The sequence below is a fragment of the Rhodoluna sp. genome (genome assembly GCF_044232805.1).
GTDB lineage: Bacteria > Actinomycetota > Actinomycetes > Actinomycetales > Microbacteriaceae > Rhodoluna.
This window is the reverse complement of the sequence record NZ_JBIILG010000001.1, coordinates 1-57,671: the sequence shown is the minus strand read 5'-3', so window position 1 is coordinate 57,671 and position 57,671 is coordinate 1. Positions and strand designations below refer to the sequence as shown.

At 46.0% G+C, this 57,671-nt stretch carries 52 protein-coding genes and 3 tRNA genes (1 of these 55 running past the window's edge); 38 read left to right on the top strand and 17 right to left on the bottom strand.

Features of this window, described 5'->3' with window-relative positions; translation table 11 throughout:
* The 10 genes from recF to AC9UES_RS00230 all read left to right on the top strand — a co-directional run.
* Positions 1-707, top strand: the 3' portion of a protein-coding gene (gene recF / locus AC9UES_RS00275) for a DNA replication/repair protein RecF (protein ID WP_509525469.1). It extends 457 nt beyond the left edge of the window; 707 of the gene's 1,164 nt are visible here — the last part of the coding sequence; its start codon lies off the left edge, out of view; the stop codon is at positions 705-707.
* Complete coding sequence (locus tag AC9UES_RS00270; RefSeq protein WP_509525467.1) at positions 700-1,185, top strand: DciA family protein; 486 nt, start codon at positions 700-702, stop codon at positions 1,183-1,185. The genes recF and AC9UES_RS00270 overlap by 8 nt, the downstream gene beginning before the upstream one ends.
* A gap of 123 nt (positions 1,186-1,308) precedes the next feature.
* Positions 1,309-3,369, top strand: a complete 2,061-nt coding sequence (gene gyrB / locus AC9UES_RS00265) for a DNA topoisomerase (ATP-hydrolyzing) subunit B (RefSeq protein WP_509525466.1) — start codon at positions 1,309-1,311, stop codon at positions 3,367-3,369.
* Between the two features lie 15 nt (positions 3,370-3,384).
* A complete protein-coding gene (gene gyrA, locus AC9UES_RS00260) occupies positions 3,385-5,883 on the top strand; it encodes a DNA gyrase subunit A (protein WP_509525464.1) in 2,499 nt (832 codons plus the stop codon).
* Complete coding sequence (locus tag AC9UES_RS00255) at positions 5,876-6,313, top strand: DUF3566 domain-containing protein (protein WP_509525462.1); 438 nt, start codon at positions 5,876-5,878, stop codon at positions 6,311-6,313. The genes gyrA and AC9UES_RS00255 overlap by 8 nt, the downstream gene beginning before the upstream one ends.
* A 71-nt stretch (positions 6,314-6,384) precedes the next feature.
* Positions 6,385-6,461: transfer RNA gene (locus tag AC9UES_RS00250), tRNA-Ile, on the top strand.
* 60 nt (positions 6,462-6,521) lie between these two features.
* Positions 6,522-6,594, top strand: a tRNA-Ala gene (locus AC9UES_RS00245).
* Between the two features lie 145 nt (positions 6,595-6,739).
* The gene (locus AC9UES_RS00240) at positions 6,740-7,468 is read left to right on the top strand and encodes a Rossmann-fold NAD(P)-binding domain-containing protein (protein WP_509525460.1); all 729 of its coding nucleotides are present in this window, start codon (positions 6,740-6,742) and stop codon (positions 7,466-7,468) included.
* Positions 7,461-8,414: a glycosyltransferase domain-containing protein gene (locus AC9UES_RS00235; RefSeq protein ID WP_509525457.1), complete on the top strand. Its 954-nt coding sequence runs from the start codon at positions 7,461-7,463 to the stop codon at positions 8,412-8,414. Before AC9UES_RS00240 ends, AC9UES_RS00235 begins: the two co-directional genes overlap by 8 nt.
* A gap of 72 nt (positions 8,415-8,486) precedes the next feature.
* The gene (locus AC9UES_RS00230) at positions 8,487-9,296 is read left to right on the top strand and encodes an ATP-grasp fold amidoligase family protein (protein ID WP_509525455.1); all 810 of its coding nucleotides are present in this window, start codon (positions 8,487-8,489) and stop codon (positions 9,294-9,296) included.
* A 204-nt stretch (positions 9,297-9,500) separates the two neighbouring features.
* Here the strand turns inward: AC9UES_RS00230 and AC9UES_RS00225 are convergent, their stop codons facing one another.
* Entirely contained in the window at positions 9,501-11,060 is a 1,560-nt protein-coding gene (locus AC9UES_RS00225; RefSeq protein WP_509525453.1) for a hypothetical protein, read from the bottom strand.
* Positions 11,061-11,737: 677 nt separating this feature from the next.
* Between AC9UES_RS00225 and AC9UES_RS00220 the strand changes: the two genes are divergently transcribed.
* Positions 11,738-11,810: transfer RNA gene (locus AC9UES_RS00220), tRNA-Arg, on the top strand.
* A 40-nt stretch (positions 11,811-11,850) separates the two neighbouring features.
* Here the strand turns inward: AC9UES_RS00220 and AC9UES_RS00215 are convergent.
* Complete coding sequence (locus tag AC9UES_RS00215; RefSeq protein WP_509525450.1) at positions 11,851-12,792, bottom strand: ATP-grasp fold amidoligase family protein; 942 nt, start codon at positions 12,790-12,792, stop codon at positions 11,851-11,853.
* 114 nt (positions 12,793-12,906) lie between these two features.
* On the opposite strand from AC9UES_RS00215, the gene AC9UES_RS00210 reads away from it, so the two are divergent.
* On the top strand, positions 12,907-13,287 hold the full coding sequence (locus tag AC9UES_RS00210) for a Cif family virulence factor (protein WP_509525447.1): 381 nt from the start codon (positions 12,907-12,909) through the stop codon (positions 13,285-13,287).
* Positions 13,288-13,905: 618 nt separating this feature from the next.
* Here AC9UES_RS00210 and AC9UES_RS00205 read toward each other — a convergent pair.
* On the bottom strand, positions 13,906-14,562 hold the full coding sequence (locus tag AC9UES_RS00205; RefSeq protein WP_509525444.1) for a class I SAM-dependent methyltransferase: 657 nt from the start codon (positions 14,560-14,562) through the stop codon (positions 13,906-13,908).
* 423 nt (positions 14,563-14,985) lie between these two features.
* Here AC9UES_RS00205 and AC9UES_RS00200 point away from each other — a divergent pair, with 423 nt between their 5' ends.
* From AC9UES_RS00200 to wecB, 11 genes are all read left to right on the top strand, one after another.
* Entirely contained in the window at positions 14,986-15,210 is a 225-nt protein-coding gene (locus AC9UES_RS00200) for a hypothetical protein (RefSeq protein ID WP_509525441.1), read from the top strand.
* Between the two features lie 60 nt (positions 15,211-15,270).
* Entirely contained in the window at positions 15,271-15,768 is a 498-nt protein-coding gene (locus AC9UES_RS00195) for a hypothetical protein (RefSeq protein ID WP_509525439.1), read from the top strand.
* Between the two features lie 282 nt (positions 15,769-16,050).
* Positions 16,051-17,613, top strand: a complete 1,563-nt coding sequence (locus AC9UES_RS00190; RefSeq protein WP_509525436.1) for a glycosyltransferase — start codon at positions 16,051-16,053, stop codon at positions 17,611-17,613.
* A gap of 222 nt (positions 17,614-17,835) precedes the next feature.
* The gene (locus AC9UES_RS00185) at positions 17,836-19,026 is read left to right on the top strand and encodes a nucleotide sugar dehydrogenase (RefSeq protein WP_509525434.1); all 1,191 of its coding nucleotides are present in this window, start codon (positions 17,836-17,838) and stop codon (positions 19,024-19,026) included.
* On the top strand, positions 19,023-19,772 hold the full coding sequence (locus AC9UES_RS00180; protein ID WP_509525431.1) for a glycosyltransferase: 750 nt from the start codon (positions 19,023-19,025) through the stop codon (positions 19,770-19,772). The genes AC9UES_RS00185 and AC9UES_RS00180 overlap by 4 nt, the downstream gene beginning before the upstream one ends.
* Positions 19,772-20,794, top strand: coding sequence for an NAD-dependent epimerase/dehydratase family protein (locus AC9UES_RS00175; protein ID WP_509525429.1), 1,023 nt, complete (start codon positions 19,772-19,774; stop codon positions 20,792-20,794). The genes AC9UES_RS00180 and AC9UES_RS00175 overlap by 1 nt, the downstream gene beginning before the upstream one ends.
* A gap of 57 nt (positions 20,795-20,851) precedes the next feature.
* Positions 20,852-22,465 carry a hypothetical protein gene (locus AC9UES_RS00170; RefSeq protein WP_509525427.1) on the top strand — a complete coding sequence of 538 codons (1,614 nt, stop codon included), beginning with the start codon at positions 20,852-20,854 and terminating at the stop codon, positions 22,463-22,465.
* Positions 22,466-22,822: 357 nt separating this feature from the next.
* Positions 22,823-23,524: a glycosyltransferase family 25 protein gene (locus AC9UES_RS00165; RefSeq protein WP_509525425.1), complete on the top strand. Its 702-nt coding sequence runs from the start codon at positions 22,823-22,825 to the stop codon at positions 23,522-23,524.
* Positions 23,514-24,449, top strand: coding sequence for an alpha-1,2-fucosyltransferase (locus AC9UES_RS00160; RefSeq protein ID WP_509525423.1), 936 nt, complete (start codon positions 23,514-23,516; stop codon positions 24,447-24,449). The genes AC9UES_RS00165 and AC9UES_RS00160 overlap by 11 nt, the downstream gene beginning before the upstream one ends.
* 128 nt (positions 24,450-24,577) lie before the next feature.
* The gene (locus AC9UES_RS00155; protein WP_509525421.1) at positions 24,578-25,603 is read left to right on the top strand and encodes a polysaccharide biosynthesis protein; all 1,026 of its coding nucleotides are present in this window, start codon (positions 24,578-24,580) and stop codon (positions 25,601-25,603) included.
* Positions 25,600-26,754 carry a non-hydrolyzing UDP-N-acetylglucosamine 2-epimerase gene (gene wecB / locus AC9UES_RS00150; RefSeq protein WP_509525419.1) on the top strand — a complete coding sequence of 385 codons (1,155 nt, stop codon included), beginning with the start codon at positions 25,600-25,602 and terminating at the stop codon, positions 26,752-26,754. The genes AC9UES_RS00155 and wecB overlap by 4 nt, the downstream gene beginning before the upstream one ends.
* A 23-nt stretch (positions 26,755-26,777) precedes the next feature.
* Here wecB and AC9UES_RS00145 read toward each other — a convergent pair whose 3' ends face one another.
* Positions 26,778-27,668 carry a sugar nucleotide-binding protein gene (locus AC9UES_RS00145; RefSeq protein WP_509525417.1) on the bottom strand — a complete coding sequence of 297 codons (891 nt, stop codon included), beginning with the start codon at positions 27,666-27,668 and terminating at the stop codon, positions 26,778-26,780.
* 11 nt (positions 27,669-27,679) lie between these two features.
* The gene (locus tag AC9UES_RS00140) at positions 27,680-28,876 is read right to left on the bottom strand and encodes a glycosyltransferase family 4 protein (RefSeq protein ID WP_509525415.1); all 1,197 of its coding nucleotides are present in this window, start codon (positions 28,874-28,876) and stop codon (positions 27,680-27,682) included.
* A gap of 239 nt (positions 28,877-29,115) precedes the next feature.
* Between AC9UES_RS00140 and AC9UES_RS00135 the strand changes: the two genes are divergently transcribed.
* The 4 genes from AC9UES_RS00135 to AC9UES_RS00120 all read left to right on the top strand — a co-directional run bounded on the left by AC9UES_RS00135 (position 29,116) and on the right by AC9UES_RS00120 (position 34,698).
* On the top strand, positions 29,116-30,345 hold the full coding sequence (locus AC9UES_RS00135) for a glycosyltransferase (protein ID WP_509525413.1): 1,230 nt from the start codon (positions 29,116-29,118) through the stop codon (positions 30,343-30,345).
* Positions 30,346-30,705: 360 nt separating this feature from the next.
* Positions 30,706-32,040 carry a glycosyltransferase family 87 protein gene (locus AC9UES_RS00130; RefSeq protein ID WP_509525411.1) on the top strand — a complete coding sequence of 445 codons (1,335 nt, stop codon included), beginning with the start codon at positions 30,706-30,708 and terminating at the stop codon, positions 32,038-32,040.
* A 207-nt stretch (positions 32,041-32,247) separates the two neighbouring features.
* Positions 32,248-32,925 (top strand): HAD family hydrolase, encoded by a 678-nt coding sequence (locus tag AC9UES_RS00125; RefSeq protein WP_509525409.1) that lies wholly within the window; start codon positions 32,248-32,250, stop codon positions 32,923-32,925.
* Between the two features lie 3 nt (positions 32,926-32,928).
* Positions 32,929-34,698 (top strand): thiamine pyrophosphate-binding protein, encoded by a 1,770-nt coding sequence (locus AC9UES_RS00120; RefSeq protein ID WP_509525407.1) that lies wholly within the window; start codon positions 32,929-32,931, stop codon positions 34,696-34,698.
* Positions 34,699-34,759: 61 nt separating this feature from the next.
* Here AC9UES_RS00120 and rfbG read toward each other — a convergent pair whose 3' ends face one another.
* Positions 34,760-35,824, bottom strand: coding sequence for a CDP-glucose 4,6-dehydratase (rfbG, locus tag AC9UES_RS00115; protein WP_509525405.1), 1,065 nt, complete (start codon positions 35,822-35,824; stop codon positions 34,760-34,762).
* A 7-nt stretch (positions 35,825-35,831) separates the two neighbouring features.
* Positions 35,832-37,139 (bottom strand): lipopolysaccharide biosynthesis protein RfbH, encoded by a 1,308-nt coding sequence (gene rfbH, locus AC9UES_RS00110; protein WP_509525402.1) that lies wholly within the window; start codon positions 37,137-37,139, stop codon positions 35,832-35,834.
* 90 nt (positions 37,140-37,229) lie between these two features.
* Here rfbH and rfbF point away from each other — a divergent pair, with 90 nt between their 5' ends.
* Positions 37,230-38,009 carry a glucose-1-phosphate cytidylyltransferase gene (gene rfbF, locus AC9UES_RS00105; protein ID WP_509525399.1) on the top strand — a complete coding sequence of 260 codons (780 nt, stop codon included), beginning with the start codon at positions 37,230-37,232 and terminating at the stop codon, positions 38,007-38,009.
* A 144-nt stretch (positions 38,010-38,153) separates the two neighbouring features.
* Complete coding sequence (locus AC9UES_RS00100) at positions 38,154-38,951, top strand: aldolase/citrate lyase family protein (RefSeq protein ID WP_509525396.1); 798 nt, start codon at positions 38,154-38,156, stop codon at positions 38,949-38,951.
* A 4-nt stretch (positions 38,952-38,955) separates the two neighbouring features.
* Here AC9UES_RS00100 and AC9UES_RS00095 read toward each other — a convergent pair whose 3' ends face one another.
* Positions 38,956-39,870, bottom strand: coding sequence for an NAD-dependent epimerase/dehydratase family protein (locus AC9UES_RS00095; protein ID WP_509525394.1), 915 nt, complete (start codon positions 39,868-39,870; stop codon positions 38,956-38,958).
* A 469-nt stretch (positions 39,871-40,339) separates the two neighbouring features.
* Between AC9UES_RS00095 and AC9UES_RS00090 the strand changes: the two genes are divergently transcribed.
* Positions 40,340-40,783 carry a hypothetical protein gene (locus AC9UES_RS00090; protein ID WP_509525392.1) on the top strand — a complete coding sequence of 148 codons (444 nt, stop codon included), beginning with the start codon at positions 40,340-40,342 and terminating at the stop codon, positions 40,781-40,783.
* Entirely contained in the window at positions 40,773-41,693 is a 921-nt protein-coding gene (locus tag AC9UES_RS00085) for a glycosyltransferase family 2 protein (protein WP_509525389.1), read from the top strand. Before AC9UES_RS00090 ends, AC9UES_RS00085 begins: the two co-directional genes overlap by 11 nt.
* Positions 41,694-41,739: 46 nt before the next feature.
* Here the strand turns inward: AC9UES_RS00085 and AC9UES_RS00080 are convergent, their stop codons facing one another.
* Positions 41,740-42,525 carry a glycosyltransferase family 2 protein gene (locus AC9UES_RS00080; protein ID WP_509525387.1) on the bottom strand — a complete coding sequence of 262 codons (786 nt, stop codon included), beginning with the start codon at positions 42,523-42,525 and terminating at the stop codon, positions 41,740-41,742.
* A 74-nt stretch (positions 42,526-42,599) separates the two neighbouring features.
* Between AC9UES_RS00080 and AC9UES_RS00075 the strand changes: the two genes are divergently transcribed.
* The gene (locus AC9UES_RS00075; RefSeq protein ID WP_509525385.1) at positions 42,600-42,773 is read left to right on the top strand and encodes a hypothetical protein; all 174 of its coding nucleotides are present in this window, start codon (positions 42,600-42,602) and stop codon (positions 42,771-42,773) included.
* A 354-nt stretch (positions 42,774-43,127) separates the two neighbouring features.
* Positions 43,128-43,673, top strand: coding sequence for a class I SAM-dependent methyltransferase (locus AC9UES_RS00070; RefSeq protein WP_509525382.1), 546 nt, complete (start codon positions 43,128-43,130; stop codon positions 43,671-43,673).
* 507 nt (positions 43,674-44,180) lie between these two features.
* Here AC9UES_RS00070 and AC9UES_RS00065 read toward each other — a convergent pair.
* The 4 genes from AC9UES_RS00065 to AC9UES_RS00050 all read right to left on the bottom strand — a co-directional run bounded on the left by AC9UES_RS00065 (position 44,181) and on the right by AC9UES_RS00050 (position 47,795).
* Positions 44,181-45,095, bottom strand: a complete 915-nt coding sequence (locus tag AC9UES_RS00065; protein WP_509525380.1) for a DUF6492 family protein — start codon at positions 45,093-45,095, stop codon at positions 44,181-44,183.
* 152 nt (positions 45,096-45,247) lie between these two features.
* Positions 45,248-45,544: a DUF3240 family protein gene (locus tag AC9UES_RS00060; RefSeq protein ID WP_509525378.1), complete on the bottom strand. Its 297-nt coding sequence runs from the start codon at positions 45,542-45,544 to the stop codon at positions 45,248-45,250.
* Positions 45,544-46,515, bottom strand: coding sequence for a sodium-dependent bicarbonate transport family permease (locus tag AC9UES_RS00055; protein ID WP_509525376.1), 972 nt, complete (start codon positions 46,513-46,515; stop codon positions 45,544-45,546). The genes AC9UES_RS00060 and AC9UES_RS00055 overlap by 1 nt, the downstream gene beginning before the upstream one ends.
* A gap of 104 nt (positions 46,516-46,619) precedes the next feature.
* Positions 46,620-47,795, bottom strand: coding sequence for a glycosyltransferase (locus AC9UES_RS00050; protein ID WP_509525373.1), 1,176 nt, complete (start codon positions 47,793-47,795; stop codon positions 46,620-46,622).
* A gap of 85 nt (positions 47,796-47,880) precedes the next feature.
* Here AC9UES_RS00050 and AC9UES_RS00045 point away from each other — a divergent pair, with 85 nt between their 5' ends.
* From AC9UES_RS00045 to AC9UES_RS00025, 5 genes are all read left to right on the top strand, one after another.
* On the top strand, positions 47,881-48,363 hold the full coding sequence (locus tag AC9UES_RS00045) for a glutathione peroxidase (protein WP_509525371.1): 483 nt from the start codon (positions 47,881-47,883) through the stop codon (positions 48,361-48,363).
* Positions 48,364-48,378: 15 nt separating this feature from the next.
* The gene (locus AC9UES_RS00040; RefSeq protein WP_509525369.1) at positions 48,379-49,164 is read left to right on the top strand and encodes a crotonase/enoyl-CoA hydratase family protein; all 786 of its coding nucleotides are present in this window, start codon (positions 48,379-48,381) and stop codon (positions 49,162-49,164) included.
* A gap of 152 nt (positions 49,165-49,316) precedes the next feature.
* A complete protein-coding gene (locus AC9UES_RS00035) occupies positions 49,317-51,287 on the top strand; it encodes an acyl-CoA dehydrogenase family protein (RefSeq protein ID WP_509525366.1) in 1,971 nt (656 codons plus the stop codon).
* On the top strand, positions 51,287-52,477 hold the full coding sequence (locus AC9UES_RS00030) for a thiolase family protein (protein WP_509525364.1): 1,191 nt from the start codon (positions 51,287-51,289) through the stop codon (positions 52,475-52,477). The genes AC9UES_RS00035 and AC9UES_RS00030 overlap by 1 nt, the downstream gene beginning before the upstream one ends.
* Entirely contained in the window at positions 52,477-54,600 is a 2,124-nt protein-coding gene (locus AC9UES_RS00025; RefSeq protein WP_509525362.1) for a 3-hydroxyacyl-CoA dehydrogenase NAD-binding domain-containing protein, read from the top strand. Before AC9UES_RS00030 ends, AC9UES_RS00025 begins: the two co-directional genes overlap by 1 nt.
* Here the strand turns inward: AC9UES_RS00025 and AC9UES_RS00020 are convergent.
* The 4 genes from AC9UES_RS00020 to AC9UES_RS00005 all read right to left on the bottom strand — a co-directional run.
* Complete coding sequence (locus AC9UES_RS00020; RefSeq protein WP_509525359.1) at positions 54,597-55,796, bottom strand: NAD(P)/FAD-dependent oxidoreductase; 1,200 nt, start codon at positions 55,794-55,796, stop codon at positions 54,597-54,599. The two genes, AC9UES_RS00025 and AC9UES_RS00020, sit on opposite strands and share 4 nt — an antisense overlap.
* A gap of 1 nt (position 55,797) precedes the next feature.
* On the bottom strand, positions 55,798-55,989 hold the full coding sequence (locus AC9UES_RS00015; RefSeq protein WP_509522940.1) for a ferredoxin: 192 nt from the start codon (positions 55,987-55,989) through the stop codon (positions 55,798-55,800).
* Positions 55,986-56,864: a fumarylacetoacetate hydrolase family protein gene (locus tag AC9UES_RS00010; RefSeq protein WP_509525356.1), complete on the bottom strand. Its 879-nt coding sequence runs from the start codon at positions 56,862-56,864 to the stop codon at positions 55,986-55,988. Before AC9UES_RS00010 ends, AC9UES_RS00015 begins: the two co-directional genes overlap by 4 nt.
* Positions 56,857-57,671, bottom strand: an 815-nt coding sequence (locus AC9UES_RS00005; protein WP_509525354.1) for a DODA-type extradiol aromatic ring-opening family dioxygenase, incomplete at its 5' end; no start/stop codon positions are given. The genes AC9UES_RS00005 and AC9UES_RS00010, both read right to left, overlap by 8 nt.

The window sequence follows — 57,671 nt, the reverse complement described above, 5'->3', positions numbered from 1 at the left end:
ATTATGACCGTGTTCTAAAACAAAGAAACACCCTCTTGAAATCTGCCAGAGCCACTGGCACTAAGGGAGATGCTTTATCCACCTTGGATGCCTGGGATCAAGCACTGGTTAAAAACGGAACCGAAATCATCGCTACACGAGTTGCCATAACCGAGAAACTCTCACCACCACTTGTGACCAACTACCAAAACATCGCCAAAAGCAATAACGAACCGGGCATGTTTATTCGATCTTCAGTGGTGGAATCAAGCAAGCTTGATCAAGATGATCTTGAGACTCAGGATGCTCTAGATACAACTAATAAAGAAGAAATCTCCCATTTGTTCCAGCAAAAACTGTCTCTCCTTCGCCAAAAGGAACTTGAGCGCGGCATCACACTAGTTGGCCCACACCGCGACGATCTTCAGCTAAACCTCGGCTCCCTTCCTGCAAAAGGTTATGCAAGCCATGGGGAGAGTTGGTCCTACGCTCTTTCCCTCAAGCTCGCATCGCTTGAGATTCTAAAAAGCGAATCAAAGCTAGGGGATCCAATCTTGATTCTCGACGACGTGTTTGCTGAGCTAGATAAAGACCGCAGAGAGAAACTTTCGGACCTAGTGCAGCAAAATGAACAGGTGCTAATCACAGCCGCGGTAATAGAGGATGTCCCCAACAATTTGCTTGCCAACAAGTTTCAAGTGGAGTCTGGGAAGGTGACACATGCCTGAAGACAACAGCTTTGCAGTCGACTTCTATTACGCCATGAAGGCTGCCGTTACCGGCAGGGTATCCAGGGACCAGAAGCGAATCATAGAAAAGAAGAAAATTCGCTCCAAACCCTTTGATTCTGGTCGTGACCCGGTCCCGGCGGGAAATACCATCGACTCTCTAATGCATGATTTTCGTTGGCAATCGCAGCTAGAGGAAGCGGAGCTATTTGTTCGCTGGGGGGAAATTGTGGGTGAAATTAACGCAAAGAATTCACAACCTGAAACCTTGAATAATGGCAAGTTAACAATTCGCTGTAAATCGACCGCTTGGGCTACCGAATTGCGTCTGATGCAAAATCAGATTTTGGAGAAAATCGAGGCTGCATTTCCAGAGCTAAAAATCTCCAATATTTCCTTCATTGGTCCAGACGCACCAAGTTGGAAAAAAGGCTCAAGATCAGTTCCTGGTCGAGGACCAAGAGACACCTACGGATAGATTTCCCTAACCTTGAAAATTTGCTCTTTAGACAAGGTAAAATAGAAACGTTAGCAAACCCGAATTTAAGTCGCATTGCGCTGTTATGTGGAACTAACTCGTTACTAGAGGAGCATTTCGTAAATGGCAGTGAAGAAAGAACCGGCAAAAAAAGCAACAAAGGCCGTGAAAGCACCAGCCAAAGCTGCTCCCAAAACAACACAAAAAGTAGCGACAAAACCAAAATCTGAAAAAGAAACCAAACCCAAATCTTCCTCAAAATCCGGCTATGACGCCGGAAGCATTCAAGTTCTCGAGGGATTAGAAGCTGTTCGCAAGAGACCAGGAATGTATATCGGATCTACTGGTCCACGCGGACTTCACCATCTTGTTTACGAAATCGTGGACAACTCTGTTGACGAAGCACTTGCTGGGCACTGCGATGAAATCAATGTCTTTATAACCAAAAAAGGTTGGATCAAGGTAGTCGACAATGGTCGAGGTATCCCAGTTGATATGCACCCGGTTGAGAAAAAACCTGCCGTTGAAGTTGTACTAACTGTGTTGCACGCTGGTGGAAAATTTGGCGGTGGCGGCTACGCGGTCTCCGGTGGACTACACGGTGTAGGTGCATCGGTTGTGAACGCCTTATCGACTGATCTAAAAGTACAGGTAGCAAGAGACGGGTTCCTATGGAGCCAGGAATATAAGATTGGTGTTCCACAAGCATCACTTGTAAAGGGCAAGAAAGCCGACTACACCGGAACCACAATCGAATTTAAACCAGACGGATCAATTTTTGAAACAGTCGAGTTCGAATACGAAACATTAAGAGCAAGATTCCAACAGATGGCTTTCCTGAATAAGGGTCTTGGAATAACCCTTACCGACGAGCGAAACGACAAAACTGACAGCTACAAATACACTCGCGGTCTTGTTGACTATGTAGAGTTTCTAAACGCATCAAAGAAGATTGAAATCGTCCACGCCGAGATCATTTCTTTAGAGGCCGAGACCTCCAAGAAAGACATGTCTATTGAGGTGGCGATGCAGTGGACTAACGCCTATACCGAGTCTGTTCACACCTACGCAAACACCATTAATACCCACGAGGGCGGCACCCACGAAGAGGGCTTCAGGACAGCAATTACTTCGCTACTGAATAAGTACGCCAGATCCAACAACCTTCTAAAGGAGAAGGACGAGAACCTCTCCGGTGACGATGTTCGTGAGGGTTTGACCGCGGTTATATCAATCAAGCTTTCTGAGCCTCAGTTTGAGGGCCAAACCAAGACCAAACTTGGAAACACAGAGGCTAAGACGTTCACTCAGAAAATAGTCAACGATCAACTAGGTGACTGGTTTGAGCGTAACCCCCAATCTGCAAAAGAAATCATCCGCAAAGCAATCCAAGCTGCGGCTGCTCGAATGGCTGCAAGAAAAGCGCGCGAAGCAACCAGAAGAAAAGGTCTTTTGGAATCTGGCGGAATGCCAGGAAAACTTCGCGACTGCTCTTCAAGAGACCCTGCACTTTCTGAAATTTACATCGTAGAGGGTGACTCCGCGGGCGGTTCTGCAGTTAGCGGTAGGGACCCAGAGCACCAAGCAATCTTGCCGCTTCGCGGAAAGATTCTGAATGTTGAGAAGGCGCGACTGGACAGGGCGCTCGCGAATACTGAAGTGCAAGCACTTATTGCTGCCTTTGGAACGGGAATCGGTGAAGAGTTTGATGTATCGAAGATCAGATACCACAAGTGCATCTTGATGGCCGATGCTGATGTCGACGGCCAGCACATCCGAACCTTGCTCCTTACTTTGCTATTTAGATACATGAGACCACTTATTGAACACGGCTACGTCTATCTTGCTCAACCGCCGCTTTATCGAATCAAGTGGACAAATGCTGAGCATGAGTATGTATACACAGACCAAGAGCGCGATCTTCGACTCAAAGAAGGCGAAAAAGCTGGAAGAAGAATTCCAAAAGAGAACTCCATCCAGCGCTATAAAGGTCTTGGCGAGATGGACTACGACGAGCTTTGGGCAACCACCATGGACCCGGCCAGAAGAACCCTGCTACAAGTAACCCTCGATGACGCAGCCCTTGCGGACGAAGTTTTCTCGACACTGATGGGTGAGGACGTTGAGGCCAGAAGATCATTTATCCAGAAAAACGCAAAAGATGTTCGTTTCCTAGATATCTAGGAGAGAAAGAAAACCATGGCAGATAAGACAGAAGCACCAGAGCCTCGTATGGACCACGTTGAGCAGGTAGACCTACAAGTAGAGATGCAGCGAAGCTACCTCGACTACGCCATGAGCGTCATTGTCGGACGCGCGTTACCGGATGTTAGAGACGGACTAAAGCCAGTCCACCGCAGAGTTTTGTATGCGATGTATGACGGGGGATACCGACCAGACAAACAGTTCTCAAAGTGCTCTCGTGTTGTCGGTGACGTTATGGGTCAGTACCACCCGCACGGTGACACCGCTATTTATGACACCTTGGTAAGACTTGTTCAATCTTGGAACCTTCGTTATCCACTTGTTCTTGGACAAGGAAACTTTGGGTCTCCTGGAAACGACCCCGCAGCTGCTCCTAGATATACCGAATGCAAGATGGCTCCACTTGCCATGGAGATGGTTCGTGACATCGACGAAGACACAGTTGATTTCCAAGATAACTACGACGGTAGAACTCAAGAGCCAACAATCCTGCCAAGCAGGATCCCAAATCTTTTAATAAATGGTTCAATTGGTATTGCCGTTGGTATGGCCACCAACATTCCTCCTCACAATCTGCGCGAGGTCGCCGAGGGCGCGATCTGGTATCTGGAGAACCCAGAGGCTACCGAAGAAGAATTACTATCCGCATTGATGCAACGCATCAAGGGCCCAGACTTTCCAACCGGTGCAGAAATCATCGGTCGTCGAGGTATCGAAGACGCGTACCGCACTGGCCGTGGTTCGATCACCATGCGAGCAATCGTAAACGTCGAAGAACTTCAGGGAAGAACCTGTCTTGTTGTTACCGAGCTTCCATATCAAGTAAACCCTGACAACCTGGCTCAAAAAATTGCAGAGCTAGTCAAAGAAGGAAAGCTAAGCGGAATCGCAGACATCAGAGACGAAACCTCTGGTCGTACCGGGCAGAGACTAATCGTTGTCCTAAAGCGAGATGCTGTTGCAAGAGTTGTTCTAAACAACTTGTATAAGTACACCCAACTAAGAGATAACTTCAGTGCCAACATGTTGGCACTTGTCGACGGTGTCCCAAGGACACTCTCTCTGGATGGCTTCATTTCTCACTGGGTAAACCACCAGGTCGATGTGATTGTCAGAAGAACTAACTTCAGACTTAAAAAGGCTGAAGAAAGAGCTCATATCCTTCGTGGTTACCTAAAGGCCCTTGATGCACTCGACGCCGTCATCGCCCTTATTCGAAAGAGTGAGAACGCGGATGTTGCCAAAGAGGGCTTGATGAAGCTCCTCAAGATTGATGAGCTGCAAGCTCGTGCAATTTTGAACATGCAGCTACGTCAACTTGCTGCCCTTGAGCGCCAAAGGATAATCGACGAAGCAGCTGCCTTAGAGCTTGAAATAAAGGATTACAAAGCCATCATCGCGAGCCCTAAGAAACAGCGCGAAATCATAAAAACTGAATTGGTTGAGGTTGTTGAGAAGCACGGCGATGAGCGACGCTCCCAAATTCAATCCGGTGGCGATGACGATGTCTCTACCGAAGATCTAATTCCTGTAGAGGAAATGGTTATTACTGTCACCCGCGGTGGTTACATCAAGCGAACCAAGAGCACCAATTACCGCAGCCAACACCGTGGAGGTAAGGGCGTCAAGGGAGCATCGCTCAGAGCAGACGATGTAGTACTTCACTTCTTTGTTACCACTACTCACCATTGGCTGTTGTTCTTCACCAATAAAGGTCGTGTTTACCGAGCCAAGGCTTATGAAGTTCAGGAAGCAGGGCGTGACGCAAAGGGGCAGCATGTTGCGAACTTGTTGGCTTTGCAACCAGATGAGCAGATCGCATCGATCCTGGATATCAGAGATTACAACCAAGCCCCTTACCTTGTTCTCGCAACAAAGTCGGGGCTGGTGAAGAAAACAGAACTTGAGTCTTACGACACCCCAAGATCTGGTGGAATCATCGCCATCAAGCTAAAAGGCAACGACGAAGTTATCTCGGCCATGTTGGTTTCAGAATCAGATGACCTATTGCTGGTTTCACGCAAGGGCATGTCAATTAGATTCTCCGCATCTGATGAATCACTTCGCCCAATGGGTCGTGACACATCAGGAAACATCGGTATGAACTTCCGCAAGGGCGACGAATTGTTGTCCGCAACGGTTATCAACGACATCGCTGATTCTTACGTATTTATAGCCACCGAAGGTGGCTATGCCAAGCGAACTGCCGTGGATCAATATCGCCCACAAAACCGCGGTGGTTTGGGCATCAAGGTAGCCAAACTAGAGGAAAAACGCGGTGATTTAGTGGGTGCCATCATCTGCTCTGAAGCCGACGAGGTGCTAGTTGTGCTCGCTAGCGGTAAAGTTGTCAGGTCCGCTGTTAGCGAGGTACCGGCCAAGGGCCGGGACACCATGGGAGTGGTGTTTGCCAGATTTGACGAGGCGGACTCAGTTATAGGACTAGCAAAAAACTCAGAGCGCAACTTGGAAGGTTCAATAGAGAATGAGTGAAGCCCCGTCAAGGAAATCGAAACTGAAATCTCTAAGCAGATTTAAGCTCCGCCCAAACCCAAGCGCAGACCAAAAAAGAGTGAAACTAAGGCTTGTGAACATCGAAGTTTGGTCAGCGGCCAAGGCAGGGTTTTTTGTAACCGTTGCTGCGGGAGTCGCAACAATAGTTGGTTTCCTTGCCATGTGGCTTGTAGTGGGTCAGCTGGGCTTGTTTGCTTCCTTTAACACGCTGCTAGCAGGTGCCTTTGGTGATGGTGGAGTTGACATCGAACAAGAGCTTTCTTTACCCCGAGTTATGTCTTTTGCTTTTGGTTTCTCAATTTTCAACGTATTCGTAGGAACATCTTTGGCAACTGTTTACGCCATGATCTTCAATGTAATTGGCAAGATTACTGGCGGTATTGCGGTTAGCTTCACAAGCAACAACTAGATTCACAACTGGTTTGGCTTCAAGCGGTTTGAGCATTGTTTTTGAATGTATTAGACTCAATGAAGCTCTATGGGCCTATAGCTCAGGTGGTTAGAGCGCTTCACTGATAATGAAGAGGTCGGAGGTTCAAGTCCTCCTAGGCCCACCAGGGAGCATCTCTTCATTAGAGGTGATGGTTCCGACCAAGAAATACCAGATCTAACGATCCGGGGACTTAGCTCAGTTGGTAGAGCACCTGCTTTGCAAGCAGGGGGTCAGGGGTTCGACCCCCCTAGTCTCCACAAAAGTATTCCTGCAGCCCAAAACCCACATTGAATAAACTTAAGGTAGCCTTTGTTTGGGGAATAACCCGGGGTCGTAAATAGGACCATTGTTTTGACAAATACTCAAATTGGAATTGTCGGCTACGGCGTTCTTGGAAATAGAATGCACAAACTTTTCCCCAACGCTCTAATATTTGATAAATATAGTGGCCGAAAAGAAGATCTTTCAGGTTGTGATTTGGCTTTCATCGCAGTGCCAACCGATCTTTCTGGCCCAGCTTTAAACGAAACAGAAATAGAGGACGCTGTACGAAATTGCGGAGCCCGCGTCTTAGTTATTCGATCCGCCACCAATCCAGGGTTTGCGGACCGAATGGTCAAGAAATACAACAAGAGGATTGTAGTTCAGCCCGAGTATTTTGGTGAATCTGAAAACCATCCCTTCGCCGATAACAAACAACCCCCCTTCATGATTCTCGGCGGAGAACCGGAGGATAGAAGAGAAGTTATAGAGGCGTATGCCTCGGTTTACAACGCCAACATTAATATCAGGCAGGTTACGGCACTAGAGGCCGAGGTAATTAAACTCTCGGAGAATAGGGCAATCTTTTACAAACTCATGCAAGTTCAGGAGCTGTATGGAGCGTGCGAGGCCGCCGGAGTCGACTATTACACAATCAGAGACGCAGTGTATGGAGATGACCCAAGGTTTGACCTTTGGTGGACATTCGTTTATCCCGATCGCAGAGCCGCAAATAGCAAGTGCCTACCAAAGGACATTTACGCCTGGGCTTCTTGGGCTTCTAGTAACGGAGCAGACGTAAGCGCCACCAAGAGCCTACTCATGTTTAACGAAAGCCTCGCATCAACCCCCGCAGAAGTAATTGCTTGAAGACGTGGAACAAAAGCATTTAGCTGATCGACTGGTCGTCTACACGGTACTAGTTGGACAAAGGGCAGAGCTAAACAACACCCCCGAATCCTCGAGTGTAGATTTTGTATGCCTCACCGATCAGCAAGACTTAGAGTCGAACGGGTGGGAAGTTAGAAAAATTGATTCCATGTGGCCAGATGATTTTCGAAAGAGCTCGAGACACCCAAAGATAAACCCTCATTTGTATTTCAGTGAGTACTCACGATCGATTTACGTTGATTCGTCTGTTCAGCTCACCGCTGACCCGGAACAATTGTGGTCCAAATTGGTCCACTCCAATGAAGTGGTGTTTGGAGGAATACAACACTCGTTTCACCTCAACATGCTGGAGGAATTATCGTCCGTTTCGCATTTGGGCTTTGAAGCCAACGCTGTTCTAAAGACTCAACTGAAATTCTCAATTGCCACGTTCCCCGAATATCTTTCCTGTAGACCCACTTGGGGCGGAATCTTGGCGCGTAGACACAATCAATCGGACTGCATTTCTGCGATGAAAGTTTGGTTTTCGATTCTGACCGAGCATTCCAAAAGAGACCAATTGTCACTGCCTCTAGCATTACGGTCCATAAGAGGAACGCAGTTTCAATTGTCATTCTTGGACAACCGCGAATCCCAATACCACCAATGGCCAGTTGGTGGCTACGTGAAAAGTCAGGATTACATAAAGAGCAACCCAGAAAGTTTGGGTTTAGGAGTCCTAGACCCCCTAGGGGTTGACCCTTTACCAATTAACTCTTTTCATGCACACGCAGAACGGGACGCCATCATTGCAGAACGGGACGCCATCATTGCAGAACGGGACGCAATTCTCAAAACAAAACTCTGGAGATGGACAAAAGGCATAAGGCAATTAGTCTCTGGTTCGAAATTTAGCACTAGATCAAAACTAAAAAAAGAGAAATAATCCGCCTATAAAGCACTACAGAGTAATCACCCAGAGCCAGGGAACACAATCCAGTCAAAGATTTTTTACAAGATGGCCTGGGATCGGAACCCAAAGATACGAATTTATGCAGATAAGTGGCTAGTGCGGAAATACATAAGAGATAAGGTCGGCGAGGAATACCTGGTGCCTCTACTAGGTGTTTATCGAAGACCATCTGCCATAGATTACGCAAATCTTCCCGAAGAGTTTGTACTCAAGGTAAACCATGGCAGCGGAGGTGTCATAGTTGTATCCAATTCAGCACCAGAAGAAAATAGGCTACCAATTGACATCAATTCAGTTGGTTGGCAGCGTTTTCAAGTTCAACCCGAGAACTTCTCTCCAGATATCGCTGAAAAACTTCTAAATCGTTGGATCAAGATGGACTACGAATGGTGGCTCGGGCGCAACCCTGAATGGGCATACAAAAACATAAAACGTCGAATTTTGGTAGAAGAGCTCATGGTATCTAAGGGAGACTCAGGCCTAACCGAGTTTAAGATTTACTGCTTCGATGGGAATCCACAAATAATTGTGAAGCAAGCGGGATCAGTTTCGGAAAAGTCTAACGCGTACTATCATGCAAATTGGCAATGGATAGAAGCAAGTTACCTTGAAAAAGGAACCCCTTGGAGCAAAATACAACCAGAGGACCCGCCCAAAAACTTAGAAAAATTGATTAAAATTTCCAAAAAACTATCTATCGAAACCGATTTCATCAGAGTCGACTTCATTGAAGACGGTTTTGGATCGTTGAGGGTCGGTGAACTTACTAACTACCCCACTTCTGGGCAAATGGAATATACACCTAAGGACTACGCTCTGCTTCTAGGTAAAGACTGGAATCCTAGCTACCGGTAAAAGGCATTCAGTAATGCGAACGATTTGCCAAAAAGCGCTGATCTAAACTGGCAATTATGTTTCACCCAGAGCGCGTGTTAGCCCGTTTCCCAACAAAAAATCCAAAATCCTACATTGGCTGAAATGGAATCTGAGATCGAAGTCATACCGCAAACTTTCGGTATCTTTAGAGTCCTAAAACAAGAAGCGGAATAGCGTCACCCGCTAAAAGCAACCAAAAAAAACGTTACCAAAGCTTCTCGATGCGGGCCAGATACGAATCTTTAGAGCCCCGGCGGCGGGGGGCAAAGCAAAGAAATATTCTCTAAGAAATAACTCCTGCCCCAAAGAGTCAATTCGGCGGTCCAGCAGGGCTAACCCGTTTGAAGTGTCGAGAACCGTCACTTGGCCCGTTAGGATTTCCCGTCCCTCGACGCGGATGATTACGTCTTGGGAACCAATTGGGCAGGGAATACTGTACAGTTGCTCACTTTCCGGGACAAGACTCTCTTCCAAGCGGGCCGGTTTCAAATTGAGCTGGCTTTCCGGATTACCAAATTCAAGAGCCCAGAAATGACCGGGCCAATATGGGTTGGCCTCAAATAGGACCGATCCCTCTGAGCTAATTCGCACGGCGGACAGGTATCCGTCGGCCCCGATAGGTAGTATTTCGAGCCGAAATCCCCATATAGTTATGGCAAGTACCATAACGGGCGCCAGAGCTTTGTAAGAAAAAGACGTCAGTCCAAAAACATAAACTGATGTTAGAGCAAGAAGTATAAAGTTGTATCTATTCGCAGAAGATAATATCGCCGATAAGCCTTGGCCACCGAAAAGATAGATGTTGGAAATTGTTAGCAGCAATACGCCAATCGGTAAAAAAGCAGTTTGACGTGATGGCGAATCAAGGGAAAATCTCAGACTCTCTTTACGCTTTATGAATACAATCCATGCTGACAATGACCCAAGACCAAATAAAAAGATGGCCGCATTCGTGGGGTCAGATCCCGCAAACAGACTCACTAGATACTCTGTGACTTCCAGAGGGTCGAACACACCACCGACCGTTGATGTCAATCGACTTGATTGCGCAAAAAGACAAGCCTGTACTACTGCTGTGGCAAAAAGGGGCGCATCAAGAAAACTTATAATCTCCCTCCCCCGAGACAGAGAAAGAAATAAAATCCGACTAGCAAGCACAAAAATGGAAAAAGGACCTGTCAGACCTAGCACAACCACGCCTACAACTGTTAGGGCGAGCCAGATTTTGTGAACGCGGGACAGTGATCGAAGAATCGGCGGGCTGTAAAGAAGAAACAAACTCGCCCCCAATAACCACTGCGAGTTGGTTAAGTTGAAGAAAACCTCCGATGTCGGAATTAGTGGAACCAGCACAAAAATCCAGAGGGCTTTTCTGGGAGAAACCCCTAGACGAAGGAGGTAAATGTAGCTAATCAAGCAAAGCGTCACAAAAGACGCAAACCATCCGAGCAAAAACACCACCTTAGAGAATTCCATGGGAAGTCCACTCGCCACGAGGGCAATCAGTCTCGGATATAAATGCAAATATCCAGCATAAGGTTGCGATAATGACCAGAGCCCCAAACCAGATTCACCTATAAAAACTGTGACGTCTTCCGCCCAAAACATGGGTAGGAGAGCTAGCTTGTCCCAAGCACGAAAAACAAGAATCATAGAAGTGACACAAACACCAAAAAGTGCCCAAAGCCAAGCCCTACCCTGATTACTAACAGGTGCAATTTTTTGGGTGTTTAGTCTATACATGGTCCACAGTATAGTTGTGAAAATTCTAAGAACGAATTATAGGGCGAATCGGATATCGATTTTGGGGCAATACACATGACGCTTGATGGAGTAACTAAACAAAGACACATGCGTAGCCAATACCCGACGAATAATCTTGTACTGTAAATCAATAGGGAAAGATTTTAACCTGCCCCGAGCAAGCCTGGAAGTCATCACGGCCTATCAGAGCGCTCCTGGTTGCGAAGAGAGCCATATTTACAGAGTAGTCTCTTCAGATGCGATCTCTGTTAAACGGTGGGCGAGACCCGAAACCAATCACAGGGCCCAACTAGGCCTTTAGTCTGATTACCGAGAGAACTTCAAAACTGTAACCCTGAAATGACTCGTTTTTAACTCGCAACACCCGCCTTGGCCAAAGTAACTAATTCACCTTACTTCCAGTCGACACAAACCCAATTGTTTGCGTAGCTATACTCTCTTCTTGTAAATCCGCAATTTGAGACAATAGGTCAGGTACCTTCCATTTACAAAGGTCAAGGAAAACTACTTAGTTAAAGCAAAATTTGCATCCAAGAGTAATTTTCAGAACAGTACAGTAGCACCAAGCCCCTGGGAATAGGCTCTAGCCACATCCTCATGAGTTTGACTAGACTGGAAAGGCTCCGGAATCGAAAACTTCCCTATTAGGGGCACCAGCGTTTGTAGCTCAACGGATAGAGCATCTGACTACGGATCAGAAGGTTGGGGGTTCGAGTCCCTCCAAGCGCACGAATTGGACAGTAAACCATCGAGCGTGATTTGTAGAAAACTAAAAATATCTGTACTGATCGGTGTCTAGCTTCAACTTCTGTCCAAAAGCCGTATTTAGGTAAGCGGGCTGAAAATTCATTTTCCCAGCCATGGGGTAATTTGTAAGCTCACCAACGATGACTCTATTGTTCCCAGGGCTGTAAAGATCCACTCTCAGGTAATCAATTCCACCTGTTAGCTTTTCAGAGACCCCGATCATCTCTTCTAGCTTCTTAGGTCTAGGAAGTAAAGATCCGGAACTCTTCAGACCATTCAACTCAAAGTTCATTGGCTCCCAGGCACTCGAGAAAATGTCAGAAGTTGTCTCTATCTCACCAGTGTTTGGATTGAAGACATTTCTCCTAATCGTGTTTATGAACTCACACTTTCCATTAAACATGTGGAATTTGTAATCAGTTGCCAGCGAACTTGAATTCTCAAACAAAACCTCTTCAATTAAATACTCTCTTGGCATGCCCTTATAGGCCCACTCCGGTATCCTGTTGCACCCCTTGTAGTGGTAATAATCCATGGCCATCCAGTGCTCGCCCAAAGTAATTAAATGCTCGTGAATGAGTTTGTCTGGAGTTATCTCAAAGCTAGTCCAAGAGACTCCCGATAAATCTTGGGGAATAACCTGCTGTGATTTCGAATCTTTACGAACTATCACCACCCCCCCAGAACCGTGGTTAACCTTGAAAACAAAATCATCAGGTAGTTTCTCAAAGGGAACTCGCCTTAAGTCTGTTCCCCAAGCATACAAAATTGGTAAATATGATTCACCAAGGATTTCACGAACGTATTTTCTTAAACCAAACTTGTCTGCAAATGTTTTGAGGATAGGGCGACGATCAAAAGCCGCCTTAAACCTGATTTTGTCATTGAAAGTCGAGGGCGACCTGCTGATTATTTTCAGGGAGGCGAACGCAAGGGCCTTTTCAATAGCATAAATCCCAAACACTGCATGATTGTATCAACCATAGGAAAATTGTGTAATTGTCGGCGACAGAATCTCATAGGTCTCTACAATTAATGTGTTCCAATAGAAGCTTGAGGAAATGGCTAAAATAAGCTCATGGACCAAAGTTCTCATATTCGTAAATGGCTGCTAACGTTTCAAAAATTCGTTCGGGAAAAAAACTTTGAAGAAGCAAAGCGACTCTACACACCGACCCCAGCCCTTTTTGGTACTCGAGTGATAGTTTCAACTGACATCGAAGAGTACTACCAATTTCAGTGGTCGAAGATATGGAACACAAGTGAAAACTTCGTAATCAGCGAAGTGGTCCACATTGGTTCTGGAATTGATTTCTCGTATGCAGCTGTTTTGTGGACTAACACTACTTTTTTGGACGATACTCAAGTAGAAAGATCAGGTAGAGCAACTTTTGTTTTCGAAATTGAAGATGGAGTCTGTCTTGCAACCCACTCTCATTTTTCAGAGTCTCCTAAGTAGTCAGATTACGTAATCTAGGCTGTCACCTAGATTACTAAACCGGCTTAAGGCCCAAACGCCTCACTGCCCCTGAAGAGAAACCACTCAATTCTCAGGTGGAGAAATAGTAAAGCTCCCCACCCTGCTCTAAGGCAGCACCAATACCTTTGTGAATAAGGTGAACTGCGATGAAACCCATTGCATCACTCAGGAGTAGTCATAAGAGCACGTAAAGAATTGCCGCTTGCCCCACAAATCGTTGTTCATTACGGATGTCCTGATTGTAATAGAGCACATGAATTATCTCCGAACCTTACAATCCTTTGCGGTTTTGAATGTTGGGTGAGAGACGGTTATCCAGTGGTTTTTGAGGCTGGACTTGCTCTTAGAGACAAAGAACATTTGACTGTTCCGGTCAACTCAAATACTTACGACTGCCAATGAAGGGCTCTTTGAATCAGAGCAACTATTCGCCAAAATCAAAATCCTGAAATACAAAATGTAAGACCATCTGACTAATGTTGAAGGTATAGAAACAAATACTTGACTGGATTGACTACGGATCAGAAGGTTGGGGGTTCGAGTCCCTCCAAGCGCACTCAAGCTAATTAATTGTCAAACTGAAAAGAAGAAGTTCGCCTATTTCGATGCGAGCACTGCAAAGGACGGGCCATTTACGTGACCGGGGTCATCAAAGCCAACCTCAAGCTTGCTAAAGCCCAGGACTTTTAGTAAATTCAGCAAATCATCTTTGTAAACCCAAGATGAGTAATTCTTGGGCCCTCCGCAAAAGCCAGCCCAGCCAAGCGCTTCTTCATAAAGTTGGGGGACTATTCGAATTTTGTGATTACCAACAGAGATGATTTGCTCTGAATAGACTAGCCACTTCGTTCCAACTTTATGGCGGACTGATTCATTCCAGAGGCTTAAGTCGGGTTCAAAATAATGAGTCCATAGGAAGATTCTGTCTGTCGCCATTGAAATATCCTTCAATAGACTGACGGGATCGGCCATGTGGTATAGAACTCCAGAAGCAAAAACTAAGTCCCACTTCCGTTTTGTTATGAAGCCACCCTCTGTAAAGTCACCGAGAACAAATTTAGCGTTCATACCCAAATAGTTTTTTGTAAGCAGGCATTTAATAAAGGCAAGCTCATTTGCCTCAACTGCCGTAACCTTCCACCCGGCTTGCTCTAATTGCCAAGTGTGGCCCCCTTCCAGAGGACCCAATTCAAGAACGTCACCGGGGGTATCTAAACTGCTTAGGCACCACTTAACTCTCTCGTCCCTAAACAAATTCGCTAAGCCTGTACTACTAATGCCCGGCACACGGCTAGACCAGGTGCCGGGGAAAAGGTGAAATGCATTTAGGTCGCTTGGTGCCTCAGAGACATATCTACTCGTAATCAACATTTACCCCCAGAAAAAAACATATGTACTTTTCATCATGTTATCCCATGCGCTACGAAAGACCTGTACTTGAAAGCTGCTCAGTGCTTGCACCTCACGGGCGCCAACATCTCACTGAGGGTCAGGGTGTCAACACAAGTAAAAACTCCACGGAATTTACTACGGATAAGAAGGTTGGGGTTTGAGCCCCTATAAGCGCTCGCAAAACGAGTAAATGAGGGCTCTCTCCATTTGTTCCGGATGTTCAATTCGGAGTTTAGATTGAATTTCACTAATGGCTACACGCCATCCTACTGCTACCTTTTTACCATGAACGATAAAAGAAATTTTCGTGAGATATTCTCTTCACACCAAGGCAAATATTCCGATAAGTGGGATTCGTACCTAGATGTTTACGACCTAGTTCTTGCGAGCCTTAGAGACAAACCAATTCGACTTCTGGAGATTGGGGTCCAAAATGGAGGAAGTCTGGAAATCTGGGATAAGTATTTTCCAGCCGCACAGAAAATTCTAGGGTGTGATGTCAACCCATAGTGTTCACTACTTCAATATTTTAATCCGAAAATCAAAATCATAATTGGCGACGCAGCTTCAGTGGAGACCAAAGAAGAAATCAAGTTAGAGTCGGGGAGTTTATCCCTGATACTCGATGACGGTTCTCATACATCTCGAGACATTATTCAAACATTTATTTCTTTGTTTCCCCTTCTTGATGCGAATGGAACCTACATGGTAGAGGACACCCACTGCTCCTACTGGCTGGAATGGGGCGGAGGACTAAACTCTGAAATTTCCTCCATTTCTTTCTTCAAGTCTTTGGCAGACGTCGTGAACTTTCAGCATTGGGGGTTGGGCGGGCTCAGAAGCGACGTATTTAGCAGATTTGGGTTCACGATTAGCCCAGAAATGGAGGAATCTTTGGGCCATATTCAATCAGTGAACTTTTTCAATTCCATTTGCGTTATCACTAAACAGAGCAGGCCAGTCAATGTCGGCCCACGGGTAGGGGCTGGAATTCTGAAGACTGTTGATCCGCTTCTAGGGGTGATAACTGATTTAGTCGTCCCAATTCAACAACCGACACCGCTATAATTAGAGTTGGGGGGGACATGAAGAACAAAAATCAACTATCTGACCAGGAAGAAAGATTCCGCCGACTTCAAGAACGGGATCTAGCAATAACCTCAATAGCCCAAGGCCTTCAAATGAGAACCCGAATCACATTCTTAGAAGAAGAAAATAGAATACTCGGCATAGGCCTTCATCACATAACTGATGAGCATCAAGCCACACTAAATACTATTTCTTGGAAGGTTACAAGACCTTTACGTGCAATTAGGGAACTCTTCAATAGAAGTCACAGGTAAGAGAAGCATGGGTCTGATAATCAAAAATCATCCGCGAGTTTCTCTTAACGACACACCAATCTTTTCGGTCATAACTCCAGTTTACAAACCTTCTCTAAATGAGCTGGAAGAGTGCCTTAAAAGTGCTATGGGACCGGGCGTAGAGCACATATTGGTTCTCGATGGAAAAACTAACGTGTCGAGCATAGCCAAGCTCAAGCGACTGGTGAAGAAATACAACGGTCGGTTTCTTGTAATGGACAAACATGTTGGAATTAGCAAGGCTACTAATTATGCCGCAAGAAATTCATCGGCTGACTTTTTTGTTTTTTTGGATCAGGATGATTTTCTCGAACCGAACTGGTTGCCAGTTTTGTCAGCAGCAAAGGAAAGCCATGATTTTCTATACTCTGACTCGTTCTTGGTTGACGAACGTAGCAACAAAATCCAAAGGCGTTATAAACCGTATTGGTCCCCGATAAGACTAATTTTCAACATGTACGCCGTTCACCTGATGGCCGTCAGGTCCTCTGTTTTTTGGAAAGTCGGGGGTTTTCGCTCAGAATTTGATGGGTCTCAGGACCACGACTTAGCTCTGCGGGTTAGTCGAGTCACGACTTCATTTAGGCACATCTCAATGCCCCTTTACAACCAGAGACAAAGCAGCACCTCAACCGCGTCTAACCCAGAAAGCAAACCTTGGGCCTATGAAGCAGGCAGAGAGGCTGCTCAGAATCACTTGGACAAAATTGGATCTACGGCCCAAGTTGAAGTACTAAAACTGTACCCAGGGGCTCTAAAAGCAGTATTCAAAGAAAGAGACTTGCCAATATCTGTAGTTATTCCAACTAAATATCAAAAAAACCCAGAAGGAAGAGTGCTGGTTGAGCTTCTCTTGGAAAGCCTGGCGCCATTTCTAAATGTCGAACTAGGTGATGAGGCCATACTGGTTCATAGTTCAGGTGAGAGTTTCCAATTTAGTGATGCTGCATTAGGAAAACCCCTTGTTTTTTCAGTACAAGACTCAGAAGAATTCAACTTTTCTAGAAGATGCAACATTGGATTTCTTACTTCAAAAAACGAAAACATTTTGTTACTAAACGATGATTTAGAATTTGGAGTTGATAATCCGCTAATACAACTAAACGGCTTACTAAAGCTCCCAAACGTAGGACTAGTGGGAGGGTTGCTGGCATTTCCTGACCACTCTATTCAGCATGGCGGCCACGCATTTCAACGAGGACTTCCCATCCACGCACATTCTAGGTCACCTTCTTTGGAACGTGGATTATATGACCTACTAATTGATAGAGAAGCAGTCGGGGTGACGGGCGCTTTAATGTTTCAAAAGAAATCTACATGGGAAGCAGTTGGTGGGTTTTCAACTCTATTTCCCTTAAACTTCAACGATGTTGACTACTGCCAAAAAATTCGCTCTCTGGGGTTGAGTGTGCTACAAGCCAATTCGGTGCTTGCAATTCATCACGAGAGCTCAACTAGGGACCCATCCGTTACTGAATTGGAAATATCGCAACTCGTACACCGGTGGGGAGACGCCATGAGTCACGATGGATTCACTATCAATCACTAGGACCCGGAAGAAAATTTCAAGTTCTCCCACCCGATGGACACCGCCAATTAGTGATTTGAGGTATCTGAAAGATACTTGACGCATCCTTGGGTCTTAAATTTCCTCACCTAGGCCGCTTCTGTACTTTTTATATGTACGCTGTGATAACTAACCTAGGCCACCTACCTGTATCGTTAGAACTAAGGTCACAAGACCACAATCTTTAGGATTTCCGGGGACCATATGAGTTTCGATGCAGTCGTTATTGGTGGGGGGGGTCACGTTGGACTTCCACTCGCGATTATGCTCTCGAGCAGAGGCGTAAAAACTGGAATCTATGACATTTCCAAATCTGTAGTCGAGGGAATAAACGCGGGAAAGATGCCTTTTTGGGAGCCTGGGGCGGAGAAACTTCTCCAGAAATCAATTGCAGCTGAAAAATTAGTCGCCACGACCGACCCATCCGTAACCGGAGAAGCGGATTCCCTGATTGTGGTTATCGGGACACCAGTTGACGAGCATCTAAATCCAGACCCCCAAGCAATCACTTTGGCTCTGGAAAGGTGTCGCCCACACCTAAGAAATGGTCAACTATTAATTCTGCGATCAACTATTTACCCAGGGGTTACAAGACAAGTTGAGCGAGAATTACAAGCTTGGGGGCTGGACATGGATGTTGCCTTCGCACCTGAAAGAATTGCCGAGCATAATGCCGTTGAGGAACTTGTAAGCCTTCCTCAGATAGTTTCGTCCAGAACACAAAGGGGTTTTGATAGAGCCTCCGAGCTATTCTCAAGAATCGCACCTGCCATTGTTCGGCTATCACCAGAAGAAGCCGAGCTAGCAAAGTTGTTTACGAATACTTGGCGATATGTGAAGTTCGCCATGGCCAATCAGTTTTACATGATGGCAGAATCCAAGGGCCTTGACTATGAGAATATTAGGTCCGCTATTAGGCAGGACTATCCGAGAGCCGCTGATGTTCCAAGCGCTGGTTTTGCCGCTGGACCCTGTTTGTTCAAAGACACAATGCAATTGGCGGCTTTCTCAGATAACAACTTCCATCTTGGCCATTCCGCCATGTTAGTAAACGAGGGGATGCCTCAATTCATCGTCTCCCAGCTTGAATCAAAATATGATTTGTTAAGCATGACGGTGGGAATTCTAGGGATGGCTTTCAAGGCTGGCTCAGACGACATTCGAAGCTCCTTGTCCTACAAACTAAAGCGGGTGCTAAAGTTTCGGGCAAAAAAAGTTCTCACAACAGACCCAATGGTGCCAACCAGTATCGACCAGGAACTGATGCCACTAGACCAGGTCTTGCAACAGGCCGACATCCTTATCTTGGCAACACCACATAGAGAATACAAAGACTTGGTAACAGACAAGCCTTTGGTAGACATGTGGGGAATAACCCCGAGGAATTTAGATTGACCACGACGCCCAGAATTTCGGTGATTATTCCTGCGTTTGAAGAAGGAGAGGGGGTTGTTGCTGGGCTTACAAACTTAAGCCAAGAAATACAGCAACCAAACGAAATTCTGGTAGTCGTGGATAACCCCAACGACTCGACCGTCGGTCCAGTAAAGAAGTTGTCTGAAGAAATTCCTTCAATTCGATTGGTAGTAAACACCTACGGCGTGGGTCCAGCAAACGCCATTCGGTATGGGATTGATCAAGCAATCGCTAACGTGGTCGTAGTCACTATGGCGGATGGTTGTGATGACCCACGGCAAGTAGGGGAGCTAGCAAACTTAGTCAGGCGTGGAGTGGTAATCGCTTCAGCTTCGAGATACATGCCGGGAGGCCAGCAGGTGGGTGGGCCACGATTAAAGCGCTTGTTGTCTAGGGTTGCCGGGAAAAGCTTTGCGTTGATTACTGGAGTCGGCACACAGGATGCAACTAACTCTTTCAAGGCATACGATAAGGATTTTGTTGACAAAGTGGGAATTCACAGTAGACATGGTTTTGAAATTGGACTTGAGTTAACTGCCAAAGCTAGGAGACTCGGATTATCTGTTGCAGAAATTCCAACTACTTGGATTGACAGGACCTTTGGGAAGTCAAATTTTAGATTAGCAAAATGGCTGCCAAGGTACCTCGGTTGGTATCTATTTGGTTTGGGGTTTCCACATCCAGACTCAACGATTCGGGCACTGATTAAGAATACGGAGAAGTGATGAAAGTACTAGTTACTGGGTCTAACGGTTTTATCGGCGGGTACATAGTCGAAGAACTGTTGAATAAAGGCTTTGAGGTAGCAGGAGTAGACAACTTCTCAAAGTACGGCAGGGTAGCAAAAAGTTATGACAGCCACCCAAACTACACGCTTCACGAGGGAGATGCCTCAGATGTTGAGTTTATGAAGTCTGTGATCGCTGATTGTGATCATTTCATAGCCGGGGCAGCCCTAATTGGCGGAATCTCTTATTTCCATACTTATGCATACGACTTACTTGCAAAGAACGAAAGAATGACTGCATCTGCCTGTGATGCGGCCATTTGGGCTCATGAGAATGGAAAGCTCAAGAAGCTTACTTACATGAGCTCCTCCATGGTTTTTGAATCGACAGATCGTTGGCCAAGTCAAGAGGGAGACCAGCTTGTAGTCCCACCACCACTTTCATCATATGGATTCCAAAAACTGGCTGTGGAGTATTTTGCCCGAGCGGCATGGGATCAGTACAAGCTCCCATACACAATAATCCGACCTTTCAACTGTGTCGGCATTGGCGAATCTAGGGCCCTTGGAGAAGTAGAGATTAAGTCAGGAAACGTAAATTTAGCCATGAGTCACGTTGTACCTGACCTAATCCAGAAAATTCTCGCAGGCCAGGATCCGGTTCACATACTTGGAACGGGAGATCAGGTACGCCATTACACCTACGGGGGAGACTTGGCCAGGGGCATCGTCATGAGCCTTGAGCACCCAGAGGCTACCAATAATGATTTCAACATGTCCACATCAGTCGGTCACACGGTAATTGAATTAGCAGAAGCCATCTGGAAAAAGATTCACGCAGTCTCAAAACCATTCAACTACGTCCTTGAATCCGGGTTTGAATATGATGTTCAAAAGCGTGTTCCAGCAACCGATAAAGCAAAGAAAATACTAGGTTTCAGTGCTGACACCGAATTGAGCACCATGCTAGACGAGGTTATCCCCTGGATAAAGTCTGCTTCTAAAGCGGGACTGGTCTAAGCGAGAAGACCCAAGGTTAGTTTCTACTGATCCCAAAAACATTTTAGAGGTAAGAAAATGATTAGCTGGCTAAGGAAAGCTCCACAAGAAGCCACTCTTCTGTTGCCTTCGCTCTTGATTGCTGTTGTGTTGCAAGTGATTTTCGCAACCGGATATCCTCTGAATATCGGTAGATCTGACAACCCCACTTATTTAGAAATGATGGTTCATGGCACATTTGGCTCATCAAATCTGATTTTGGCCCCAGGCTACAGCTATGTTCTAAGTAAAATTCTGGGAATTGGAGAAGTTTCAAAACCTTCTGCATACACTGACATTGAATGGCTCCAAAGCGTCCAATTGGGCCAGAACGTTCTTCACTTGATTCTTTTTCTTATGGCTGTGTTTTTGTTGTGGCGTCTTACAAACGCAGCCGTGGCATCTGTTTTTGTCCTCGGCACTTCCCTTTACGTCGGTTTCTGGGGTGGTCTGAATTCTGCTTCTCCAGAGTGGCTCCAGGGTGATCTTCTAATCCTGTCGTTGCTACTAGCCGCAACTGGGGGTAGACAGAAAACCGTACCTAGAGTCATTGTCTTATCGTCGATTACAGGATTAGTGTTTTCACTGGCCTATTTGGTGAAATTCAATTCTCTAGTTGTAATCTTTGGCTTGATTACGATATTTGTGTTTAGTGGGCTAAATTTCAAAAAAATAGCTCTGGGCTTAGCGGCGGCAACTATCAGCGCTCTTGCCTTTGTTTCTTTTTTTACCACTTCTTTTCACGAGCCCACCACAGGTACCAGGACTTTGAATTATGACACCGCCTGGATTCTCACATCTTCGATGGACCCTAGTTACCTGGAAAGAGATAACGAGTATCTAGGTATCGAGGCTCTTCGCTGGAAGGCACTCATTCAGCAATTACCTGAGGGTTCTTCGTTTGCGTACCGAACAATTGACACCGGTGCTTATCCCGAAGTCAAAGAGCAGGGTCTGTCATTGTGGAATGAAATCATGGCCATGAATCGAGATCAACTTATTGAAGTAACAAACGCTCGAGAGCTTCCACCGGAATACAGCCACTTCAGTCAACCAACGCCAATCTATTGGAACGTTGGACTTGCCGAAGGCGAGAAGTTAGGCCGAGCTGTGTTTCTTGAATACCTCCTTAGTAATCCTGGCCACGTTTTCAACAATATAAGTTTCGGATTATTAAGTGATTGGGGTGTTTACCAGGATGGCTTTCTTCCGGTTGAGCAAGACCCAAGAAGCCTTGTCTTGAAAGGTAGTGACCCGAATGCTAGCAATGATTTGAGTTACAGCTTTGCAGATGATTACCCACCACCATTCCAAAGTTACTGGAACCCTTCCATGTCCATAGATAAGTTTGCTTTTGATTTAGCCTCGAGCCTCGAAAAAATTCGTGTTTCCATTTTTGTTGAATACCTGCTGACGCTACTAGTTATCCCTGCGTGGTTTGTCTTGAGACGTTCTGGGCTGTCGCTTCTATTAGTTTCAGCATTACTCAGCCAGGCAGCGTTTATGGGAGCTTCTTGGATGCTAGTAGGAGTAAGGCACAAAGAGGAAGTTTCGATTCTTCCCATAACCGCACTCGTGTACTCATTGGTAATTTTTGCTATGTCAGAGTACTTTAAGGCATTCTTAGTGAGACAACGAAACAAAGTGATTTGACCGGAAGTGTCTAATCCTTTGGATTCATGTCTAGCTACACTAACCCAGCCAATTCAATCCTAGGCGTAATCGTCTTTTCAGCTACATTGGTCCTAGTATCACGGCAATCCCATAAACTACGACGACTCATTCGAATCCCTCAGCACAGATTTTGGATTAGTATCGCTGATTCTTCGGTATCTAAGCACACAAGTCACAAAGTAGGTAACTCCTGAAGAACGAAGCTGCAAATTTTTGGGAACAATGTTAGGGATCGAGAATCAGAAATACCTCGGGCCGACTTAATCAAAAAGTGCTAAAATCTAACAAAATTATTCTAAATACATTTTTTTGTTGGATGTGGAAGGCATAAAGTAAATGCACATACCTGGTTCGAATGACTCAAGACTATTCATACAGGTGATAAATCTAGCCAGAAGACCAGACCGATTAGCTCAGATTAGTACCGAACTTGAACAGGCTGGCTTAAACTTCGAAACTCTAATTGCTGTCGATGGTCAACTAGAACAATCACAATCCGAATTCCTGTCAAAGGGAGAAATAGCCTGCTGGAAATCCCACATAAATGCGATGCGAAAAGCAGTTGACAAAAATGCTGAGTTCTCCTTAATTTTTGAGGACGATGCGACTCCCGGGGCCGGGGTCAACGAAAAATTGCTGTTCGAAATCAAAGACCTTATGGAAAGAAACCATCTTGACTTGCTTCAAATCGGCTATATTGAGAATTTTTATTCACCTTCTCTGCGACACGGGCCATTAGAGTTTCTGATTGCCCTCTTGAGGAACAGGGGAACAAAGGATTCTTCAGGTTTCAGGTTCGTCCTTGGAGATCTCAGAGCTGGCGCACACGCATACATAGTTAATGCGCGATTGGCTGAAGCGATTTCGAGGAGTGTTCCCGAGCCACCACTGATCCCATGGGACGGTTACTTGGAAAGCCTTGCTCGCGGGCAAGTTGGGCGCGGGGACATACGTATGGCAAGGCTAGTTAAAAGCCTAGTTTCACAAGCTTCACGAGTACCAGAAAGCCTAAAGGTTGATTCAGATATTGCGACCTAAAAAGAGTAAAAGAATCCAACTGATTCTTGTTGGAGGACTTGGAAACCAGTTGTTTCAGTACTTCGCTGGACAGTATTTAGCTCACAAGTCCGGTGGAGTGCTTAAGGTTGATCCAAGTCTTTCGCAATTTGGTAGATCCGGTCATTCGGACTGGATTAATGCAGTAACACTTCCTCTTAGCTACGCTCCAAGTCGCAACCAGTATTCACTAACTGACCAGATATCCGTAGTTAGAAGAAAAGTTAGGAAATTTCTAGTCAGGCATGTCTCAAGTAAAGAATTGCAATTACGAGTTCTTCACCAATACCAATCCCCCGTTCTAGGGTTTGATCCGCTGCTAGAAGATATCAATCCACCAGTCACCATCAACGGATATTTTCAGACCTGGAGGTACTATCAAGCGCTGATGGACAAAGGCCTAGTCTCAGAAATTCAAATGCAAAATCCCAGCACTTGGTTTACAGAAAAATTGAATGAACTAGATGGCCAAGGGAACGTGCTTGGGATTCACGTTCGAAGGGGAGACTATGTTGGAAATTCAGACATTGGCACTTTGTCAGTTTCCTACTACGAGGCTGCCATGAGAGACCTACGGGCCCGAGGGGTAACTTGGGATGCAGTTTGGATTTTCTCCGATGACAAAGTACTTTCTCGGCTCGAATTCGAGAATTTTGACAGTGGAAGTAAGAACCTGCATTTCGTTGACCCCCCAAAGGAATCACACTCGTTTGAGTCAATGCTGCTCATGTCTAAATGCCAATACCTAGTTATTGCAAACTCAACGTTTTCATGGTGGGCAGCAACCCTAGGGAAGCCAAATAAAACCATCGCGTGCCCATCCAAATGGTTTGCCCAAATGGCTGACCCTGAAGACCTTTATCCAGAGAGCTGGATTAAGGTGTCGAGTGAATGGGTAAATCTATAAATTCTTGAGCCTGAATGGTTCAAATCACCAAAGACAAAAGGTTAAATCTTTAGTCAAAGATCGAACACATGGATTAAAGCAAAAAGCAGTAGCATTATTGTTGAAAAGAGCAAAGGCAGAGGTACTTCTTGTCAAAAAATAGGATTTCAGGCTCAGTTGTAACAATCACAGGCGGAACTGGCTCATTTGGCTCCACGATGCTAAGTCACCTTCTATCAGAAGGGGCAGCCGAGGTTCGGGTCTTTAGTCGTGATGAAGCTAAGCAAGATCAACTCAGACACAAGGTAGCCGACAACCGTGTTCGTTTTTACATCGGCGATACCAGAGACCCACTGAGTGTCAAGAACGTTCTTAAAGGAACCGATCTGGTTTTTCACGCCGCCGCATTGAAGCAAGTTCCATCAGCAGAGTTTTTCCCGCTTGAAGCAGTAGCAACAAACATACAGGGCAGTGCCAATGTTCTCAGGGCAGCAATCGAAGCAGAGGTGTCATCGGTTGTCTGTCTAAGCACCGACAAGGCTGTCTACCCAATCAACGCCATGGGTATGACCAAAGCTTTAATGGAAAAAACCGCAATTGCTTTTGCCAGAGACAACCAAGACTCCAAGACTGTGATATCCGTCACCAGGTATGGGAATGTTATGTATTCCAGAGGATCGGTTATCCCCCTTTTTATCAGTCAAATTCGAAGCGGAAAACCATTGACAATCACGGACCCCGAAATGACAAGGTTCCTCATGTCCCTCAGCGAGTCTGTTGACTTGGTTCAGCACGCCTTTGAGAATGCTGAAACTGGCGATCTGTTTATTCGTAAGGCTCCAGCTGCAACCATTGCCGTCCTTTTAGAAGCCCTTCTAGAGTTAGTTGGACTAGACAGCCCAGAGATAAAGACAATTGGTGTTCGACACGGCGAGAAGCTTTTTGAGTCTTTACTTGGTGCCGAGGAAATGGCTAAAGCAGAGGATCGAGGGGACTACTTCAGGGTGCCGCTGGATTCCAGGACTCTTGATTACGAGGCTTTTTTTGAGCACGGGGAAAACAAGCCGGCTTCGAACGAGTCTTATACCTCACACAACACAACAAGACTAGACAAGGAAGGTGTCAAGACTCTTCTTCTTACCCTTCCGGAAATACGTCAGGAACTTGGGTTATGAGTTCAGCAGAAAAGCTCAAGGTTGTAACGGTTGTCGGCACCAGGCCCGAGATTATTAGGCTTTCCAGGGTTATTCCTCTTTTAGACAAACACTTCAACCACATTTTTGTAAACACCGGGCAGAACAAAGACCCGATGCTTAGCAAGGTTTTCTTTGATGAGCTAGAAATCAGGACCCCGGATATTTATCTTGATGTGGACACCTCAACACTCGGTGCCGTACTTGGGGACACACTTGCAAAGATCGAAAAAGTTTTTGTAGACCACAAACCTGATGCTGTGTTGATTCTCGGAGACACAAATAGTGCAATTTCAGCAGTCCTGGCCAAGAGAATGCACATACCCGTTTACCACATGGAGGCAGGCAACCGGTCTTTCGACGAAAATGTGCCAGAAGAAACCAACAGACGATTAGTAGACCACGTTTCGGACTTCAACATTCCATATACCGAGCACGCTAGACGGAACTTGCTTGCAGAAGGGCTGCCACCAAGAAGAATCATGGTTTCAGGCTCCCCAATGCGTGAAGTTCTTGACAATTACATGGCAAAAATTCAGGCCAGCAATATTCTTAAGACCTTAGAACTTGAGCCACAAAAGTATTTCTTGGTCAGCGCTCACAGGCAAGAAAACGTAGATTCCCCGGAGAGACTAAAAAATCTTCTGGAGACACTTAATAGAGTCCATGAAACCTGGGGTTTTCCAATAATGGTTTCCACTCACCCTAGAACTCGAAAACAACTTGAGTCGATACCTGGCTATAAGGATTCAAAAGGTGTGATTTTCCACGAACCGTTTGGCTTTATTGATTACAACAAACTTCAACTAAACGCCAAATGCGTTCTCTCGGACAGCGGAACCATTAGTGAGGAGTCAATAATTCTTGGTTTCCCCGCTGTCACCATTAGAGACTCTATGGAGAGACCAGAGGCACTTGAGTTTGGTGGAATAGTCATGACCGGGCTCAAAACCGCCAACGTTATCGCTGGAATTCGCTCCGTTACAGAAGATGGGAGCTCTGCAAAAGAAGCTTCAGCGAATTTATTGCCGGCAGGCTATGAAGTTACCGATTGTTCCACTCGAGTAGTCAGGTTTATGCTTTCTACTATTTCTAGACACCATGAATGGGCTGGCTTCAGAAAGCTAGGCTAATGCTTACGACTTATAAGGGCTTTCTAGCCTTTGGCGCCCCATGTAATCAGCTCGGATACCATCCGTGCAATAGATGGCGGGGATTCGTACCCAGCGCTAAGCCAAAGGGTGTTGTTTTTCTCCGGATTGCTGGTGTCAAGAGTGCGGTTGATGTTCGCCCCAGTCGCTGTTGGGGTGACTTTGATATCTGACCGACCTAGATACATCGCAATCAAACCAACTAGTTCAGATTTGGTAACGCTATCTTTCGGAAGAACATTAAACACCCCGGGCTCAAATAATTCATTCTCAATGACTCCGCGGGCAATCTTCGCAAAGTGCATCGAGGTTATGCCATTCCAAAAATGATCGGTGTAGCCCGAAATCTCGGCGTTTTTGGGTTGATTTCGCACCCACTCCAAAAGGGACGAGCTCCGATCCACTTCTGGTCCAATTATGGAAACTCTTAGGTGCATCATGGAAGCACCTTTTGCCTCTCCCAGACTCTTTGACTTGCCGTAAACATCCAAAGCGTCGTGCTCATCAGTTTCCAAATATTTGCCTTTTGATCCAGAAAACACGCAATCGGTGGCAATTTGAATAACCTTCGCCCCGCGCTTCGTTGCCCAAGCCTGTAAGCGATTAGGAAAAGAACCATTAATTTCGAACGCCGTTTCGGTCTGTTTAGTATCTGAATCATTGATATATGGCTTAATTATCCCAATGCAGTTAATTACATAATCAATTGGCATAGAGAAAGCGCTGTCTAGGTTGTCTGTAGCAGCGTCGAATTTCAAGAATCTAATATTCGAGCCGGCGACTAAGCTCGCGCCTACTCTAGTAGTGGCTACTAACTCACCCTGAAAGTTTGAAAACTCTTTCAAAACAGCCGAGCCAAGCATTCCGCTGGCACCTAATATCAAAACTGTACTCATTGCAGTTAACTCTAGTTCCGCTTGTTGATCTCGATTGCGGTATTCAAAGTTTGCTCCATGGAAGCCAAAGCCGCCTCCGGTGAAAAAAGTGCACCTAGCGTCTTGAGAGATTCTGACTTGTTTGTCTGAGCACCACCAGCTTGAGAAACCTCTAAGGCAATTTCCAACACTTTCGCTGGGGTCTCTGCCCAGGTCAAACCCTCTATTCCGTCGATGGCGGAGAACAAACCTTCCAGACGCGTAGAGACAACTGGAACGCCAGTAGCTAGGTACTGAAGAACTTTGTTCGGAAAGGCAATCGATGCCACTTGACTTATTTCTAAAGGATTAATGGCCACGGTAGAAAGTGCCAAGTACTTTGGCAAATCGTAATAACTTACAAAGCCGGTGAAGATGACCCGATCAGAGATACCAAGGTCAGTAATTATATTCCGGAGTTCATTCTCCTGCTCGCCACCACCGATTAGAAGCAGTTTCGTTGACGAGCCTTGAGGAACCAATTCCGCAAACCTCTTTATTACCTCTGGTAAACCCGAGAAATAGAAGAAAGACCCCATGTAAGTAATTACGGAGTCTGTTGGTGCAAGCCCGAGACGCATCCGAAGTTCAGGGTCTGGCACTCGATTAGAAAAATGAGCAATGTCAAGTGGTGGATAGTTCACAACCGAGGGTTTCTTTCGGCCGGCTAGGTTTTCACAGTATCGCTGCATAGCGGAGTTATTTGCGGAGAGCAAAGGTGAAAATCTATACATGAGTTTTTCTACCCAAAGTATAGGAAATCTAAAAATAGACTCTCGAATCTCATGGGAGGAATCTAGCGCTCTATGGATAAATGGAGTTTTGTAAATAGCTGCAATAATCAGGGCCTGAAGGCCAAATGTAGGAATTGCGTAATTGAGAACCACATCAAACTTGTTTTCTCGAAATAATCTAAACAGTGCTGGCCAGCTACTAACTGTTGCCCACAACCTGTCAAACCAGAAAATCCCAAACTGATGAGGACCAATTAGGGTTAATTTGGCTTCAGGAACTACTCGGCCAACAATTTCCTTCTTCCGAAATAGATTCTCTTTGGCCCGATTAGCGCCCTCTTGAAAGTGAAAAAACGTGACATTATGACCGGCTTTGGCAAGTAATTCTGGAAACTCATGGATTTCATAAATTACTTTTTCCAAGTAATCAATTTCATGAAGCACGAGGATTTTCACGGAGACTGCTCCTATTTAGCCGGCAAGTACCAAATCTACTAGCAACACCAATTACAAGCGTTGATTAGCAGAGCAAAGACCAATATTTCGAGCAGCTCCTCCAATGACTTGAAGGAAACTCTACCGAAAGAAGCAGGCCAACTCCTGTATATTTAGTGCAATTATCCATTGGCGGTATTGTCTGATGGTGATGAAGTTGATGGTCAACGCGATCACATTTTCTATTGGCGAGGAATGGCTTGAAGGTATTCAACGTAAGCAGTAGCGATGAGGTCGGGGGCCGATGGAATGGCCACGACATCATTGAACCGCTAAAGGGCTTGGGAATAGACGCCAAGATCGGCTCATTCTGGAGCAAGACTTCAAAGTCTGAAAAATCAATTGAGCTATTTCCTGGGCGCAAAACCAGACTCCTAGCGGAAGCCACTATGGCTATAGAAAGCCTTACAGGGAGACAGTCCACTTACCAGTCTTGGTCAAGCAAGATATTTGACTTGCCTGAATTCAAAGAAGCAGATGTAGTCCACCTTCAAGTCATTCATGATCACATGATGACCGTTGAGAACATGGCGAAGGTATTTGAAGTTAAGCCTGCGGTTTGGACCTGGCATGACCTTTGGCCACTTACCGGCCACTGCACACTTCCCCTGAATTGTGCAAGGTGGGATTTAGGTTGTGGAAGTTGCCCATCCCTTGATTCTTCACTTCCGGTCTACTGGGACCGCACCGACAAAGAGCGTTCAAGAAAGGAGCTCCTGTTCTCGAAAACCCCCATGAACATTCACATCACCACAGATTGGATGAGGGGTCAGATTGAAAAGAAGGTCTCTAACTGGAACGCTAAGGTCTTTCAGTTTCCCTTCGGAATAGACACTGAAGTCTTTAGACCAAAGCCAGAAATTGATGCTCGAACTATTCTCGGAATCGACAAAGACACTTTTGTTGTGGCCGCCCGTTCAACAGATGATGAGAGAAAGGGCTTCAAGGAGCTAGTCCAGGCCATTGAGCAAGTCAGCAAAACTGGAAGAAAGATCCTTCTTCTTTGTATTCAAAAACAGGGTCTGGTTGCAAAGTACTCCAAGGAAGTTGAGTCCATTGAGCTGCCCTGGACTAACGATATAAACAATCTAGGAACTTTCTACGAAGCAGCAGATTTGTTTGCAATGCCATCCTCAGTAGAGTCTTTTGGGATGATGGCTCTAGAAGCCATGTCATCGCGTGTTCCGGTCATCACTGTTGGAAAAACCGCTGCCAGTGAGGTTGCCGAATGCCCTGAGTTGGAAGTAAATCTTGATGATTTAGTCGGCCAAATCGCAAACCGAATCACATGGGCCATAGACAATAAAATGCAATTGAAAGAACTTGGGTTTCGGGCAAGGGCCCGTGTAGAAGTCAAGTTTTCTTTAGAGGATTACTTGGGAAACCTTAAAAATATGTATGAGCAGGTTGCTAGTGACCAAATCCTCTAAAGGAAATAAAGTCTCTGCCACTTTCACCTCAGTCACGACTGAGAGAAATAGAGTTATCTCTTGGGAGAGTGCTGCCCGGGGATTCAATAAACCAGGCGGTGTCACCCCAAGTTCCAAAAGCCCAATCACATCTAGGCCAATTGGGTTTGTCAGCAACATTTTTAAGTTATTTCTTGCATCTCTAGCTAAGCTTCCCTACGCATTATTCAAACTCGGTTACGATATCGCAAAATTCGTCACCAGGGGGCTTTCGACTATCAGGCGTTTGCTGTTTGTTGCGAAATGAGCGAGAAAGAAACTAGGCTTGCGGCAATCTTGAGTTAAAGGAATTATCAAAAAAAAAAGGGGGGGGTGAGTCTTGTGTTGGTAAAAAAGACAGAATCAAAATTCACAAACTGGATACTGGGCATGCCTACAGTTGCCGTTCTGTTGCCCATTCAGGGCATTAGCCTTCTCTACTGGTGGATCGCTGGCTCCTACCTAGGTCTTGACGTTTACTCTTCAAGAAGCTTTCCCGCAGCAGACGGGTGGTGCGAAGCTGCTTCTGAAGGACTCGGGTCTCATTGTTGGGGAGATTACTACTACGTAATTTTTCTAGTTTTTTCTCAACCTAATCCGTGGTTAGAGTACGCCAACGCATATCCTGCGGCAGCCCTTATTCCCTTTATGGTTACACATCTTCTTGGTTCAATTACTGGGTTTGCACAAGCAGGATTGCTAATTTACCTTGGTTCGATGACTCTACTGATTGGATGGGGCGTTTGGTCGGGAACCAAAGGAATCTCCCTGGAATCCCGAATCATTCTTTTTGCTGCGATTACATTTTTCTCCCCGCCACTGATTCACGCCCTTGACAGGGGAAACAATGTGGGTTTCATTATTCCTTTACTGGTCTGGTTCTTCGCAGCGTTGATCAGTCGCTCCCCCAACCAAGGCGTCCTAGCAATTGTTCTCCTTACTGTCATAAAGCCACATTTTGCAGTTCTCCTGTTTCTATATATGATTCGCGGAGAGTTAAAAACCTTTGCAAAAGGAGCCCTACTAGGGGGAACCATTCATGTCTTAGCATTCTTAATCGTTGCCGGGAGTCGGTTTCCAGTCAACATCTATGATTGGCTTTCAAGATTTATCAGCTATCAGGACTACACCTCCGTAGCCAATGGCTGGCCGCAAAACATTTCATTTGCGCAAGGCCTGTATTCCTTCGCGACCCTTGTGCCAAGTCAATTCAAAAATGAGTCGTTTCTTCAAGATTTACAAGGTCTGCAAGGACTAATCGGGCCTCTTGTCCTTTTGTCAATACTCTGTTTGATCACAGCTTATAGACATGTTCTGACCGACGTTCAGGTAGGGATTCTTCTTACGTCTCTGGTTGCTATGACATCCAGCACAAGTTGGTATTACTACGCAGTCTTCTCAATCCCAGCTTTATTGGCATTAACTCAAATGAGCAAAAATGCAACGTCGAGCACCTTGAGGGCAAAAAAAGACGAAAACTCGGCGTCCAAAAAAATAAATTTTACCCTTTGGATGGTTCTAGTTCTCACACTCATTCAGTTACCGATGTATCAACTAGCTTCGGACAAATCGATTATTGTAACCACTGCAAATCTTGTAGGTGGATTCTGGATTATTGCCTATGTGTTTGTATTTCGGGTTCTTATAGGAGACAAAAAATCAGTGAAAAGTAAATAAGACAGTGTGAACAGAAGAGATTCTGTGACAACACTATAACTGTTGCAAATCTAATCCCCTAGGTCTCTTTTGGATGAGCCCCCATGGGGTGCCCTGGATAATTGGTTCATAAAGTTTTTTCTCTAGAGGAACCCCAGAGTTTCTAAGTCAAGATCATCTGATACGGGGTAGCACCTTCAAGTTGCTTTGCCGATTACACTCGTTTATGTGGAACCCGATTACATTGGCCGTAGCAAATCGACAGCCTTCATTTTTGATTTAGACGGAACGTTATTTGATTCATCCGAGCAGATTCTTAGGGCAGCAAACGCAGCAAGAAACCTGCATAACCAGCCGAATCTCTCAAAGGAGAGAGCGGATCAAGCAATTGGACTTGAAGCCTCTGAGCTCTTCTCTGACTTACCCCTAACTCAAACCGAGGTATCTAATCTAATTAGGGAGTTTCGTGATGCTTTACATAAGGAAGTACTCCTGGGCAATAGCACCTATCCAAAAGCCATGGACTTATTGAAAACTATTCATGAATCGGGATACGTAACGGGTGTTGCAACCTCCAAGCCACAATATTTAGCAGAGGCCGTTGTAGAAAATTCACCACTTAGAGAGTACGTCAAAGAAATTCATGGAACAGGAACAGCGCGCCCCAAGCCAGAGCCAGACGTAGTCTTAAATTGTTTTAGGGCCCTAGGTGCTTCTGAGGCATTCATGATTGGTGACAGGGTAGAGGATATAACTGCAGGCCTGGCCGCTGGGGTGAAGACAATCGGTATAGCCCAAACTGTGTTTAGCAAAGATGAACTGCTTATTGCTGGGGCGGATTACGTATATACTTCACTGAACGAGCTAGCGCTGGATCTTAAAAATCTGGTGCTCGATGGAGGGTAACTTTTGAAGTATTCTGACGTGTTTGTTCGTTGGCTTGAAGATTTGGGTTACACACACTGTTTCTATGTGGCCGGTGGAAACGTAATGCATTTATTGGAGTCTGCAAGTCACGTTTTTGAGTGCGTTCCAGTGGTTCATGAAGTTTCTGCAGGTATAGCTGCAGAATATTTCAATGAGAGCCAAGGCAAGAACGGCAAGAAGGCCTTCGCATTAGTTACTGCTGGTCCAGGCCTAACAAACATTGTTACAGCAATGGCGGGTGCATTCTTGGAGAGTCGAGACTTATTGGTTATTGGGGGTCAAGTTAAGAGCACTGACCTGTCGCACGGAAAAGTTAGACAACTTGGAATCCAAGAAATAGACGGAATGACTCTAGTTAGCTCGCTAACTGTTGCAAGTCTCCAAATTCAAAAACCACTCCCGCGAAACGAAATTCAGAAAGTTGTGCTTTCCGGCTTAAGCCCTAGGAAAGGACCGGTTTTTATCGAATTTTGTCTCGATGCCCAAGGCGCGGAATTCCAGGACATAGAGAGTAAACCCAAAGAGGAAAGTCAACTCTCTACGAACACTTTTTCTTTATCAGAGCAATTGAGTGCCGAGATAAGAAACTCCAAAAGACCTGTATTGCTTGTTGGCGGTGGCGTAAGCAGAGAGACTGCGAAAAAAGCTCAAGATTTACTAGAAAATTCCCCAATTCCAGTAATGACAACTTGGAACGGCACAGATCGAATTAGCAGTGATGCTAAGTCATACTTCGGTCGTCCGAACACCTGGGGTCAACGATCGGCTAACGTAATTCTTCAGCAATCCGATCTGCTAATAGCTCTGGGTACTAGGTTAGGTCTACAACAAAGCGGATTCAATTGGGAGCAGTTTATGCCCATCGGCAAAATAATCCAGGTTGACATTGATCCAACAGAACTAGACAAGAAAAATCCAGGTATCGACTACCCAATAGAGGCTAACGCTAACGAGGTTTTGCCTCCAGTTCTTGACTTTCTAGATTCCGAAAGAAACAATGCTTCTTGGAAGTCCTGGGTTGAGTTCTCGGCATCCGTGAAAGCCTCGCTACCAACTTCTGAAAATGTGAACAAAACCAAAGGCCCCTTCATCAATCCATATGAGTTCTATATCGCTCTTTCAGAAGTGTTGAAAGATGGCGATGCAGTAGTTCCATCAAGCAGTGGTGCTTCGGAGACTGTTGCCATGCAATCTCTAAACCAAGGTAGAGAAAACACCGTTATCACCACCAAAGGATTGGCAAGTATGGGATACGGCTTAGCCGGAGCAATTGGTACGGCATTTGCTGGCGCTCCTCGAGTCTTTCACGTGGAAGGTGATGGCGGCTTCGCCCAAAATATTCAGGAACTCGGGACGGTAGCTGCAAACAAACTGAACATCAAAACTTTCTTATTGTGTAACGACGGCTACGCATCGATTCGCATGACACAAAAAAGTTACTTTGATGGTCACTACTTGGGGTGTGATGCTAGCACCGGCTTAGGTCTACCCGACTGGCACCTGCTGGCTAAATCCTTTGGGATTTCATCCACTGAATTGGACCCAGAAGCAGACCTGAAAGCAGAGATCGAAAGAGCAGTAGCCCTAGAAGGCCCACAGGTAATCTTGGTACCGATTAACCCTGATCAAACATACTTTCCAAAGATAACAAGCCAAATTGATGAACGAGGCAATCTGATTTCTAACCCAATTCACCTAATGACGCCTGAGCTATCTACTGAGATGAGCAATAAGGTTTTCAGGTATATCTAACCAGCCAAATAGCCAATTGGCATCTGAGCATGATGTATTCACTAAGCTGCATTTATATTGTCTATTTTCTTGGTGAGCTAAATTCTACAATTTGAGTAACACATAAATCATAAGCTGACTCTTTATCAGCTAAAAAACTGTTGTACCAAAGAGCTGTTTTTTCTAAAACTTCCTGAGTGGTCCATTTTGGATTCCAGCCGAATGTCTCTTTAGCGAGCTGACTATTGAGGCCTAGTTTTCCAGCTTCAGCCAATGCAACTTTCTCAATAACTGTTTCAACCCCGGGAAGCGACTTTGAAATAAGTTCAAGAACATCTGCTACTGATACCTGACTAGATCCAACCGGACCAAGATTGAAGGCACGATCGAAAACTCGTGGTGACTTACCCACCATTCCTGAAAGAATCTGTAAGTAACCCTCAATCAGAGACAACACATGCTGCCAAGGTCTTGTGGAATTTGGATATCTAATTATCAATTGCTTGCCTGATTCATAAGCTCTTATATAATCAGGGATAAGTCGATCCTCAGACCAATCTCCGCCTCCAACGATGTTTCCACCACGCGCAACACAAATGATAGGTGATTCACTACCTTGGATTCGGATTGAGTCACGATAACCCGAAATTATCAGCTCCGCTGCAGCTTTTGATGCGGAGTATGGGTCTTTGCCACCCAGCTCATCGGATTCTACGTAGTCGTAGTCAATTTCTAGATTCTTGTAAACCTTATCCGTTGTTATGCACAAGACACCCCGGACAGAAGGAGTTAGTCGAGCCGCCTCAAGCACATTCGCAGTACCCTGGGCATTAGTCTCAAAGGTCTCTCTTGGGGTTTTATAGCCACGACGCACCAATGGTTGGGCCGCTAGGTGCAGAATCAGATCCGGCTGAAAATCCGAGACCGCACTCTTTAGCTTGTCAAAATCTCTTATATCGGAAAACGTGCCTTTGACGATATTTCCAACTTTTGCCTCGGTGAATAGGTTAGGTATAGTTTCCGGCTCGAGTGAATATCCATAAACCTCTGACCCAATTAGGTTGAGCCAAATACTTGCCCACGAACCCGTGAAACCGGTGTGCCCGGTAACAAAAATTCGTTTACCCTTCAGATCTGATTGACTCATGAGAAAATTATCCCTTTTGGACGAACTCAGTTATTGACTCAGTTATAAAGTCAATCATCTCGGAGGAAAGACCTGGATATGTCCCAACCCAGAAGGTGTTATTCATAACAATGTCAGTATTCTTTAGGTCTCCAACGACTCTAAAATCTACACCTTTATAGGCAGGCTGCTTTAGCAAGTTACCTGCAAACAACAATCTCGTTCCGATTTTTCTTGAATCCAAAAACTGCAGTAGTCCCTGCCTGCTTATTGAGCTCTCTGGGTCGATAGTAATTGGGAAGCCAAACCAGGACGGGTCCGATTTTGGGGTTGCCTTCGGCAGAATTAGCCCCTCAACTTCTTCAAGCTGCTTATAGAGCTGCTTGAAGTTGTCTTTTCTTGCTTGCGTAAAAGCATCAATGTTCTTGAGTTGCGACAACCCAAGGGCAGCCTGCATGTCGGTGGCCTTTAGGTTGTATCCAATATGGCTGTAAATATACTTGTGGTCGTAACCCAAGGGCAGGTCACCAAGTTGCCACTCGAATCTCTTGTGACAAGTGTTGTCATGGCCAGTTTCGCAATAGCAGTCTCTCCCCCAGTCCCTAAAGGATTCCACTTGCTTTCTCACTAACGGTGACTTGACAAATACTGCTCCACCTTCGCCTGTTGTTATGTGGTGAGCTGGGTAGAAACTAAGTGTCGCGGTGTCTCCAAAACTTCCAGTTTTTTGGCCATCGTAGGTAGAACCCAGTGAGTCACAGGCATCTTCTACCAGCCAAAGACCATGCTCCTTGCACAGAGCCCTCACCGTGTCCAAGTCAAAAGGATTTCCCAAAGTATGAGCCATCATTATTGCCCGAGTTTTTGGTCCAACAGCTTCTTTTAGCTGCTCAGAAATGGCATCGTAGGTACCAAGTTCGATGTCGACAACAACCGGCCTCAAACCATTTTGAATAATTGGGTTAACGGTCGTTGGAAAGCCTGCCGCAACCGTTATTACCTCGTCGCCCGGTAAGAGTCTTTTCTTACCCAACCTCGGACTAGTTAGGGCACTCAATGCCACAAGGTTTGCACTAGATCCACTGTTTACAAAGATCGCGTTCCTTGCCCCCACATACTTGGACAAAGCTCTCTGGAATGAGTCATGAAATCTTCCAGCGGTAAGCCAGCCGTCTAACGAGGCATCAACGAGCGCCTCATAATCTGCAGGAAACAAGACTTTGCCAGAAACTGGAACAGCAGACTCGCCCCTGATAAAGGCAGGTTTTTCCAGTTGCACCTCAGCGAACCGAGAGACTTCCTTCAAAATTGAAGCCCTAAGTCGGTCTTGATTCACTGGTATCTCCCTGGTGTTTACTCATTCTTTCAATCGTAGACCAATGCCCCGATAGAATTTTGAGTATCCATTTGCGCGATTTGGGAAGAGGTGTCAGTTTTGAAAGCAGTTCTGCTAGCTGGAGGCTTAGGCACCCGAATGAGAGAAGAAACAGAATTTCGGCCAAAACCAATGGTCGAAATTGGAAACCGACCCATCTTGTGGCACATTATGAAACTACTTGGGGCCCAAGGAATCACGGATTTCGTAATTTGTACCGGGTACAAAAGTGAGTTCATCAAGAACTACTTTTATAACTACGGAGCATCAAACCTAGATTTCACAACCAAACTCGGAGATCAAAGCAGTACCGTATTTCACGGCTCCCATGACGAGTTCGACTGGACGGTTACAGTTGCAGAAACTGGGCTAAACACCATGACCGGTGGCCGAATCAAAAAAGTTGAGAAGTATTTGGGTGGCGAGCCATTTCTGGCAACATATGGAGATGGATTGGCAGATATCGATTTGAACGCCCTGCTGGCTTTCCATAAGAGCCACGGAAAGACTGCGTCAATGACCACTACTCAGGCCTCGAGCAGATTTGGTGTAGTCGACATGGACTCAACCGGTTCAGTGCTTAAGTTTCGAGAAAAACCAAAGGTCAACGACTGGATTAACATTGGTTATTTTATTTTCCAACCTGAAATTTTCAACTACATAGATCACGACTCCGTGCTTGAGGAAGAGCCTCTTAGGGCACTAGCCGGAGAAAATCAAATAGGTGCTTATCAGCACACTGGCTTTTGGCAGCCGATGGACACCTTCCGAGAATCTCAAATGTTGAATGAAATTTGGGACTCCGGTGCGGCTCCATGGAAAAAGTGGTGAGGCAAAACAGTTTCCAATTGGTAGGCCAAGCCCTTGGCTTACTCTAACTCGACTCGCAACCACAACCCCCCCTCACTAGAAGTAGGATAATTAGGCAAGCCATTACGATTAAAAACTAATTCTTTGATCCTTTAGGGGGCATAGGTGAACAAAACCGAGAAGAAAATGCGGGACATTCTCACGCGTGGGCGAGAAGAATTCGGTGTGGTGAGTGTTAAAGCTGAATTTGAAGCAGAAGGAACACGTATTGATGAGCTTCTTAGGCTCGTTGACATCTCAAGATCTGCAGGTCTTCCCCTTACGGTAAAGATTGGAGGGTGCGAAGCCATCCGAGATCTTTTGGAATCGAAACAAATTGGGGTTAGGTACATCGTCGCACCCATGGTTGAAACGGCCTACGCGCTAAGTAAATATTCGGCAGCCACGAACCTCATCTATACAGAAGAAGAGCGGGAAGACACAGATTTTCTCTTTAACTTAGAGACAATAACCGGTTTTGAGAACCTGTCTGGAATGGTCGAGGAGGCCTCCAGGCCTAACTCCGTAAATGGAATGGTTTTTGGCCGAGTAGATTTTGCTGGCTCCCTTGGTCTAACCAGAGATTCAATAAACACCGATGAGGTAACGAACTACGTCTTAACGGCAGCTAAGGCAGCCAAGGACGCGAAGCTTGATTTCGTAATGGGCGGAGCAATCTCTAGCGACTCCCTGCATGTCATTCGAGAAGTAGCAGCCGTCCATTTGACTAGGTTTGAGACAAGAAAAGTTGTTTTCGGTGGGGACGCAACAACAATTGACAACATTGAACAAGGTCTTGTGAATGCAGTCCACTTTGAGATGCTTTGGTTGTTGAACAAGCGAGACTACTATGCACGAATCACCGCTGAGGATGCCAAGCGAATTGAAATGCTTGAAGCCCGTTGGAAGTTGCTGAACGACTAAATCTTTAGAACGCAACCCTTGCAATTTGCTCTCTAGTGGAATCTTCGCTTAGTAATTTAACGCCAACGAGGTTCTCCCAATCGCTATTGTCCGAGTGATAGTCGTCTGAAGGAAGCCCTGGATCAATTTGGCGATGTATTTTAGCATTTGGATTAACAAGCTCAACAACTAGTTTGGCGAGGTCCCCAATTTCAATCAAATCTCCCCCTGTGTCAAAAACAGTCTGACTTCCACGACCAAGTGGCATTAGGGCTAACGCTAGAACATCCTCGACAGAACAATACCTTCTACAAACAAGATGCTTCGCCTTGATTTCGATTAGACCCAACTTGGCCTGAGCGATCAAATCAGTAAATGCGAAAGCTTGTGGCTTTGTGCAATAAGAACCAGTAACGCTCCAAACCCTTGCAACTGATATATCGGATTGAAGATTCTCGGCAATATCGGATATCTTGCTCTCGTAAATGCGTTTCTGAGCAGCATATGGGTTTTCCTCTAGGGAAAAAGAAGTGTGACCCGCCAGGTGCATAGTTGCACCACTTGAGAACCCAATGTATTTTCTGACCGAAGGCAGGGCAGCTATGACCAGAGACTGATCTATGAGTTTTTGATTTGTCTCGATGTAGGTTTTGTGTCCAAGGATTGGGAGTCTTTCCCTAGTTACAAACGCGGTATCGATGACAACCGTAGGTTTGAAGGCCGATATAACATCGAGATCCTGGGCATGGACAGCCTGGCTTTGTCCATCAATTTCTACCTGTTGATCTTTGGATCCAGTAGCTAGTAGATCTAGCCCAGCTTCCCTAGTCATTGCGACTGCGGTGCGACCAAACCAGCCGCCAGCACCCGTCACGAGGACCCGGTCATCAGATCTCAAATTCCCCAGGAACAGCTCAAGTGACTCGGCCCGAATAGTCATTCCTAAAATCTACCCTTCATTGGTCACATATGTTCATGCGGTGAGCTAAGGCGCGGTGCGGGAACCCGAATTATGAAACAGACAACTTTCAATCAATCATTTGGACTATTTCGAGTCGACAAACTCGGTCTAAGTCCAAATACCCACATGCTGTCCCTTAGTCTAAAATACTAAAAGTAACAAATAGAGAACAGTAATAGTAATAAACCTTGGGGGGGTTGGGGGTTTGATTGTTGGCCGTGGGTTACTGGGCGAATCACTTAATAAACTAAGACATAAGGATGTTCTGTTTTTTGCCTCGGGGGTTTCAAATTCAAAGCAACAAAACGGACCCGAATTCGAACGCGAAACAAATTTGCTGATTAGGACTCTTGAGGGGACAGAGAAAAGACATTTCTACTATTTTTCAACCTGCAGCATCTTTGACACTAGCTTGGCTGAGTCTCCCTACATTGCGCATAAGAAACAAATGGAGAAAATAGTTCTTTCAAAGCCAGCTGGTCGAGTGATTCGTCTGCCGAACGTAGTCGGCCCAGCTGGCAATCCAGCCAATCTTGTGAACTATCTAAAGTACTCAATCAAGCGGGCAAACCCAATTAAGATTCAACGCGACGCAACCCGGTACCTTTTAGGTGTGGATGAAATGAATTTGCTACTTCAAGACGTAGTAGACAATGCAGGGGAACAAAAAGTCCTATCTTTGGTACCTCCAATAAACATCAAAGTTACAAGGATTGTCTCCATCATCGAATCAATTTTGGGTACACAAGCCAATTTAGATCTGGTAGAAGGCGGAACGCCATATGAAGTTGATTTTAGTGACACTAAGTATCACGCTTCGAGACTAGGCTTCGATTTTGGGCAACTGTATTATGAAAACACGTTAGAAAAGTGGTGCAAGCTTGAAGACTAAAATCTCCATCGTAATTCCAGTTTATGCGAGTGAGGCAATTCTTCCTGATTTGGTTGGAAGCGTTGACCAGGTTATGTCAGAAAAAAACTATGATTACGAACTAATTTTGGTTTGTGACGCCTCGCCAGACAAGAGTTGGAACGCAATAAAGCGACTCAAAAGTGAATACCCAACAATCAAGGGAATTCTCCTTCGTAACAACTCTGGCCAGCACAATGCTGTACTTGCCGGCTTAGCAGAGGCAAAGAATTCGATAGTGGTAACTATGGATGACGATCTCCAGCATGACCCTGGGGACATAACAAAATTAATTGAAGCTTTGGCCCCTGAAACCGATGTAGTTTATGGTGCTTTTAGGAATCGAAATCATCCAATTTGGAAAAAGGCGGGCAGTAAATTCAATAACAGGGTGGCAACCTTTGTCTTGGGAAAACCTCAGGAGCTCTACCTTTCACCGTTCAGGGTGATTCGAAAGGAGATAGTTCTTGAGTTGCTTAAATTCAAGGGTCCTTTTGTTTACATCGATGGTTTGATTCTTGCTATGACAAACAGCATCAAATCTGTCGAAGTTGCTCATTACTCACGAAAAACAGGCAAGTCACACTATGGTTTTTCTAAATCTATAAAACTTTGGCTAGAGATGACTACCACAACATCAATTAGGCCAATCAGGATGATGACACTTTTGGGAGGCGCTATCTCGTTAGTGAGCATTTTTGCAGGCGTTTTCCTTATCTTTCAAAGACTGTTCCTAGAAGTCTTCCCGGCTGGATGGGCATCAGTAATGGTTACTGTCTTACTATTCTCCGGTGTCCAACTTCTTTCGCTTGGACTTGTTGGAGAGTACCTAGGTAAGACCGCTATGGCAGTTAACGGCCTCCCTCAATCACTGGAGAAAGAAAGAACTTAAGAGAGCCATTTACAGAGAGTTTTACTCACTTCCAGCTCTAAGGCTGTTAAGTATCCGTGCTTTTGAAACTAGGCACGATTCCGCTACTGAGGATGTTTCCCGCAAGGTAAGTGATTAGCATTATTGGAATCTCCCACAAGAAAGATAAAACTCTCAGTAATGGCAACAGATTCGAGACCCTCACAGCACTGGCCTCCTTTACAGAGTCCCACCTGCGGCTATAGGTCAGGGAAGTGGCGTGCCATCTGTGGCTAGAAAGAATCTGGTCAACAAAGACGGCTTTTCCAAGCTTGGAGAGCTTTAGGAACAAGTCAAAATCGAAGGCGAACGCGAATTTGTCTGACAGCCCACCTACTCTCTCGAAGGCATCCCTTCTAAACACAGCACTTGGTTGGGGAATAAGTTGTGGACCAAATCTAAGTAGGGGAACTGCCCAGCTACCACTTCGCTTCACTAGAACATCATTTCCTTCAGAATCGATGTATTGGCAGTGGCCAAAAACAAAAACGGGCTTTTCGGGCCTAGTAAGAGCACTCACTGCAACACCCAGTGACCCTGGCGAAAGAAGATCGTCATCACCTATCCAAGTGATGTATTCGATGTTTTCTGGAAGCGTTCTAAATCCTTGGTTGATCTTTTTGGGTACCGATTTCTCAAGCTCGTCAATGTAAAGATCTACCAAACCAGAATTTTGGTATGAGGTAGCATCAAATCCCTTTCGACCTACAAGCACGATGTAGCTGTTACCAGCTTCGCGGATTGATTTTAGGGTGATGTCTAAGTACTGGGGGCGCTCGCCAATAGTTGGAACAACAACTCCCACAGCAGGCATTTCACCATGATAGCACCGCCGATAAATTGCCTCCTTTGGGAGGCGTGCTTACAGGAAATGGCTATTATTTGAAAATGAGAAACAAGTTGATACTTCTTGGCTACCTAGCCCTGTTCTTCGGCTTAGTTTCTGTCTATGACGTTTATAAAGACAATGTTTATCTTGTTGCTCTTGTTGCCGTAATTCTCACCTTCGCAGGCTTAGTAGCCTGGCTGTGGTCAGCCCAGACTGGAAAAGATAGAAACTAACTGCAAAAGAGCTCAATAGCTGTATCGTCAGATCTATGGGAAGGAGAGAGCACATGAATCTAGATGGATGCAACTGCGGCGATGGCTGCGAGTGCAAGAAAAACGACTAAGAAAATACGCACCAGAATGTTGGGGAGCCGCTCGAGTGCCTCCAACAGCTTAGGACCCCATGACATCTTGGAGAAAAACATGAAACTATTAATGGTATCTATCGTAAAGAGACTTTTCGCGGGTCTCAAATTTTTTCGAAGTAAACGGAAAAGTAATATGGAAATCTTTTCGAAAATCTACACACAAAAGACGTGGGGTACTTCCGAATCAGATCACCTCCCGTTTAACTCGGGAGGAGGATCCGTGGAAGTAGAAGTCATAGATCCCTACATAATCGCCGTGAAGAAATTTGTGGAACTCTTACCTAATCGAATCACAGCCGTAGACTTGGGGTGTGGCGATTTTCGAGTGGGCTCCAGGCTCGTAAATTTCTTTGAGAGGTACATTGCTTGTGACGTTGTTGAGGACGTACTTGAATTTAATCGGGGTCACTATCGTGACCTTCCAGTAGAATTTAGACAGCTAGACCTAACTATTGATCCGATACCCCTAGGTGACTTGCTCCTTGTGAGGCAAGTGCTTCAACACTTATCGAACGAGGACATCTCTAGGTTTCTCAGTCGCATCCCCAAGGAATTCAGCTATCTTTTCGTAACGGAACACCTGCCCAAACAACCGAATTTCAAGGCAAACCTAGATCAGGAAACCGGTCCAGGTACCCGCTTATCGATTAACTCGGGCGTTGTTCTTACAGAAAAACCATTTAACCTAATTGTGCAACATCAAGAGACTCTGCTTTCCTTGCCGTCAGACGGTGGCTTGATTGTCACAACGGTTTACAAGATGTAAAAAAGATACAAAATGCTCATTGGAAAAAGTCGCATAATGTTTTGGCTAAACGGACAGAGTATGCAACCAGGGCCCAGAAGGTTTGGTGGTTCTAGCACATCCAGGCGCTCTTCCAGCGTCGCACCAACTTGTAAAAATGAGGTTTTGATATCTTTCAGGAATTCTTAAAGATCCAATAGACCACTACCCCTCCACAATTTGACCCTTGCCCAAGTGCCAAGTCGTATTGAAGACCATCTACATTTATCTTGGAAGCTGCTATTGCGTCGATGTTTATAGTTCCAATGATCCGCTTTTGAGACGGCTGCTAGATTCACTATTTCTACGTCGGCTCTCTCCCTATAAAGCTTCAACACATGCTTGAAATAAAACGGTATAAGTTCCACTAAATTCGCCGAATAACACTTGGGACTTTGAACGTTTTCCGGAGGTGGTCATTAAGAATTCGTTAATTTGCAAAAAATTGAACGGCTGAAGTCCGTTATGTAAGTCAAAGATTCCTGGAACTTAGTTATCCAGTGATCTCATGTTCCGAAGAATTCTTCGAGACAGTTGAAGGATAGGTGAGACTAAACTTACAACTACCATCCAAATTTTGTTGACACTCTCGTCAGCCACCATGTAACCGTATTTTGGTTGCGCCCACTCCTCTACAGCTATGAAGTCAAATTTAGGAGACTTAGGGCTCCTTCGCTTTAGGTGACGTGAGATTTGGCTCGCAACACCATAGGACCATGCACCACTTTGCCTTTCACCCACCCCAGTTTCTTCAAAAAATGAAACGAAAGTGCCTAATACTTCATATTCGCTGAATCCACTGATTTCATCAAAGTCGATTGATTCAATGACGGCTTCCCACCAGTTTTTGGAGTGTCGCCTCTCAATATAATCAAAAAAAGCTATTATTTGACTTCCAAGAATTGGAAAGTTCTGAGTGATATGTGATTCCGGCTGCGCCTTGTCAAGCCCAAGAAGCCTGTCGATATTTTCAAAATACGGCAGGTGGTAGTCCGTTCCCGAATAGTAACGGCAGGAGCCAGTTTCACTGAAGAAATTGATTTCGCGCAATGGCACTGTGTCCGCGTCCCAAATGACGACTCTTTCACAGTTACTGGCGGTCCTTAAGGCTGCAAGTTTTATCAGCTGCTGAAGATACCAACCCCTTCGGGCTGGGAGGGCCCTTCCTTGACACTCATATAATTTATGCTCAAACTCAAAAGTGAAAATAGACTCAGGAAAGACCTGGATTACATCAGGGGTCGAAGCTCGAAAAACATCAACTTCATCGTCGGGGACGATTAGCCAATATTCTTTAGATGCAATTCGTCTATGAAGTTGCTCCGCGGTAAGTTTCCAAGTCTCTAGGTCTTTAATTGCGGCCACAGAAATCAACACATCTGCTACTCCTTTGTCATCAGGCATTCTTTCCCTCACTCAACATCAGTTGCAGATTGCAAAAACTATTTTGAATTGCTACGGCCAGAAGCGACCGGAGTCCAGTCCACTCCTACATTACATCGTCAGCAATTTGGGGATCAGGGACAATATAAACGAATAGATCATCTGACTACCAGTTAGTAGCGCTCATGGCGCAACACCTCTACATCCGCTACCCAAACGCTAACTGCGTAGTTTGGGAAGTAGTCGGATTGCAATCTTTCAATGATTTTTTCTAGTGTGACCTGCTCGGTCACAACCTCGATGCGAATGTTCCCACCCTCTAGATCACCATTTCTTTGGTTTCTTGGTCCTGTGCCATGGGCGTCGGTCACTGTGTAACCCTTAGCCCCAAGAGCCAGCAGGTCCTTGATCAACCTCGACTCAAGCGCTCCCTCGCAGACAACCGTCAGCAACTTTCTTTTGGAAAACATTAAATACCCAAACCTTCCACAAATTGACCAATTGCAAACATGATTGGAATTCCAAAAATCAAATTGAACGGGAAAGTAATTGCCAGTGATGCTGTCAGGTAAACACCTGGACTGGCTTCCGGCAAAGCAAGCCTCACCGCAGCAGGGGCTGCGATATACGAAGCCGAGGCTGCAAGAACTCCCAAGATCACACTTCCACCGAGACTCAAGCCGGTTAGTTCACCAACCAAGACTCCAAGGGAACCAGAAAGAATCGGGAATCCGACACTAAAGACAACCAATCCAAAACCAGCTTTTTTAACATCAGGAAGTCTTCTTCCCGCAACGATACCCATTTCAAGTAAGAACAATGCAAGAACACCGGTGAAGAGACCACCGAAGAGAGGCTCAATTCTTTCGTAACCACTGGCACCGGTTGCATAACCCAAGACCAAACCGCCAGCTAGCAAAACAATTGATTTAGAGGTAACAATTTCTCTTAGGGATTCTCCCCAGTTCAAACCTCTGTTTAGGCCTTTGGATGCTAGAAGTAAACCAACAACTATTCCTGGAACCTCAAGGATTGCCAGCAGCGTTGTTACGTAGCCTTCGTAAGAAATGTTTTGTGATTCGACAAAAATCAAGGCAGCCGAGAAGGTAACCAACGAGGTAGATCCATAGTGCGCGGCAAGAGCACCCTTATTTATTGTGTCTAGCTTGGTAAGTGTTCCTAAAACAATGAACGCAAGAAGTGGAATGACAATTCCTAGAGCTAGTGTTCCCAGGATTGGCAGCCAAACCTCAGCTAGGTTTGCCTCAGATAGAGCAACACCACCTTTGATACCGATACCTAGTAGCAGGTATATAGATAGTCCTTGATAGACCGCTTCTGGTAGTCGAAGATCAGACTTAATTGCTACTGCCAAAAGTCCTAGAACGAAAGCCAAAACAGGCGCAGAAGTTGCGTTAGTTAGAGCTGCCTCTAGAAACATCGTTTTCTACCTCAACAAACTAAACCGCTATTGCTATTTGAATTAGTTTACTTAGCGGCCCAGCGAACCGGACCCCCATTGGTGGCTTTGCAACAAAGAGGAAACTATCTGGCCTGCTTTTGCGCAATAAGTTGCTTGTATGTCTCAATCATTTTGTTAGTAAGAGCGCCCTGCAGTAACCAGGTTGGGTCCTCCAATAGCTCCCTCTTGTTGCTTCCCTCGGAGACATCTTCAGCGGCCTTTTTGATCGTCTTTGACAAGCTCTTGATGGTTCCCGACTTATCAAGCCAGTAAGTTTTCTTTGGAAGCTCTCCTGCAATCTTTGAGTCACACAGCAAAACCGGTGTTCCAACTGCCAGTGATTCATACACAGTCAAACCTTGGGTTTCGAAACCAATGCTGGTTTGCATAACCACATCAGCGTTGGCAAAGATTTGTAAAAGCTCGTTGTGTGGGACGCGGCCTCTAAAAGTGACCCTCTTAGAAATAAGCCTTGCCCGAACCAAGTTCTTGGCTACTTTTTCCAGTGGACCAAAACCATAAATGGTTAGGTGGGCCTTGACCTTGGATCTGGCAAAAGCTTCGATGGTTTGAATAAGTCTTTTTTCAGGCTGCATCCTTGCAGCCCAGACGAAGCTAATTGGTTTGTTTGGAACAGGGACAATTCTTTTGATTTGTTGTATCTCATCGTCATCAACACCTGTGAAGCTAGCTTCAACATTGGTTGCAGCTCCTTTTTCTTCCAACAAAGCGGCGTAGTGTCTCGAAGGAGCCATAACTAGATCTGCTTGCGGCAGGATAAAGCTCACATAATCAAAGGCGTTAATAACCCTTGGCCGCTTGTTGATTTTTAGAAAATGACCGTATTGCCAAGTGAAGAACTTCAAAAACATGATCTTCATGGGTTTTCCAATGAGCTTGTTGGCCATCACGTCAAGGTTGGTGTGTTCAGTATGGACAAGAGGCAGGTCGAATCTTTTGGCTAAGGCAGCTCCCAGGCTGGCTGCTGCGAAGTCGCCCTGAACGTGGACGATGTCGAAACTTCTTTCTTTGTAAACCTCTTCGCAGAACCTAGCTGCTTTTCTAAGCGACCAGACGATGGCGTACTCTCTGCCAAGAGGTGAGTAGTTAGAGGGAAGAACCTTTATGTTTTCGTCTACACGGGCTTTTTTTGTCTTGGGAGCAAAAATGGTTACCTGAACTCCAGCGCGGTTTAGGTATTTAGCCTGCAGCATCACTGAGGTTTGAACCCCACCTAGAGAGTGGGGGTGCTGATCCATAAACAAGGCGACGTGCAAGAGAACCTTTTCTAGTGAGCTTCATTGGGCTAGATAAATCTACCCGCTTCGGTCGTAGAATTTAGACATGAGCATTCAAGAAACCGAACTCACCATGATAGATGGCACCGTCGCTAGCTTTTCCCAATTCGCTGGAAAAGTAGTCCTAGTTGTCAACGTGGCTTCCAGGTGTGGCCTGGCCCCTCAATACGAAGCTCTGGAAGCGCTGCAACAAAAATATGGGAGCCGTGGCTTCACGGTTCTTGGGATGCCTTCCAATCAGTTTTTGCAGGAACTAAAGAAGTCAGAAGACATAGCAGAGTACTGCTCAACAACCTGGGGCGTTAGTTTTCCAATGACCGAGAAGGTAAAGGTAAACGGAAAAGACAGGCACCCGCTTTACAAAGAGCTAGTTAAGACCGAAGATCAGTCCGGTAAGGCAGGACCAGTTGCTTGGAACTTCGAAAAGTTCTTAATTCTTCCAAACGGCCAAGTTCACCGCTTTAGACCAACAGTTAAACCAGATGCTCCTGACATCGTTTCGTTGATCGAAGCCAACCTTCCAAACTAATTCACTTAGGTATAAATGAACGCAACTTCAAAAGTGACTGTTGAGCAAAAAGGTCACGTACTTCTTATCGGGTTGAACCGCCCCGAAAAACTAAACGCCGCGGACATGGAAATGCTCCAAGAGCTTGCTCTGGCTTACGGCAAATTAGATTCAGATCCAGAACTTAGAGTCGGACTAGTTTTTGCACACGGTGATCACTTCACTGCTGGATTGGATCTTGCAGATGTTGCACCAAAACTAAACGCCGATGGTTTGGCTATGGTTCCAGAAGGTGGACTAGACCCCTGGGGAATTCAATCCAAGCTGGCATCAAAACCCGTTGTGATTGCAATTCAAGGAACTTGTTTCACACTCGGTGTTGAACTTGCATTGAACAGCGAAGTTGTAATTGCTGCTGAGAACGCAAAGTTTGCCCAACTAGAAGTCTCACGTGGGCTTTTGCCATTTGGCGGGGCCACCAAGAGAATGCCAAGATCAGCTGGCTGGTCTAACGCAATGAGATACCTACTTACCGGAGATTCTTTTGATGCAGCAACTGCGCTTCGTCTTGGGATTGTGAATGAAGTCGTTCCGGTTGGAACCGAAAAAGATCGTGCATTCGAGATAGCAGAAAAGATTGCTGCCCAAGCACCGCTAGCGGTGCAGGCAACTTTGGCTTCAGCTAGAGCTGCGCTATTGGATGAAGGCGCTGAAGATGCCTTTATCGGGAAGCGCCTTGCCAGGCTGGCGGCATCTAAAGACGCCAGACGGGCAATGGAGGCCTATCTTTCTAAGTCACCAGTTACTTTTGAAGGAAATTGACCTTCCAAAAAAACACCTAGTTTTTTGTAGGCTTCATACAAATATGCAATCCTTGGATTTACTGGGGTTGTAGCTAGTTACAGACTTATCTGACCCGCAAATTCAATGATTTCCTCGGTGCTTACAATCAAAGCAACACGAAGGAGTGTGCGATGCAAAGCGAAATACTGCCAAAGGTAGACACCACCATTGTTGGGGACATGCTGGGGGGGAAGTGGAAAGACATTCGTCTCCACACCCGTCGAATTTGCGAGCAGCCCGAAATGTGGCAAATCCCAGGACTTACCCATCACGAGCATCGTGAGCGCGTCTTTGGCCAACTAAAGATCTTGGTGGAAAACGGTTCCACCAAATATGGCTTCCCTGCCATCGCAGGTGGCAGTGCCGATCCAGGTGGGTCACTAACAGTCTTTGAAGAACTGATTTTTGCCGACCCTTCACTGCAGATCAAATACGGAGTCCAGTGGGGACTATTCGGCGCAGCGATTCTATATCTCGGAACAGATTCTCACCACGCAGAGCTACTTCCTTCGGTGGTCACTTTAGAAACGCCCGGTTCATTTGCAATGACTGAAACTGGTCACGGTTCCGATGTTGCAAACATCGGAACAACCGCTATCTATGACGAGGCAACACAAGAGTTTGTAATTCACACACCTTCTCGTCACGCTTGGAAGGATTACATCGGTAACGCTGCAATTCACGCTAAGGCAGCTGTAGTTTTTGCGCAGCTGATTTCCAAAGGCGAAAACCATGGCGTACACGCTTTCTATGTTCCTCTTCGAGACAACAGTGGAAACTTCTTAGCAGGTGTTGGCGGGGACGACGATGGAGTAAAGGGCGGTCTAAATGGTGTTGATAACGGAAGACTTCACTTCACCAATGTTCGCATTCCTAGAAAGTGGCTACTAAACCGCTACGGAAACGTTGCAGAGGATGGAACATACTCATCTCCTATTGAATCCAAGGGAAGAAGATTCTTCACCATGCTCGGAACCCTAGTTCAGGGAAGAGTCTCAATCACTGGCGGTGTTACCAACGCTCAGAAGGTTGCGCTAACAATTGCTATACGTTATGCCCACGAAAGAACTCAGTTCCCAACTCACGACGGAACAGAACACGTTCTAATGGACTACGGTCGCCACCAAAGAAGGTTGCTTCCAGCCCTTGCAAGAACCTACGCTCAAGCATTCGCACATCTGGATCTTCTAGAACAGTTTGACGAGGTCTTCAGCGGTCGTAACGATACTGATTCCACCAGACAGGATCTAGAAACTGTTGCTGCAGCATCTAAGGCTCTTTCAACCTGGAATGCGCTGGACATCATTCAGGTTTGCCGCGAGGCAACCGGTGGTCAAGGTTTCATGGCCGAGCACCGCATGGTTGGTTTGCGAGCAGACCTGGATGTCTATGCAACATTTGAAGGTGACAACAACGTGTTGTTGCAGCTTGTTGCAAAGAGATTATTGAGCGACTACTCCAAAGCATTTGCTTCACCTGATTTTGGAACACTGGCTCAGTATGTTGTTGAGCAAGTTGGTGAGGTTGCAATCAACCGAGGCGGTCTTCGCGGAATTGCTCAGAAGTTCACCGACTTTGGTTCAACTGCTAGATCAATTGGTTTTGTTCGAGAGGAAGAGCACCAGCACCAGCTGCTAACTGATCGCGTTCACACCATGATCGCAAAGCTTGCTAATGAACTACGTCACTCTGGAAAGAAGGATCCTGTTGAATCAGAGCGGTTGTTCAACCGTCACCAAAATGATTTGATCATGGCCGCTAAGGCTCACGGTGAACTAATTCAGTGGGAAGCGTTCACTTCTGCTCTAAACAAGATTCAGGACCCTCAAACCAAGAAGGTTTTGACTTGGCTGAGAGACCTATTTGGCTTCACCTTGCTAGAAGAAAATCTGTCTTGGTACATGATCAACGGAAGACTGAGCTCTCACCGCGCTGAGGCAATCACCGACTACATTGACGGCAGACTGCTTGGAAGGCTAAAGCCTCACTCCCTAGACTTAGTTGACTGCTTCGGTTTGACTGAGGGTCTAATAAGAAGTGACCTGGCCTTTGGAGCAGAAGCTAGAAGACGCGAATCACTAAAGAAAGAAGCGACCAAATAATGCAGAACACCTACTTCGTTGATGGAGTCCGCACGCCATTCGGTAAGGCCGGAGAAAAGGGTGTTTATTGGAACACTCGTGCAGATGACTTAGTAGTAAAAGCCATGATTGGTTTGCTAGATAGAAACCCGTCTGTTCCTAAAGACGCCATCGATGATGTTGCAATTGCAGCTACCACACAGGTCGGCGACCAGGGACTTACCATTGGTCGCACTGCCGCCATCTTGGCAGGACTGCCAAACTCCGTTCCAGGCTTTGCTATCGACCGGATGTGTGCTGGGGCGATGACAGCTGTGACCATGACCGGTTCCGCTATCGGTATTGGCGCCTACGACGTAGTTCTTGCAGGCGGTGTTGAGCACATGGGTAGACACCCGATGGGCTTTGACGCTGATCCAAACCCACGCTTTGTTGCAGAGAAACTTGTAAACCCAGATGCCCTAAACATGGGTAACACCGCTGAGAAAATTCACGACCGGTTTCCAGTGCTAACCAAAGAACGTGCCGATGCATATGCAGTTCAAAGCCAGAAGAGAGCTGCTGCTGCTTACGAAAACAATTACATCCAGCAGGACCTAGTTTCCGTTTCGGCTACCACCCCGGAGGGCCTAAGGGTTGTAGACAGAGATGAACTTCTTCGCCCAGACTCAACCGTCGAGGGGATGAAAGATCTAAAGACACCATTTCGAGCAAATGGAAAAGTAACCGCAGGAAACGCTTCTCCGTTGACTGATGGTGCGACCATCTCTTTATTGGCTGGAGATCAGGCAGTAAAACAGTACGGACTAAAGCCACGGATGAAGATGGTGACATTTGCTTTTGCAGGTGTTGAGCCAGAGATCATGGGAATAGGACCAATCCCAGCAACCGAGAAAGCCTTGAAAAAAGCTGGCCTAACAATTAGCGATATTGGAATATTCGAAATAAACGAGGCTTTTGCTGTTCAGGTTCTTTCTTTCTTGGAGCACTTCAAGATTGCTGATGACGATGCAAGAGTCAATGCGTGGGGTGGAGCAATTGCTTTTGGTCACCCGCTGGCATCAAGCGGAGTTCGCCTAATGAATCAGCTATCTCGCCAGTTTGAGATGCGACCAGATGTTCGCTATGGAATTACAACAATGTGCATTGGTCTTGGCATGGGCGGAACCGTTATCTGGGAGAACGAGAATTACGACGGAAAGAAAAACTAATGAAACTCGATCACTTCTCAGAGCTGTGGTCAAAAACTGATGAGGTAATAACCCACTCGTACGTTCAAGATGTAAAACTACCTTCTGGAAAAATTCTTGTACTAATCACTCTTGATAACAACAAAGATCACACCCGGCCATCAACCCTTGGCCCACTAACACTCAAAGAGTTCTCCGAAACCATCGAGCTTCAAGAGCAGCGTGCCAAGAACGGCGAGATTCAAGGTCTTGCCGTAACCGGCAAACCATACTTCTTAGCGGCCGGAGCAGACCTCTCCAAAGTGGGTTCGATTCCTTCTACCCACGCTGGAAGATTGGTTGTTGAACTGGGACATTTTGCACTTGGCAAACTTGGAAGCTTCCCAGTTCCCACATTTGTGTTTATAAACGGTCTGGCTCTTGGTGGTGGGTTAGAGATTGCTCTAAACGCTAACTACCGAACTGTTAACTCCGCAGCTCCTGCAATTGCCCTGCCTGAAGTTTTTCTTGGGCTGCTTCCTGGTTGGGGAGGGGCGTACTTGCTTCCAAATCTGATTGGAATCAGAAATGCGCTCAAAGTTGTTATTGAAAATCCTTTGAAGCAAAACCGCATGCTGAGTCCGAAAGATGCTCTAAAGCTTGGAATTGCAGATGTCATGTTTGACCCTCAGAGGTTTATTGAAGACTCAGTGGTTTGGGCGGACAAGGTTCTTTCTGGAAAGAAAGTCTCTCGCCCAAACAAGCCAGGTCTTTTCGAACGCTTAGTTATCTGGGGACCGGCTGTTTCAATCGCCAGAAAAATGGTAAGGCAAAACATCGGCTCCGTTCCACTTGCTCCCTACGCTGCCCTGGATCTTTTGGATAAGGCAAAGTTCAGCTCCAAAGAGCAGGGCTTTGCACGCGAGGATGAAGAACTAGAAAAACTGATTGCTTCGGATCAGTTCCGTGCGAGTATCTATGCCTTTAACCTGGTTCAAAAGCACGCGAAGAACCCTCAGGGTGCACCAGATCCAAAGCTTGCAATCAAGGTGCAAAAAGTCGGTGTTGTTGGGGCCGGTCTGATGGCTAGCCAGTTCGCACTTCTATTCCTGAGAAGACTTCAGGTGCCGGTAGTAATCACCGATGTTTCTCAAGATCGTGTTGACAAAGGTCTTGCTTACTGCCGTGCAGAACTAGACAAGCTAGTTGAAAAGGGCCGGCTGTCTGTTGACGACCGCAATCGATACAGCGCAAATCTAAGTGGAACGCTAGATCTGAATGACTTTGCGAACTGCGACTGGGTTATTGAAGCAGTCTTTGAAGAGCTCAAGGTTAAACACGATGTATTTACACGAGTGGAAGCTGTGGTTCGCCCAGATGCCATTTTGGCTACCAACACCTCTTCTTTGTCGGTCGATGAAATCGGGAAGGTCCTCAAACACCCTGAGCGTCTAGTTGGTTTCCACTTCTTCAACCCAGTAGCGGTCATGCCACTACTTGAGGTTGTGAAGGCAGCAAAGAGCAACGATGTCTCGGTTGCAACCGCGATGCGGGTTGCCAAGGATCTAAAGAAGACCGCGGTCATTACTTCCGACAGCACCGGTTTCGTGGTGAACAGATTACTTGGATATCTTCTTGGCGAAGCCATGAAGGCTGTTGACGAAGGAATTCCGTTCGAAGAGGTAGCCGACGCAATTGCACCTCTTGGATTGCCGATGAACCCATTCGATCTTCTCGAGCTTGTTGGCCTTCAGGTTGGAGCGCACGTTCTGGATTCGATGTATGGCTTCGCACCAGAGCGTTTTTACAAAACCAACTCGCTGCATCAGCTAGCCAAGCTAGGCCGCATTAGAACCAAGGACGCGAAGGGCAACAAGACTGGCTATGACCCAGAGGCCATCAAAATTGTTTCTGGCGGAACAAGAACTAGAACTAAAGACCAAATCTTTGATGACCTAATTGTTGGACTCACTAAAGAAATCAAGCTCATGCTTGATGAGAAGGTAGTTTCCAGTGCTGAGGATATTGATTTGTGCATGATCATGGGTGCCGCCTGGCCATTCCACCTTGGTGGAATCACACCTTACCTAGATCGAATTGGTGCTTCTCAGAAAGTCTTTGGAGCTACTTTTCACAACCCACCAATTAGGGGAGTTCGTAGCTAGATTTCAAATTTAGTTCTATAGCTTTGAACTAAAGGCCTCATGCCTATTCCACAAACCCCCACCAGCTCTCCTTGGCGGTAGTACTCGAATACACAGTCACCAGAAATCTCCCCCGCAACTAGCTTGCTGTCATCAGCGAGATACGTCATACCGAAGGAGAGGATATTCATTTCGTACTGATCAGACCAGAAGGATGGGAGTGGGGCAAATGTTTTGGCAACAACCTCGTCGAGACTGCCACCTTCATGATCAGCGACAATTACCTCGGCTGCACGTTTAGCAGTCTCACTGGGAAGATTCCAGTGCTCGACACGTCTAGGTATTTGATCAAATAACGCGTTTGGGTACCTTGCAACGTCGCCAATTGCAAAAACATTTGGTAACGCGTTTCCTGACTCATCGATAGCTCGCATCGTCGAATCCACCAATACACCATCAGTGATATCGATTCCAGAACCACTAAGCCATTCAGTATTTGGAAGAGATCCAATAGCAACAACTAATACATCAGCGTCGTAAATGACTCCAGAATCCAAAATTACTCGCTCTAAAGCACCGTCGCCTATAAGCCCAAACACTGAAGCTCCGCTGACGAACTTCACGCCTTTTTCGATGTGACGCTTCTTTACTTCAGAAGAAAGTGTTTTTCCAAGGGCGTGCTCAATCGGTTCGTGGTACCTGGAAACCACTCTTACCTCGCAACCCTTCTTTATTGCTGTTGCGGCCACCTCACATCCAATAAATCCTGAGCCCAGTATCAGAACCCTGGCACCTGCAAAAAGGGATCCTCGAAGGCTAATTGCATCATCTATTGTTCTTAGGACGTGAACACCCGAAATACCATTTGAATCAACTGGTAGTGGTTTTGGCCGAAGACCTGTAGCGATTACTAAATATGAATAGGGATGTTTTGTGCCAGACAGATCTGTTACAACCTGAGCTTTGGTGTCCACACTCGAAACAGCAGTTTGAAGTACCCAGTCAACATCGGAAATCGAATCCTTAAGAGGGAATAGAACCTCGTCAATTCCGGTGTCAGAAGATAGCAAATCTTTCGAAAGCGGCGGACGGTTATAGGGAAGATGGGGTTCATCACCAATTATCTTTATCGGCCCGAGGTACTTATTTCGCCGCAGCGCTTCAGCGCACCTTAGACCAGCTAAAGATGCACCGACAATTACTAGGGGTGCGCTCAATTTACGAAACGATGCGAATGGCCTGCATTGGGCAAATGTCTACAGCGGCTTCTACGTTGTCGAGTTCAGAATCTTCTACCTCAGCAACATACTCCAGCTTGTCTTCTTCATTGAGCCTAAAAACCTTTGGAGCCTCAAAAACACACTGTCCGTAGTGTTGGCATTTGGTCATATCAACTTCAACTTTGATCATTTCTTCTCCTCGATTCTTGAAGGGTAAAGGTCTTTGGATGGAGTTCTAATGCCGCGGAATTCCCAGTCGCCACCCATAGCGGTTGAAATAACCTCTTCGCTCTCAGTTGGCTGGGCTCCGACATCAGATCTAATTGGGGATGGACCGTGAACGATTGTATTGCTGAGTCGACCAAGTCCTTCGACTTCAACATCAACTACATCGCCTGGTTTGACCGGGCGGGAGTTTGCTGGTGTCCCCGAGAAGATCATGTCTCCAGGAACCAAAGTTATTGTTCTTGCAAGATCGGCAACCAAATAGTTCATGTCCCATTCCATGTTCTTGGTGTTGTCTTCTTGCTTTAGTTCGCCGTTGACATAGGTTCGAATGTATTTGTTTCGGAAATCCCAATCGGTGACCAAACCGGGTCCAACAGGAGCAAGGGTGTCTGCTCCCTTTACGCGAAGCATTGATCCGGCGTCTGTGTCTCTAAAGTCATGAAGACCGTAGTCGTTGCCAACTGAGTATCCAGCAATGTATTGACCGGCATCATCGGGTGAGATGTTCTTGCAAGTTTTTCCTATGATGATCACAATCTCACCCTCATAGTTCAACCACTTGCAGCGCTCAGGCCTTACGACGTGACCGTTATGGGAATTCAAAGCGGTAATTGGTTTATGAAAGTAAGTCGGGGCATCCGGTAGCTTGGTCATGAACTCGTCGCTTCGAGATCGGTAATTTAGGTGCACCGCAAGAATCTTGGTTGGTTCAGATGGCGCCAAGTGAATCGCTTCAGCGATCTTTACTCTGCGGCCATCGGCAGCCGCAAGCTCCTCGCCTTCGCGAATTACTTGAACGGCTGCCCCCTCGAGCAGAATCCTTCTATATTCAGTCACGGGATAGAACCAGGTCCTTAGGTCTCGGGAAACCGCCTTCAGGCTCAGGGAAGTAAACGTGCACCTGTCCTGTGCCAATTGAGTTTTCGTACTCGGAGTACATAACGCCCTTGGCGGTGTTATCGCCCTCACCTGTTGCACCAGCCATAGTCAACCAGTGGCTGAAGTTTGCCTCAGGTTTGAACTTCTTGAAATCATCCATGGTGTCCAAGATTCGGGCGTGGTCGCCCTGCTTCATCCATTCAATACGCTCAAGATCGGCAAGACGCGCACCTTCCGAATAGATATGACTAGGGTCGGATGACTCGTGCTTACGAAGCTCACGAAGTTTGTAGAAAGTGTGGGATAGCGCACCGGAAGCTAACAGCAAAACCTTGCGATCGGTATCGCGAATTGCTTCCCCAAGTGCCCGACCGGCACGCAGGAAATCTTCAGCTGTTGCGGTCTGGCATACAGAAATAGAAACCCACTTCTTGTCGAGACCTCGGCCCAGGTAGTGCCACAAGTTTACGGTTGCGTAAAAAATTGGAAGATGTGGATCACTAATTGGTGTAATCCAGGTTCCGTTCTTTTCATCGTATTTCGCAGCGGCCATAGCAAGTTCTGGATCACCTTTGAATGCATAAGGAACCTGGGACATACCTCTAGGTAGCTCTTCGGAAGTGAATAAACCAGAGCGTTCCGCTTGAGCTGTTATAACAAATTCAACAGTGGTGGCCCAGTGACTGTCTAAGACAACCACTGTGTCGTAATCCAAGGTCTCCATTACTTCTTTGCGAAATTTCTTTAGACCTGGCACCAAGCTAA

Bases quoted from the DNA above. Each gene is read 5' to 3' on its own strand.
- AC9UES_RS00185 (WP_509525434.1), top strand. From the start codon at position 17,836: ATGAGTTTCGATGCAGTCGTTATTGGTGGGGGGGGTCACGTTGGACTT.
- rfbG (WP_509525405.1), bottom strand. From the start codon at position 35,824: ATGAGTCAATCAGATCTGAAGGGTAAACGAATTTTTGTTACCGGGCAC.
- AC9UES_RS00165 (WP_509525425.1), top strand. From the start codon at position 22,823: ATGCACATACCTGGTTCGAATGACTCAAGACTATTCATACAGGTGATA.
- AC9UES_RS00230 (WP_509525455.1), top strand. From the start codon at position 8,487: ATGGCCTGGGATCGGAACCCAAAGATACGAATTTATGCAGATAAGTGG.
- AC9UES_RS00015 (WP_509522940.1), bottom strand. From the start codon at position 55,989: ATGATCAAAGTTGAAGTTGATATGACCAAATGCCAACACTACGGACAG.
- AC9UES_RS00175 (WP_509525429.1), top strand. From the start codon at position 19,772: ATGAAAGTACTAGTTACTGGGTCTAACGGTTTTATCGGCGGGTACATA.
- AC9UES_RS00210 (WP_509525447.1), top strand. From the start codon at position 12,907: ATGGACCAAAGTTCTCATATTCGTAAATGGCTGCTAACGTTTCAAAAA.
- AC9UES_RS00095 (WP_509525394.1), bottom strand. From the start codon at position 39,870: ATGACTATTCGGGCCGAGTCACTTGAGCTGTTCCTGGGGAATTTGAGA.
- AC9UES_RS00055 (WP_509525376.1), bottom strand. From the start codon at position 46,515: ATGTTTCTAGAGGCAGCTCTAACTAACGCAACTTCTGCGCCTGTTTTG.
- AC9UES_RS00035 (WP_509525366.1), top strand. From the start codon at position 49,317: ATGCAAAGCGAAATACTGCCAAAGGTAGACACCACCATTGTTGGGGAC.
- AC9UES_RS00200 (WP_509525441.1), top strand. From the start codon at position 14,986: ATGAACGATAAAAGAAATTTTCGTGAGATATTCTCTTCACACCAAGGC.
- AC9UES_RS00065 (WP_509525380.1), bottom strand. From the start codon at position 45,095: ATGCCTGATGACAAAGGAGTAGCAGATGTGTTGATTTCTGTGGCCGCA.
- AC9UES_RS00050 (WP_509525373.1), bottom strand. From the start codon at position 47,795: ATGGATCAGCACCCCCACTCTCTAGGTGGGGTTCAAACCTCAGTGATG.
- AC9UES_RS00025 (WP_509525362.1), top strand. From the start codon at position 52,477: ATGAAACTCGATCACTTCTCAGAGCTGTGGTCAAAAACTGATGAGGTA.
- AC9UES_RS00080 (WP_509525387.1), bottom strand. From the start codon at position 42,525: ATGCCTGCTGTGGGAGTTGTTGTTCCAACTATTGGCGAGCGCCCCCAG.
- AC9UES_RS00145 (WP_509525417.1), bottom strand. From the start codon at position 27,668: ATGAGTACAGTTTTGATATTAGGTGCCAGCGGAATGCTTGGCTCGGCT.
- AC9UES_RS00270 (WP_509525467.1), top strand. From the start codon at position 700: ATGCCTGAAGACAACAGCTTTGCAGTCGACTTCTATTACGCCATGAAG.
- gyrB (WP_509525466.1), top strand. From the start codon at position 1,309: ATGGCAGTGAAGAAAGAACCGGCAAAAAAAGCAACAAAGGCCGTGAAA.
- AC9UES_RS00190 (WP_509525436.1), top strand. From the start codon at position 16,051: ATGGGTCTGATAATCAAAAATCATCCGCGAGTTTCTCTTAACGACACA.
- AC9UES_RS00045 (WP_509525371.1), top strand. From the start codon at position 47,881: ATGAGCATTCAAGAAACCGAACTCACCATGATAGATGGCACCGTCGCT.
- AC9UES_RS00240 (WP_509525460.1), top strand. From the start codon at position 6,740: ATGCACAAACTTTTCCCCAACGCTCTAATATTTGATAAATATAGTGGC.
- AC9UES_RS00030 (WP_509525364.1), top strand. From the start codon at position 51,287: ATGCAGAACACCTACTTCGTTGATGGAGTCCGCACGCCATTCGGTAAG.
- wecB (WP_509525419.1), top strand. From the start codon at position 25,600: ATGAGTTCAGCAGAAAAGCTCAAGGTTGTAACGGTTGTCGGCACCAGG.
- AC9UES_RS00040 (WP_509525369.1), top strand. From the start codon at position 48,379: ATGAACGCAACTTCAAAAGTGACTGTTGAGCAAAAAGGTCACGTACTT.
- AC9UES_RS00170 (WP_509525427.1), top strand. From the start codon at position 20,852: ATGATTAGCTGGCTAAGGAAAGCTCCACAAGAAGCCACTCTTCTGTTG.
- AC9UES_RS00060 (WP_509525378.1), bottom strand. From the start codon at position 45,544: ATGTTTTCCAAAAGAAAGTTGCTGACGGTTGTCTGCGAGGGAGCGCTT.
- AC9UES_RS00090 (WP_509525392.1), top strand. From the start codon at position 40,340: ATGGAGAAAATAGTTCTTTCAAAGCCAGCTGGTCGAGTGATTCGTCTG.
- AC9UES_RS00225 (WP_509525453.1), bottom strand. From the start codon at position 11,060: ATGTATAGACTAAACACCCAAAAAATTGCACCTGTTAGTAATCAGGGT.
- AC9UES_RS00255 (WP_509525462.1), top strand. From the start codon at position 5,876: ATGAGTGAAGCCCCGTCAAGGAAATCGAAACTGAAATCTCTAAGCAGA.
- AC9UES_RS00075 (WP_509525385.1), top strand. From the start codon at position 42,600: ATGAGAAACAAGTTGATACTTCTTGGCTACCTAGCCCTGTTCTTCGGC.
- gyrA (WP_509525464.1), top strand. From the start codon at position 3,385: ATGGCAGATAAGACAGAAGCACCAGAGCCTCGTATGGACCACGTTGAG.